The sequence below is a fragment of the Bdellovibrionales bacterium genome (genome assembly GCA_019750295.1).
Taxonomy (GTDB): domain Bacteria; phylum Bdellovibrionota; class Bdellovibrionia; order Bdellovibrionales; family JAGQZY01; genus JAIEOS01.
Genome location: JAIEOS010000066.1, coordinates 1 through 57,671 on the forward strand (window position 1 = coordinate 1; position 57,671 = coordinate 57,671).

General features: G+C 46.4%; 55 protein-coding genes (1 of these 55 running past the window's edge). 42 read left to right on the top strand and 13 right to left on the bottom strand.

Going from position 1 to position 57,671, the window contains the following annotated elements; genetic code table 11:
* Together mtnA and K2Q26_11525 are read left to right on the top strand one after the other, a co-directional pair.
* Positions 1–672, top strand: a 672-nt coding sequence (mtnA, locus tag K2Q26_11520; GenBank protein ID MBY0316143.1) for an S-methyl-5-thioribose-1-phosphate isomerase, incomplete at its 5' end; no start/stop codon positions are given.
* Complete coding sequence (locus K2Q26_11525) at positions 673–1,521, top strand: MTAP family purine nucleoside phosphorylase (GenBank protein MBY0316144.1); 849 nt, start codon at positions 673–675, stop codon at positions 1,519–1,521.
* A gap of 7 nt (positions 1,522–1,528) precedes the next feature.
* Here the strand turns inward: K2Q26_11525 and K2Q26_11530 are convergent, their stop codons facing one another.
* The 4 genes from K2Q26_11530 to K2Q26_11545 are packed head-to-tail and all read right to left on the bottom strand — an operon-like array spanning position 1,529 to position 6,327.
* Positions 1,529–1,861, bottom strand: coding sequence for a hypothetical protein (locus K2Q26_11530; protein ID MBY0316145.1), 333 nt, complete (start codon positions 1,859–1,861; stop codon positions 1,529–1,531).
* Between the two features lie 9 nt (positions 1,862–1,870).
* Positions 1,871–2,986 carry a D-alanine--D-alanine ligase gene (locus K2Q26_11535; protein ID MBY0316146.1) on the bottom strand — a complete coding sequence of 372 codons (1,116 nt, stop codon included), beginning with the start codon at positions 2,984–2,986 and terminating at the stop codon, positions 1,871–1,873.
* Positions 2,983–5,832 carry an aminomethyl-transferring glycine dehydrogenase gene (gene gcvP, locus K2Q26_11540; GenBank protein ID MBY0316147.1) on the bottom strand — a complete coding sequence of 950 codons (2,850 nt, stop codon included), beginning with the start codon at positions 5,830–5,832 and terminating at the stop codon, positions 2,983–2,985. The genes K2Q26_11535 and gcvP overlap by 4 nt, the downstream gene beginning before the upstream one ends.
* A gap of 21 nt (positions 5,833–5,853) precedes the next feature.
* On the bottom strand, positions 5,854–6,327 hold the full coding sequence (locus K2Q26_11545) for a hypothetical protein (GenBank protein MBY0316148.1): 474 nt from the start codon (positions 6,325–6,327) through the stop codon (positions 5,854–5,856).
* A 109-nt stretch (positions 6,328–6,436) separates the two neighbouring features.
* On the opposite strand from K2Q26_11545, the gene K2Q26_11550 reads away from it, so the two are divergent.
* Positions 6,437–7,666 carry an EF-P lysine aminoacylase GenX gene (locus K2Q26_11550; protein MBY0316149.1) on the top strand — a complete coding sequence of 410 codons (1,230 nt, stop codon included), beginning with the start codon at positions 6,437–6,439 and terminating at the stop codon, positions 7,664–7,666.
* Here K2Q26_11550 and K2Q26_11555 read toward each other — a convergent pair.
* The gene (locus tag K2Q26_11555; GenBank protein MBY0316150.1) at positions 7,656–7,931 is read right to left on the bottom strand and encodes an integration host factor subunit beta; all 276 of its coding nucleotides are present in this window, start codon (positions 7,929–7,931) and stop codon (positions 7,656–7,658) included. The genes K2Q26_11550 and K2Q26_11555 overlap by 11 nt on opposite strands.
* A 389-nt stretch (positions 7,932–8,320) precedes the next feature.
* Between K2Q26_11555 and K2Q26_11560 the strand changes: the two genes are divergently transcribed.
* Positions 8,321–8,671, top strand: coding sequence for a DUF4087 domain-containing protein (locus tag K2Q26_11560; GenBank protein MBY0316151.1), 351 nt, complete (start codon positions 8,321–8,323; stop codon positions 8,669–8,671).
* 32 nt (positions 8,672–8,703) lie between these two features.
* Here K2Q26_11560 and K2Q26_11565 read toward each other — a convergent pair whose 3' ends face one another.
* From K2Q26_11565 to K2Q26_11580, 4 genes are all read right to left on the bottom strand, one after another.
* Entirely contained in the window at positions 8,704–9,969 is a 1,266-nt protein-coding gene (locus K2Q26_11565) for a glycosyltransferase family 4 protein (GenBank protein ID MBY0316152.1), read from the bottom strand.
* A gap of 91 nt (positions 9,970–10,060) precedes the next feature.
* A complete protein-coding gene (gene mutT, locus K2Q26_11570) occupies positions 10,061–10,507 on the bottom strand; it encodes an 8-oxo-dGTP diphosphatase MutT (protein ID MBY0316153.1) in 447 nt (148 codons plus the stop codon).
* A gap of 17 nt (positions 10,508–10,524) precedes the next feature.
* Positions 10,525–11,511, bottom strand: a complete 987-nt coding sequence (locus tag K2Q26_11575) for a quinone-dependent dihydroorotate dehydrogenase (protein ID MBY0316154.1) — start codon at positions 11,509–11,511, stop codon at positions 10,525–10,527.
* Entirely contained in the window at positions 11,511–12,770 is a 1,260-nt protein-coding gene (locus tag K2Q26_11580; GenBank protein ID MBY0316155.1) for a Glu/Leu/Phe/Val dehydrogenase, read from the bottom strand. Before K2Q26_11580 ends, K2Q26_11575 begins: the two co-directional genes overlap by 1 nt.
* A gap of 175 nt (positions 12,771–12,945) precedes the next feature.
* On the opposite strand from K2Q26_11580, the gene rfaE1 reads away from it, so the two are divergent.
* The 10 genes from rfaE1 (at position 12,946) to K2Q26_11630 (ending at position 23,166) form a co-directional block, all read left to right on the top strand.
* The gene (gene rfaE1 / locus K2Q26_11585) at positions 12,946–13,947 is read left to right on the top strand and encodes a D-glycero-beta-D-manno-heptose-7-phosphate kinase (protein MBY0316156.1); all 1,002 of its coding nucleotides are present in this window, start codon (positions 12,946–12,948) and stop codon (positions 13,945–13,947) included.
* A 40-nt stretch (positions 13,948–13,987) separates the two neighbouring features.
* Positions 13,988–15,052: a 23S rRNA (adenine(2503)-C(2))-methyltransferase RlmN gene (gene rlmN, locus K2Q26_11590; GenBank protein ID MBY0316157.1), complete on the top strand. Its 1,065-nt coding sequence runs from the start codon at positions 13,988–13,990 to the stop codon at positions 15,050–15,052.
* A 9-nt stretch (positions 15,053–15,061) separates the two neighbouring features.
* Positions 15,062–15,973, top strand: a complete 912-nt coding sequence (locus K2Q26_11595; GenBank protein ID MBY0316158.1) for a sugar kinase — start codon at positions 15,062–15,064, stop codon at positions 15,971–15,973.
* Positions 15,974–16,079: 106 nt separating this feature from the next.
* Entirely contained in the window at positions 16,080–17,084 is a 1,005-nt protein-coding gene (locus K2Q26_11600) for a hypothetical protein (GenBank protein ID MBY0316159.1), read from the top strand.
* A gap of 24 nt (positions 17,085–17,108) precedes the next feature.
* Positions 17,109–18,182: a metallophosphoesterase gene (locus K2Q26_11605; GenBank protein MBY0316160.1), complete on the top strand. Its 1,074-nt coding sequence runs from the start codon at positions 17,109–17,111 to the stop codon at positions 18,180–18,182.
* A gap of 23 nt (positions 18,183–18,205) precedes the next feature.
* Positions 18,206–19,441 (top strand): glucose-6-phosphate isomerase, encoded by a 1,236-nt coding sequence (locus K2Q26_11610; protein ID MBY0316161.1) that lies wholly within the window; start codon positions 18,206–18,208, stop codon positions 19,439–19,441.
* A 73-nt stretch (positions 19,442–19,514) separates the two neighbouring features.
* Positions 19,515–20,459: a GGDEF domain-containing protein gene (locus K2Q26_11615; protein ID MBY0316162.1), complete on the top strand. Its 945-nt coding sequence runs from the start codon at positions 19,515–19,517 to the stop codon at positions 20,457–20,459.
* A 440-nt stretch (positions 20,460–20,899) separates the two neighbouring features.
* Positions 20,900–21,457 (top strand): sigma-70 family RNA polymerase sigma factor, encoded by a 558-nt coding sequence (locus K2Q26_11620; protein MBY0316163.1) that lies wholly within the window; start codon positions 20,900–20,902, stop codon positions 21,455–21,457.
* Between the two features lie 78 nt (positions 21,458–21,535).
* Positions 21,536–22,126: a hypothetical protein gene (locus K2Q26_11625; GenBank protein ID MBY0316164.1), complete on the top strand. Its 591-nt coding sequence runs from the start codon at positions 21,536–21,538 to the stop codon at positions 22,124–22,126.
* Between the two features lie 53 nt (positions 22,127–22,179).
* A complete protein-coding gene (locus K2Q26_11630) occupies positions 22,180–23,166 on the top strand; it encodes an aminopeptidase (protein ID MBY0316165.1) in 987 nt (328 codons plus the stop codon).
* 66 nt (positions 23,167–23,232) lie between these two features.
* Here K2Q26_11630 and K2Q26_11635 read toward each other — a convergent pair whose 3' ends face one another.
* Both K2Q26_11635 and K2Q26_11640 read right to left on the bottom strand, forming a co-directional pair.
* Positions 23,233–25,002, bottom strand: coding sequence for a DEAD/DEAH box helicase (locus tag K2Q26_11635; protein MBY0316166.1), 1,770 nt, complete (start codon positions 25,000–25,002; stop codon positions 23,233–23,235).
* 96 nt (positions 25,003–25,098) lie between these two features.
* A complete protein-coding gene (locus K2Q26_11640; GenBank protein ID MBY0316167.1) occupies positions 25,099–25,965 on the bottom strand; it encodes a TonB C-terminal domain-containing protein in 867 nt (288 codons plus the stop codon).
* 133 nt (positions 25,966–26,098) lie between these two features.
* On the opposite strand from K2Q26_11640, the gene K2Q26_11645 reads away from it, so the two are divergent.
* The 12 genes from K2Q26_11645 (at position 26,099) to K2Q26_11700 (ending at position 37,573) form a co-directional block, all read left to right on the top strand.
* Complete coding sequence (locus K2Q26_11645) at positions 26,099–26,644, top strand: PilZ domain-containing protein (protein ID MBY0316168.1); 546 nt, start codon at positions 26,099–26,101, stop codon at positions 26,642–26,644.
* Positions 26,645–26,746: 102 nt separating this feature from the next.
* Positions 26,747–28,063, top strand: coding sequence for a PhoH family protein (locus tag K2Q26_11650; GenBank protein MBY0316169.1), 1,317 nt, complete (start codon positions 26,747–26,749; stop codon positions 28,061–28,063).
* A 4-nt stretch (positions 28,064–28,067) separates the two neighbouring features.
* Positions 28,068–28,709, top strand: coding sequence for a hypothetical protein (locus K2Q26_11655; protein MBY0316170.1), 642 nt, complete (start codon positions 28,068–28,070; stop codon positions 28,707–28,709).
* Between the two features lie 101 nt (positions 28,710–28,810).
* Positions 28,811–29,140 (top strand): hypothetical protein, encoded by a 330-nt coding sequence (locus tag K2Q26_11660; GenBank protein MBY0316171.1) that lies wholly within the window; start codon positions 28,811–28,813, stop codon positions 29,138–29,140.
* A gap of 234 nt (positions 29,141–29,374) precedes the next feature.
* A complete protein-coding gene (locus K2Q26_11665) occupies positions 29,375–29,653 on the top strand; it encodes a cytochrome (protein ID MBY0316172.1) in 279 nt (92 codons plus the stop codon).
* 11 nt (positions 29,654–29,664) lie between these two features.
* The gene (locus K2Q26_11670) at positions 29,665–30,195 is read left to right on the top strand and encodes a hypothetical protein (GenBank protein MBY0316173.1); all 531 of its coding nucleotides are present in this window, start codon (positions 29,665–29,667) and stop codon (positions 30,193–30,195) included.
* Positions 30,188–31,333 (top strand): CpaF family protein, encoded by a 1,146-nt coding sequence (locus tag K2Q26_11675; GenBank protein MBY0316174.1) that lies wholly within the window; start codon positions 30,188–30,190, stop codon positions 31,331–31,333. The genes K2Q26_11670 and K2Q26_11675 overlap by 8 nt, the downstream gene beginning before the upstream one ends.
* A gap of 273 nt (positions 31,334–31,606) precedes the next feature.
* Positions 31,607–32,581, top strand: coding sequence for a hypothetical protein (locus tag K2Q26_11680; GenBank protein ID MBY0316175.1), 975 nt, complete (start codon positions 31,607–31,609; stop codon positions 32,579–32,581).
* 11 nt (positions 32,582–32,592) lie between these two features.
* Positions 32,593–33,846: a phosphopyruvate hydratase gene (gene eno / locus K2Q26_11685; GenBank protein MBY0316176.1), complete on the top strand. Its 1,254-nt coding sequence runs from the start codon at positions 32,593–32,595 to the stop codon at positions 33,844–33,846.
* A gap of 93 nt (positions 33,847–33,939) precedes the next feature.
* On the top strand, positions 33,940–34,233 hold the full coding sequence (locus K2Q26_11690) for a septum formation initiator family protein (GenBank protein ID MBY0316177.1): 294 nt from the start codon (positions 33,940–33,942) through the stop codon (positions 34,231–34,233).
* Positions 34,234–34,265: 32 nt separating this feature from the next.
* Positions 34,266–36,821 (top strand): DNA polymerase I, encoded by a 2,556-nt coding sequence (gene polA / locus K2Q26_11695; protein ID MBY0316178.1) that lies wholly within the window; start codon positions 34,266–34,268, stop codon positions 36,819–36,821.
* A 56-nt stretch (positions 36,822–36,877) separates the two neighbouring features.
* A complete protein-coding gene (locus K2Q26_11700; protein ID MBY0316179.1) occupies positions 36,878–37,573 on the top strand; it encodes a flagellar basal body-associated FliL family protein in 696 nt (231 codons plus the stop codon).
* A 35-nt stretch (positions 37,574–37,608) separates the two neighbouring features.
* Here the strand turns inward: K2Q26_11700 and K2Q26_11705 are convergent, their stop codons facing one another.
* On the bottom strand, positions 37,609–38,880 hold the full coding sequence (locus K2Q26_11705; GenBank protein MBY0316180.1) for a sigma 54-interacting transcriptional regulator: 1,272 nt from the start codon (positions 38,878–38,880) through the stop codon (positions 37,609–37,611).
* Positions 38,881–39,100: 220 nt separating this feature from the next.
* Between K2Q26_11705 and yihA the strand changes: the two genes are divergently transcribed.
* From yihA to K2Q26_11785, 16 genes are all read left to right on the top strand, one after another.
* Positions 39,101–39,667, top strand: coding sequence for a ribosome biogenesis GTP-binding protein YihA/YsxC (yihA, locus tag K2Q26_11710; GenBank protein ID MBY0316181.1), 567 nt, complete (start codon positions 39,101–39,103; stop codon positions 39,665–39,667).
* Positions 39,668–39,763: 96 nt separating this feature from the next.
* Positions 39,764–40,507, top strand: coding sequence for a 3-deoxy-manno-octulosonate cytidylyltransferase (gene kdsB, locus K2Q26_11715; GenBank protein ID MBY0316182.1), 744 nt, complete (start codon positions 39,764–39,766; stop codon positions 40,505–40,507).
* Positions 40,508–40,524: 17 nt separating this feature from the next.
* Positions 40,525–42,231, top strand: coding sequence for a CTP synthase (locus tag K2Q26_11720; GenBank protein ID MBY0316183.1), 1,707 nt, complete (start codon positions 40,525–40,527; stop codon positions 42,229–42,231).
* A complete protein-coding gene (locus K2Q26_11725) occupies positions 42,209–43,180 on the top strand; it encodes a KpsF/GutQ family sugar-phosphate isomerase (GenBank protein MBY0316184.1) in 972 nt (323 codons plus the stop codon). Before K2Q26_11720 ends, K2Q26_11725 begins: the two co-directional genes overlap by 23 nt.
* A gap of 10 nt (positions 43,181–43,190) precedes the next feature.
* Positions 43,191–43,928, top strand: coding sequence for a YdcF family protein (locus K2Q26_11730; GenBank protein ID MBY0316185.1), 738 nt, complete (start codon positions 43,191–43,193; stop codon positions 43,926–43,928).
* Between the two features lie 91 nt (positions 43,929–44,019).
* Positions 44,020–44,529: an HAD hydrolase family protein gene (locus tag K2Q26_11735; GenBank protein ID MBY0316186.1), complete on the top strand. Its 510-nt coding sequence runs from the start codon at positions 44,020–44,022 to the stop codon at positions 44,527–44,529.
* Between the two features lie 10 nt (positions 44,530–44,539).
* Positions 44,540–45,286 (top strand): outer membrane beta-barrel domain-containing protein, encoded by a 747-nt coding sequence (locus K2Q26_11740; GenBank protein ID MBY0316187.1) that lies wholly within the window; start codon positions 44,540–44,542, stop codon positions 45,284–45,286.
* A gap of 130 nt (positions 45,287–45,416) precedes the next feature.
* A complete protein-coding gene (locus K2Q26_11745) occupies positions 45,417–46,265 on the top strand; it encodes an outer membrane beta-barrel domain-containing protein (protein MBY0316188.1) in 849 nt (282 codons plus the stop codon).
* Complete coding sequence (locus K2Q26_11750) at positions 46,262–48,010, top strand: tetratricopeptide repeat protein (protein ID MBY0316189.1); 1,749 nt, start codon at positions 46,262–46,264, stop codon at positions 48,008–48,010. The genes K2Q26_11745 and K2Q26_11750 overlap by 4 nt, the downstream gene beginning before the upstream one ends.
* A 43-nt stretch (positions 48,011–48,053) precedes the next feature.
* Positions 48,054–51,182, top strand: a complete 3,129-nt coding sequence (locus K2Q26_11755) for a tetratricopeptide repeat protein (GenBank protein MBY0316190.1) — start codon at positions 48,054–48,056, stop codon at positions 51,180–51,182.
* Positions 51,179–52,018 (top strand): tetratricopeptide repeat protein, encoded by an 840-nt coding sequence (locus K2Q26_11760; GenBank protein MBY0316191.1) that lies wholly within the window; start codon positions 51,179–51,181, stop codon positions 52,016–52,018. The genes K2Q26_11755 and K2Q26_11760 overlap by 4 nt, the downstream gene beginning before the upstream one ends.
* Positions 52,015–52,296, top strand: coding sequence for a hypothetical protein (locus K2Q26_11765; GenBank protein ID MBY0316192.1), 282 nt, complete (start codon positions 52,015–52,017; stop codon positions 52,294–52,296). Before K2Q26_11760 ends, K2Q26_11765 begins: the two co-directional genes overlap by 4 nt.
* Entirely contained in the window at positions 52,293–54,377 is a 2,085-nt protein-coding gene (locus K2Q26_11770; GenBank protein MBY0316193.1) for an AgmX/PglI C-terminal domain-containing protein, read from the top strand. The genes K2Q26_11765 and K2Q26_11770 overlap by 4 nt, the downstream gene beginning before the upstream one ends.
* Before the next feature lie 63 nt (positions 54,378–54,440).
* Positions 54,441–55,112 carry a MotA/TolQ/ExbB proton channel family protein gene (locus K2Q26_11775; protein MBY0316194.1) on the top strand — a complete coding sequence of 224 codons (672 nt, stop codon included), beginning with the start codon at positions 54,441–54,443 and terminating at the stop codon, positions 55,110–55,112.
* A 15-nt stretch (positions 55,113–55,127) separates the two neighbouring features.
* Entirely contained in the window at positions 55,128–55,607 is a 480-nt protein-coding gene (locus K2Q26_11780) for a biopolymer transporter ExbD (GenBank protein ID MBY0316195.1), read from the top strand.
* Positions 55,607–56,215: a biopolymer transporter ExbD gene (locus K2Q26_11785; protein ID MBY0316196.1), complete on the top strand. Its 609-nt coding sequence runs from the start codon at positions 55,607–55,609 to the stop codon at positions 56,213–56,215. The genes K2Q26_11780 and K2Q26_11785 overlap by 1 nt, the downstream gene beginning before the upstream one ends.
* A gap of 52 nt (positions 56,216–56,267) precedes the next feature.
* Here K2Q26_11785 and K2Q26_11790 read toward each other — a convergent pair whose 3' ends face one another.
* Positions 56,268–57,671 carry the 3' portion of a response regulator gene (locus K2Q26_11790; GenBank protein ID MBY0316197.1) on the bottom strand. The gene runs 240 nt beyond the window's last position, so the window shows 1,404 of its 1,644 coding nt (coding positions 241–1,644); its start codon lies off the right edge, out of view; its stop codon occupies positions 56,268–56,270.

Genomic DNA, 57,671 nt, shown 5'->3' on the forward strand with positions numbered 1-57,671 from the left:
GCCATCTTCGCCGAGGATGTTCAGCTTTGCCAAGAAATGGCGAAAGTGGCCGCGGAAAAGATTCAACCGGGAGACCGCATTCTCACTCACTGCAATACGGGCGCGCTAGCGACCGCGGGACGGGGCACGGCTCTCGGTGCAATCACCCTAGCCCATCAACAGGATAAAAAGATTCACGTCTATGTCGACGAAACACGTCCACTGCTTCAAGGGGGACGATTGACATCGTGGGAGCTGGCAAAGGCAAAGGTGCCGTACACTCTCATTTGCGACAACATGGCGGGAGCTTTGATGTCCATGGGGAAGGTCGATAAGATCTTTGTCGGTACCGATCGCATCGCCGCCAACGGAGATTTTGCAAATAAAGTGGGAACGTACTCTCTGGCGGTCCTCGCAAAGTATCATAATATTTCCATGTACGTGGTCGCTCCCTCAACGACGGTGGATGTTCGTTGTCCTTCCGGAAAAGAAATACCGATCGAAGAGCGCAAGGCCAGTGAGGTGCGAGGAGTTGAAGGGCACTTTGGAGCCGTCCAATGGGCTCAAGAATCCACACCTGTCTTTAATCCCGCCTTTGACGTCACTCCCGTCGATCTCATCACCGGGATGATTATTGATGACAAATACTATTCGCAAAAAGATCTTAAAGACGGCGCACTAAGGAGTCTATAAATGTGGGGAATTATCGGTGGTTCGGGCTTTGAAAAATTTGATGGCTTTGAGGTGATCGAAGAGCTCAAGCGCTCCACGCCCTTTGGCGACTGCTCCGAAGGACTAAAAATCGGAAAAGTGGGCGGCGAAAAAGTGGTCTTCCTCCCTCGTCATGGACTCCATCACACGCAAACGCCGTCGGAAGTGAATTATCGTGCGAACATTTACGCTTTAAAAAAATGTGGGGTTCGCCAGATTCTCGCCTTTTCTGCCGTGGGAAGTTTACGAAACGAATTAGTTCCAGGTGATATGGTCGTTCCGCATCAATACATCGATCGTACAAAGTCCCTCCGGAAAGCGAGCTTTTGCGGAGAAGGGATGGTGGCACACGTCTCTTTAGCCAATCCGACGTCGCAAATTCTAACAGATCAAGTAAAGATTATTGCGAAAGAGATGTCTTTTAAGTGTCATTTTGATCGAGTTTCGATTGTGGTGGAAGGGCCGTATTTTTCAACGAAGGCGGAATCCCATATGTATCGCGCTTTGGGTGCGGATATTATCGGAATGACCGCATTTCCCGAATACGCTCTCGCGCGCGAAGCGGGGATGGCCTTCCTGCCGTGCAGTTTTGTGACGGATTACGATTGCTGGAAGGATGACATTCCTCACGTGACCGTTCAAGAGGTGATGAACACCATGAAGCTCAATAATGGTAAAGCCTTTACCATCGCCGAACGTATCGTCAAAATCGATTCGGCGATCCTCAAAAAAGCCTCGGAATTGGAAAACGGCTTAAAAAATGGCTTAATGACACCAATGGCAGCGCTCAGTCCGGCTCAACAAGAATGGATGAGCGTCCTTACCACTTAATATTTAATTAGCCGTTTTTTGATTCGCCTTCGACAAGGGTGCACTTTTTGTGAATGCACTTCGGAGTGGATTTGACTTTAGGGCTAGGCGTGGCCTTTCCACCCTTCTGGTGAAGAGGATGTGGATCATCTTCTGCCGGTGGGCAATTTGCGACTTCGAGGGCTTTCTCGAGATAACTTTCGTAAGCTCGACGGTGCTTCTTATGGACCGTTTCGTGCGTGCTGCACAAGCCGGGGACGGCGACACAGTCAGTGTTCCGTGCGCATGATTGCCACTTGTGAAGCTCCGTTCCTTTAGCGTAGGAAAAGGACTGACATAAAACCAAAAGTAAGGAAATCATTTTAAGCCTTTAATCGAAGGTTCGTTTTAATTTATTTTTTTCCGCATGCAGTTCGCGAGCGAGGCGAATGAGTTCGTCGAGCAATTCGCTGTAGGGGAGATTTGTCGCTTCCCACATTTTGGGATACATGCTGATGCTGGTAAATCCAGGAATCGTATTCACTTCGTTTAAGTAAATCTTTCCGGTGTTTTTATCGAGGAAAAAATCCACTCGTGCAAGTCCCTTGAGCTCGAGAACCTGAAAGGCTTGGAGCGCGTAAGCGGTGATTTGCTTTTTTTGCTCGGGGGTGACGTCAGCAGGGATTTTAAGCTGAGCTCCGTTCTCGTCGATGTATTTCGCTTCGTAGCTGTAAAACTCGTGAGTGGGAATGATTTCGCCGACGATACTGGCGCGAGGTTTATCATTCCCTAGAATAGAAATTTCTAATTCGCGAGCCGCCACGGATTTTTCGGCAAGCACTTTTGTGTCGTAGAGCAACGCTTCGTTGATTTTATCTTGAGCTTCTTCTTTCGTCTTAATTTTAAAGACGCCCACGGAGGAGCCTGAGTTCGCGGGCTTAATAAAAAACGGCAAACCGAGTTGATCAATACATTTGCTGATCCACTGAGAGGGATTCGCTACAAATTCCGACTTTCTAAAAACAACGGTTTCCACGACCGGAATCCCGGCGTGGGACAATAGACGGCGAGACATGTCTTTATCCATACCTACCGAAGACCCCACCACTCCCGAGCCCACGTAAGCGATGTTCGCTAATTCCAAAAGTCCCTGCATCGTTCCGTCTTCGCCAAAAGTTCCGTGAAGGATAGGAATAATCACATCAAAGTTTTTGGTATTAAGATTTTTTGAGCTATTGATGGGCACCAGTTGCTGCTCGGCCGAGTAGGGAAGGAGAGCGACGGTGTCTTTCGATTTATTGAGGGCGATCAAGCGAGGATTATGGGCCTCGAGTAAAAGCTGAGCTTGGTCGGGCATCACCCAGCGGCCCTCCTTATCGATCCCGATGAGGAAGACATCGTATTTAGTTTTATCGAGGGCTTTGTAAACAGAGAGTGCGGAGGTGATGCTGACTTCGTGTTCTCCCGAACGTCCACCAAACAGTATTCCCACTCTCAATTTACTCATAGCTGCAATTCCCTTGTTGTTTCAGGTGTCTCGTAATCGCTGATCGGAGGACAAGAGCACATGATGTTTTTATCGCCGTACACGTTATCGACCCGGTTGGCAGACACCCAGAACTTCTTCTCCTTGACCCAAGGTAATGGGAAGAAGGCCTGAGCTCGAGTGTAAGGACGATCCCAATCCGAAATCATATCTTCCGCCGTATGAGGAGCGTTTCGAAGAGGATTGTTATCCTTATCTAGCTTTCCGGACTCCACCGCCGAAATTTCTCTGCGGATTTGAATCATGGCTTCGCAAAAGCGATCCATCTCCATACGGCTTTCGCTTTCGGTCGGTTCGATCATCAAAGTTCCCGCGACCGGAAATGACATGGTTGGCGCGTGGAAACCAAAATCCATCAAACGCTTGGCAATATCATCCACACTGACGCCCGCCGATTTAAACTGGCGAACATCGATAATGCACTCATGAGCCACTCGACCGTTCTTACCAGTGTAAAGAACCGGGAAGTGTCCTTCAAGTTTTTTAGCAATGTAGTTGGCATTGAGGATCGCCACTTGAGTCGCTTTCTTAAGTCCCTCGGCGCCCATCATTTTAATGTAGCTCCAAGAAATAGGCAGAATCAAAGCGCTTCCCCAAGGAGCGGCCGAGACCGCGGTTACGCCGGTTTTAGGGCCCGCTTCGGGTTGCAAAGAGTGTTGAGGTAAAAATGGCGCTAAGTGAGCTCCTACACCGATAGGACCCACACCTGGGCCTCCTCCCCCGTGAGGAATACAGAAGGTCTTATGCAAATTAAGATGGGAAACATCAGCTCCCACATCACCCGGTCGGCATACTCCGACCAATGCATTCATGTTGGCTCCATCCATGTAGACCTGGCCGCCGTGAGCATGAACAATCTCGCAAATCTTTTTAAAATCTTCTTCGAATACTCCGTGAGTGGAAGGGTAAGTGATCATAAGACACGCTAAGTTTTGCGCGTGTTGAGAGGCCTTCGCTTTAAGATCTTCGATGTCGACGTTTCCGTTGTCATCGCAACGAACCACAACCACCGACATGCCCACCATCGCCGCACTGGCGGGATTGGTTCCATGCGCAGAGCTCGGAATCAAACAAATATTTCTTTGATGATCTCCGCGGGATTTATGGTACTCGCGGATCACTAATAGTCCTGCGTATTCACCTTGAGAGCCCGCGTTCGGTTGAAGAGACACGGCTTTAAAGCCTGTGATCTGTTGGATTTGATGGTCGAGTTCGCGAATCATCTCCAAAGTTCCCTGAACTTGCTCGATTGGGGCAAAAGGATGCAAGTTTGCAAACCCTTTCCAGGTCACCGGGATCATTTCCGTCGTGGCATTGAGCTTCATCGTGCAGGAGCCCAATGGGATCATTGCATCGGCTAAAGTCAGATCTTTCTTTTGCAAACGAAAAATGTAGCGAAGCATTTCGGTTTCGGAATGGTAGCGGTTAAACACCGGATGCTCGAGATAAGCCGAAGTTCTATCGAGCTTCGTGGAAGGACTCTTCCCGAGATTTGGAGTTAACTTCATTCCACGATTGAGCACGCTCAGAATCGTCGCTAAATCGTCATCGGTCACGGTTTCGTCTAAGGAAATTTGAACCGTTTTGGAATTGGGATAGAAAAAGTTAAGGTGTTTCTCTTGAGAGAACTTTTTGATGTCCGCCATTTGTGCATCGGTGACAGAAAAGCTCACGGTATCAAAAATATCTTTGGCTTGAACCGTATAACCCAGTTTAGACACATGCTCTCGAAGAGAGAACGCCATTTGGCGCACACGTTGAGCTATGGATTTAAGTCCATGAGGTCCGTAGTAGGTCGCATACATTCCGGCAATCACCGCCAGAAGAACTTGCGCTGTACAAATGTTGCTCGTGGCTTTCTCGCGCCGAATGTGTTGCTCGCGAGTTTGCAAGGTCAGGCGATAGCATTGGTTGCCGCGGCTGTCTTTACTCACGCCCACAATACGTCCTGGCATGGAGCGCGCGTACTCTCCGCGCGTGGCGATAAATGCCGCGTGCGGTCCACCAAAGCCCATGGGTACACCAAAGCGCTGGGTGGATCCGACGACAATGTCAGCGCCCATCTCGCCTGGAGACTTGTAAAGAGTCAGCGCGAGGAGGTCCGAGCCCACGATCACAAAGGCCTTCTCTTGTTTGGCCTTGGAAGCCCAAGGGCCTAAATCTTCGAGAGTCCCATCGGCCGCAGGATATTGGCAATAGACGCCAAAAACTTCCGTCCAAGGGCATTGATCCCAATCGCCAATGACCAACTCAATACCGATCGGTGTGGCGCGGGTTTTTAAAACTTCGAGTGTTTGAGGAAAAGTATTTTTTTGAACAAAAAATTTATTTTTCTTCTGACGACCTAAAGAGAACGCCATGGCCATAGCCTCAGCGGCAGCGGTTCCTTCATCGAGGAGAGAGGCGTTGGAAATTTCTAAACCGGTGAGATCTGTCACCATGGTCTGAAAGTTAATCAGTGCTTCGAGTCGTCCCTGGGAGATTTCTGGCTGATAAGGTGTATACGCCGTGTACCATCCGGGATTCTCAAGAATATTTCTTAAGATGACTGGGGGAGTGAATGTTCCGTAGTATCCTTGACCGATATAAGATCTAAAAATTTGATTTCGATCGGCCAGTTTTTGCGCCACCGCGAGGACTTCGGATTCGCTCAGTCCCTGAGGAAGGTCTAAGGCCTTCGTGTAGGCGATATTGCTTGGAATTGTTTGTTGAGTTAAATCATCGAGACTTTGAGCTCCAACGGTCGCGAGCATTTGTGAAATATCACGATCATTGGGGCCGATATGCCGTTGAGCAAAAGTAAACATGTTACCACCCACGCTTAGTGTTTAAGTTGTCTTCTTCTTTTTTGTCGACTTTGTCTTTAGTGTCTTTTTCGCTTTGGCAACAGTGCGTTTGATGGTTTTCTTGATTTGCTTTTCTTCTTTTTCAATCGACTGCTGCGCTTTCTTAGAAAAATAATTAAAGTTCTTCATCACCATCTTTTCTAAATCGCCACGTTGTTTAAGGACACTGGATTTGTACTCGTTGATCATCTTTACCGCTTCGTTCTTTTTCAAGTTGATGTTCTTAAGAGCTTTATCAATATCTTTTTCAACTTGAAGTTGTACGGTTTGAATTCGGGTCATCAAAGTTTTATATTTCTTTTCGATGAACTTCACTTTGTCTTCGGGAATCGCTTTTTTAAGATCAAATTTTTCGATCTCTGCCAGGAGCTTTTTGACCTCGACCTTAAGGCTTTCGAAATCTTTAATTTTGAGAAGTTCATCACGGATTTGCGATAGTTTAAAAGATGAGTTCATTGCGACCCCTTTTTGCTAATTTGGTTAAGTGTTAGCTGGCCCTCGTTTTACTTGTGAAAGACGCAATTCTCAAGTGATTTTATGCCGTAAGTGTGGCATTTCTAGACTCATGGAGACCCTCACAAAACGCCAGGAATACCTTGAGCAGCATTGGACGAAATATCCTTTGCCCAGCCCAGAGCAGTTACACTCGAGCTTATGGCTGAGAGGTCGAATCTCCGCGCTGAATGCGGAGACTCTCGAGTTAGAAAGTGGCCAAAAAAAGAGCCTATCTTTTGTTTCTGAGGATTTTGTTGGCTCCCAGGAACTAGGCCAGCCGTGTCCCATTTCGGTTTTAAAGGTGGGCGATATTGTCTTGCTTCAGCTCAACCCAAAAAATCAGCAGATCGATCATGCATTCCTATTAAGCCCTTGCCTGTCGCACCCTCCGCCCTCGGCCGATATATCCTGGCAAGAGTTTCTCATTTCCGTCGAGAGTTTCTTTGTCGATCGCGGATTTCAAGGGTGGAGTACGCCTTACCTGGTCCGTTCGCCCGGAGTCGACGCGCATATCGATTTTATGCAGGTCTCAGGTGTACGCACCGGTCGTGAATTTTGTTTACCGACGAGCCCTGAGATCGAATTAAAAAAAATGATCGCTGCGGGTGTTTCTCAAATTTTCGAAATTAAATCCTGCTTTCGTGATGACGATAAGACGTCGATCCATAAACCTGAATTTAAGATGTTGGAATGGTATCGCGCCTACGCCAATAAGACAGAGTTGATGGACGACATCGAAGCCTTGATCTCGTTTCTCTTTCAAAAAATGAACCTTCGCCGGCAGGTCAAAATGGATCGAATTTCGATCGCCGAGCTTTTTAAAATGCATGCCGAGATGGCTCTCACTCCGCAGACCTCCAGGGAAGATCTGTTGGAGGCCATCCGTAGACATCGGCTCGATTGGAATGACTCTGATGACTGGGATGATCTCTTTTTTCGTATTTACATCGAAAAGATTGAACCCCATTTAGGTTTAGATAACCCAGTCGTCATCTATAATTTTCCACCCTCGCAAAGTTCAGTGGCTCGGTTGACGCCAGAGGGGTGGTCCGATCGTTTTGAGGTGTACTGGAAGGGAATCGAACTCGCCAATGCTTATCAAGAGCAGAATAATCCGCAGGTGATTCGCGAAAAAATTCAGAGTGAAGTGAGTAAAAGAACATCTCTGGGGCGAGTTCCCAATCCCGTGGATCCCGAATTTTTATCTTTGATGGACAGAGGATTTCCCCCATGCACGGGATGTGCGCTCGGGCTCGATCGTCTGTTTATGGTGATGAGAGATTTAAAAACTATTTATTAAGATCGTCTTTGAGTTCTTTTCCCACTTTAAAAAACGGCAGCTTCTTTTCGGGCACATTAATCACTTCGCCGGTGCGTGGATTACGTCCTTGATAAGAGTCGTAAGCTTTATTCGTGAAAGAACCAAAGCCACGAATTTCAATACGATCATTTTTAAGAAGAGCTTCGGTCATAGTGTCGAAAATCGTGTTGACCACGGTCTCCGCTTTTACACGAGTGATTCCGCGTTTCTCAGCGATCATGTCAATCAGATCAGCTTTAGTCATACAGCTCCTTCAAAAAAGGTTACAAACTATAGATTGTAAAGTGTTGTAACTATTCATAATTATAGTGTTTTTGGATCAACTCTCAAGCCAAAAGATGGAAGTTTTAAATAAACACTATCCTAAAGGCCCGGAAAACCTCAGGCTCCGCTCCCTAAGCGATCTGAGTCTCATTCTTTCGCTTTAAAAGGTCGGGACTGCGTCGAATGATATTAAGAAATCCTGACTTTTTGCGTCTCACTTGAGGCTATTTGCAACTAGTTTTAGCAGCCGATCTTTTGCAAATAATGCCCCACGGATTCCACCTATCTAATGCAGAATTTACGGCATGAGAGTCTTTGCTAGAGACTTAGGGAAAACTGGCTTAATTCTTCAAGCACAAAGGGGAATCTATGAAACTTATTATTTTTTTAACCGTTCTTTTCGGCTCCGTCTTCGCATCGGCGGCGCAAACTCGATGTGGATGGATCCAGAATCCAACACCAGCCAACAATTGGATCACAGATAAAAATGCAACTTGGTACATCGGTATTCAAGGGGGTCATCAGGCCGAGGGCGATCTCGCTTATCCTCCGCATGATCAATATGTCTATACCAACGGAAATTATGGATACTGGTGTGGTTGCATCACGGCCGACTTTAACAAATCAAATAACTACGTCACGAAAATCTACTCGAGTCTAACTAAGCCTCTCGATGCATGCCGATTGGATCCCAGCTTAGACGAGCCGTTCGCAAACTAGTAAGGAAGGGATCGAGCCCAGGCTTGGTCCTTTTAAGGATTTGGGCCTGGAGTTGGATCGGTAGATCTGTGGGAAGAATACCTGCGGGTCGATTCGATGGTCTTCTGATAGGCCTTTTCCGTGTGTTCGATCAATTGAGTCACGTCGAACAGCGATAAAACTTTTTCGCGGGCGCGGATCCCTACGGCATCCTCGCTTGAGGTTCCAGAGAAGATATTTAACACAAGTTCACTTAATGCCTCTGTGTCCGCTGGACGAATCAAATAGCCGTCCACGCCATTTTCAATAACATTGGCTAAAGCACTCACGTCTGAACCGACCACAATCTTTTGTTGAGCCATCGCTTCAAAGGTATTCGACTCGAATCCCGCCGAGCGACTGCTGAGATTGATATAAACATCGGCCAGATCAATATAGTCGGGAATTTCGTATTGAGGGAGCGCTCCAGTGAAGATCACTTTACTCGGAAGAGCTAAATTGAGCATCTCGTATTCAATCGCTTTAAAATGAGGACCGTGGCCGACCACAATGAGTCGCACGTTGGATTTTTTAATGGCCACTTTTTGAAACGCCGTAAGGATATGAATCATTTCGGTTTTTTCAAGCATGTCGGTCACGGTGATCGCGATTTTTGCGTTCATCGGAACATTCAGTTTCTTCCGAAGCTCCTCCGATTTTTGGCGAAGAGAGAGATCTTGCAAGTCGACACTATAGGGCACTGTATGAACTTTTAATTCTGGATAAAGATAAAAGCGCTCAAGGAGGATTCGCTGTTGCGGGCTCGTGACAAACATCCCGTCGGCAAAGTTTAAAAGTTCACGATCTTTTTTAAAATAGCTTTTGAGAAAGGTGTAAGAAATCTGCAAGCCATTTTTGATTTTACTGAGAGCCGTTTCCTCCGACATTCCGATGAACGAAAACAAGCGCCGCATATCTGTGGCTTGCACATCAAAAGAAACTGCGAGTTTAAGCTTTTTTTTCTTCCGGGCAATCACCAGGCCATCTCTGGTTAATGAGTGAAGGACGTGAAAAGGCTCCTTGGCGTGCTCTTTGAGGAACTCATCATGAGCTAGCGAAGAAAAGTTGAGAATATTTTTATTCTTTGTGAGGTCGCTGAGGAAATACGTGGTGATTCCGTCTTGATTGATGACACCTTCCCCTAAAGCGGAACTCCACGAGAAAACTTTGATGGAGTGACCCTTTTGCACGAGCCCTTTAAGAATAGGCCAAATGAAACCATACTGATTTTGCCCTCGTCCAAACACGGGAAACTGCGGGGCAATGATAGCGATGTTCATTTTTCTTGGAAACTCTTGGCGACCCATAGGAAAAGCCTAACATAGTCTTTTCTCATCGCCAAATGATGCAACAAAAATAAAAAGTCTAAAACTAAGAAGTAAAGATTTTGCGAATGGCGGGGAGGAGTTTACGATTGGCCTCGGGGATATCTAAAACTTCGAGCTCTTCGAGGGTGACCCATTTGAGTTCTGTGTGATGGACGGGCTTGGGTTCGCCTTTCCAAAACTGCACTTCGAAGAAGATCAGGAGAATGCCCACTTCAGGGTAAGAATGAGTCCATGTGAGTTTTAAATCACCGATGGTGGCCTCAATTCCTAGCTCTTCCCGGAGTTCGCGCACCAAGGCGTCTTTGGGTTGTTCGCCCAATTCCACTTTACCGCCGGGGAACTCCCACTGGCCGGCCAGAGTATGACCTGTGGGCCTTTGGCCGACTAAAACAAGATTCCCTTTTTTGATGATGCCGGTAACGACTGGAATCCATGTGGGTTTTTTCTGGGTCATAAACTCCAGATTAGGACATTCCCTCGGTGAAGTCATGCCGTCCCACGGCTGGGTTATGGATTTTGGTGCAGCTGATTTAAGCAATTTTTAAAAAACAGAGGACCCTCAAAAACCAGCGCGCTGTAGGCTTGAACTAAGTTCGCCCCCATATTCAGGCGTTCTTCCACATCTCTGGCCGAGGAAACTCCGCCGACAGAGATAATCAATTGGTCTGTTTTTTTATTCTTTAGGTGATCTGCACACATTTGAAGGAGGGCTTTGGATCGCTGGGCCAGGGGAGCTCCGGAGACGCCACCCTCCTTTGGAAAAAAGGGAGTGTGTTCGCGCTCCACAGTCGTATTCGTAAGGATCCATCCGTCGATTTGGAGTTCCAGTGAAATATCGAGAACGTCCTTGAGCTCGCTTTCGAGCATATCGGGACTTAGTTTGAGCAGAAACGGTTGCGAAATGCTTTTCGTATTTTTGTAGTTGAGAATCGGCGACAGGAAACTGCGAAAATGTTCAGGCTTAAGAAGTTGTCTTAGGCCTTGCGTATTGGGGCTACTGATATTGATCACGAAGGCATCGGCCACCGGTTTTAAAGTTTCCATGCAGGCAATATAGTCTTGAGCGGCATTCTCGTTAGACGTGTTTCTATTTTTCCCAACGTTCACGAAAAGTGGGACGCGCAGTTTTGATTTTTGTTTTTGAATGCGTTCGAGGACGGCTCGTGATCCGGCATTGGGGAAGCCCATCTTGTTCCAGAGGGAACGGGTTTTCACGTCGCGATCTAAGATTTGGCCGGGATTAGGTCCTTGGGGAAGGGGAGTGATGGTTCCCACTTCTAAAAAACCAACCCCTAACCTTTGCCAGTGCAATAAATTTTTTGCCGTCTTATCAACGCCACCAGCGATACTTAATGGGTTTAAGAAGGTGAGCTCACGCCAGATCAATTTTTTATATTCGGGTGTTTTGTCTGAGCAGAACGGGGCGAAAAAAGAAAGGGCCCATGGCATGATGTCGTGGGCCCACTTTGAAGGTAATAATAACCAAAGTTTCATTAGCGAGGATATAATCCGCGAAGTAACATCGCACGTTCGATCTTCTTCACCGCGACGGCCATGGCCGCTTGGCGCATGCTCGTTTTATGCTCGAGAGTGAATTTCCAGACAGCATCAAAAGCATGAGTGATAATCTTCTTCATGTTTTTGTTCACCTGATCTTCATCCCAGAAGTACTGAGAAATATCCTGAACCCACTCGAAGTAACTGACGATCACGCCACCACCGTTGGCGAGAATGTCGGGAGCAACAACGATCCCTTTGCTATTCAGAATCTCGTCGGCCTCCATCGTCGTTGGTCCGTTGGCGCCTTCGATCACAAACTTGGCTTTAACTTGAGATGCATTGCCTTTGTGAATCACGCGATCCAAAGCGCAAGGAGCCAAGACATCGACTTCGAGAGTGAGGAGCTCTTCGTTCGTGATCGGAGTGGCCTTCGTATAACCTTTAAGAGATTTGTTTTTCTTCACATATTCGACCGCATCGGCCACGTCGATCCCATCACCGTTAAAAATACCGCCAGAAACATCACTCACGGCGACGATGCGAGCGCCCATTTGAGATCCGAGTAGAGCCGCATGTTGACCGACGTTACCAAATCCTTGGATGGCAATACGGCTTCCGCTGATGGATTTTCCTTGAGTCGCCAAACATTTGTCAGCGATGTAAATCACTCCGTAACCTGTCGCGGTCACGCGACCTAAAGACCCACCGATCTCAACCGGTTTACCCGTGACAACGCCAGGCTGAGCAAAGCCTTTTTGATGGGAGTAGGTATCCATGATCCAGGCCATGGTTTGCGCGTCGGTTCCCATATCAGGAGCGGGAATATCCTCTTGAGGTCCGATAAAAGGGGCGATTTCAGAGGCAAAACGACGAGTTAAACTTTGAAGCTCTGAGCGAGTTAATTTCGTCGGATCGACTTGAACTCCGCCTTTAGCTCCGCCGAGAGGAAGATTTAAGAGAGAGCATTTGAAAGTCATAAGTGCCGCGAGGCCGGCCACTTCGCTCAAATCCACATCTTGGTGATAGCGAATTCCACCTTTGTAAGGTCCTAGTGTCGAGTTGTACTGAACGCGATAGCCTGTAAACACTTTTACAGACTGATCGTCCATACGAACCGGAACGCTCACGATCACCGAACGGCGCGGTTGGCGTAATCGAGATAAAACGTTTTTGTCACAGTTGATGAGTTTCGCGGCGCCATCGAGAGAAGAGAGGGCGTTCTTGAATAATTCACCATTTATAATTTGATCCATGCAGGTACCATCCTTCGATTGAACCTCACATCTTAGCCGAATCTCCATATGGCCTTAACCACTTTTTTAAATTGTCTTCTGCGTCAGTATTTTTGGTGGTCGAGTTGAGATAGATTTCTAGACCTGCCGGATTTTGTAGACTTTTTTACAGGACAGAACTAGCAATAGAGCACTTATGACCACACAAAGCACATGGATTTTAGATCATCTGACTCAACTGCAATCGAAACGCATTTTGGTGATCGGAGATGTTGGTTTAGACGTTTATTTAATGGGCGATGTAAAACGAATTAGCCCCGAAGCTCCGGTACCGGTGCTCGATGTGCGCAGCGAAGATGCGCGTTTGGGCCTGTCGGCCAACGTGGCCAACAACGTGCAAACCCTCGGCGGTGAGTGCGTCTTAGTCTCCGTCGTAGGAGAGGATCAGGGGGCAGAAGATCTCAAGGCCCTTCTTAAGGAAAATAAAATTGATACCCGTGGCATCATTACTGATCGCCAACGCCCGACCACTCGCAAAATGCGGTTATTGGCGGGTCAGCATCACATTGCTCGCGTAGACTTCGAAAAGAAGACGCCTTTGTCAGATGCGGTTAAAAAACAAGTTCTCAAAAACGTCTCTGACTCTATGGCCTCGGTCGATTGTGTGATCCTCCAGGATTATGCGAAGGGCCTATTGGATCGCGACCTGTGCCAAGCGGTGATCCAGCTGGCTCAACAGAGCCATAAAAAAGTTTTAGTGGATCCCTATCGCTCAAGCCCCCTTGAAAATTACAAGGGCGCTTACTTAATGACACCGAACCGCGACGAATCCTTGGATCTCGCTCGGCAAAAAGATGTAACCATCAGCGACCAATCGAGCGAGGACATTGATCTCATTGGACGCACTCTAATGAAGTCGATTGCCAGCGAGCAAATGGTGGTCACTTTAGGGTCAGCAGGGATGCGTTTATTCTCGAAAGACAAAACCCAGACACTTCCCACCTATGCTCAGAACGTCTTTGATGTGACCGGAGCGGGCGATACGGTAATATCTGCGATTTCTTTAGCATTATCAGCAGGTTGGAGCTTAGAGCATGCAGGGATATTGGCCAACTTTGCGGCCGGCGTGGTGGTCGGCAAAGTGGGCTGTGTGCCCTGTGAACTTGAGGATTTAAAAGCTTTTCTTAGAAAGACGTAAATCTTCCTTTTGTTGATGGCCTGTGTTACAAGATCGGCTCATGTCGAAAACCAATTTTTTCAATCTCAGTCTCGAAGATTTGCAGGCGTTTTTACTCGGTAAGGGTAAGGAGAAATTTCGCGCGCAGCAGATCTATAAATGGGTTTACGACAAGCGCGTTTTTGATGTCGACCAGATGACCAATCTCGCCAAGGGCTTCCGTGACGAAGTTCGCGACCTTCTCACCTTTGATCTCCCGCCCGTCGTTGAGCACCGTAAAAGTGTGGATGGAACCCAAAAGTTTTTATTTAGCATTGATAAATTCACCGTAGAAGCCGTTCTTATTCCCGCCGATGATCGCAATACCCTTTGTGTATCCTCGGAAGTGGGATGCAATATGGCCTGCCAGTTTTGCTACACCGGCAAACAAAAATTAAAACGCCGTCTTACGTCTGGCGAAATTGTCGGTCAGTTTTTGCAGGTGGCAAAGCGTCTTGATGAAGGCACTCGCATCACCAATATCGTATTTATGGGCATGGGTGAGCCCCTCGACAACACCGAAGAAGTTTTTAAAGCGATTAAAATTTTAAATGACGATCGCGGTATCAACTTCTCCCGCAAAAAAATAACTGTCTCGACATCGGGTCTTGTTCCACAGATTCCTCTGGTGACGGAGTCGGGTGTGCGCCTCGCTGTCAGTCTCAATGCGCCGAACGATGAGATTCGCAATGTGATCATGCCCATCAATAAAAAATATCCTTTGGAGCAACTCCTCGAGGCCTGCCGTGTGCACGCCGAAGAGTCCCGCGATCGTGTCACGTTCGAGTATGTTCTGCTCAAAGACGTGAATGATGATCTCGATCACGCCAAACAAGTGGCGCGCATGCTCAAAGGCATTCCGTGCAAGGTCAATTTGATTCCATTCAACGAACATCCTGATTCGGGATTTTATCGTCCTGAGTCCAAAAAAGCGTTTCACTTTCAGAAGGAATTGTTGAATAAAGGGTTTCACACGACGATTCGAAAAACTATGGGTCGCGATATTTTTGCAGCTTGTGGTCAATTGACGTCACTACACGATAAGAAGCCCGTGTTCCAAGATGTGGTCACCGGCGTCCTCGGCTAAGGAGAAAACATGTCAGAAATTCTAGTGGTTGGTAGCTTGGCGTATGATTCGATCGCAAGTCCCGAAGGAAAAGTCGCAAAAAGCTTGGGCGGTGCTGCCAACTTCTTCTCTGTAGCGGCTCATCACTTTTCTCCTGTTCGCGTCGTTGGTGTGGTCGGAGATGATTATTCTCAAGGCGACCTCGACGTATTACAAAAGCGAAAAGGCATTGATACCACCGGGATTCAGAAAATTCCCAATGGAAAAACGTTTCATTGGGAAGGGAAGTACGAAGGCGACTTGAGCGAGGCGATCACTCTCAATACCGAACTCAATGTGTTCGCGAACTTTAATCCGACACTTCCAGAAAACTACAAAAACTCCTCTCATGTATTTCTCGCCAACATTGATCCGACTCTACAACTCAAGGTCCTCGAGCAGGTGAAGGCGCCAAAGCTCATCGGTGCCGACACGATGAATTTTTGGATCACATCTAAACTCGACGTCCTTCAGCAGATGATTAAAAAAATCGACGTCATTTTTATTAACGAAGCCGAGGCTAAGGTGCTCACAAAGACGGCCAATGCCATTGCGGCTTCGGAAGTTCTCCTTCAGCAAGGACTCAAAGCGGTTGTCATCAAACGCGGGGAGTATGGTGTGGTTCTTCGAATGGCCGAAGGCATTGCAATTCTCCCAGCCTATCCGATCTCTAAAGTTTTTGATCCGACCGGTGCCGGCGACTCTTTTGCGGGAGCTTGTTTTGGATACCTAGCGCGCGCCGAAAAATTTGATTTCGCAACGTTAAAACAAGCCGCCGTCTACGGAACCTGTATGGCAAGCTTTACGGTTGAAAAATTCGGACTCGGTCGTCTCCTAGAGGTTCGTCCAGAAGATCTCGAAGAGCGGCGCCAGCAGCTTTTAACTATATCCTCTTTTAACTAAATCTTCTCGCGTTTCGTCGAGTTCGGCGAATGCAGCCCCTACTTTTTGGGCGGGTTTATTAAAAATTTCTCAATAAAGTTCGGGTGGTAGCCGATATTGAGAGTGGATGAAAAATAAGAAAAAGATTCAAGACAAGCTCACTTCGATCAAATCGAAGGTTTCGATTCCTCTCCCGGATGATAAAAAAATCCTGGCGGAGGAAATTCCTTTTGGGGAAGGGCAAAGAACTTCTGTGGCGATTCGTTCGCCCAAGCCTGACGATATGAATCTGGCCACGGCCGTCATCCAAGGGTCTGATGATAATGATCGCACAGCAGTGAATGAAGGGATAACGCTGGAAAGGCTTCCCTCTGCAGAAGCCTCTCGCACGGGCGCCACCGACACCGCTTCGAACGAGGCCGTCGAGGAGAGCACTCAGCGCGATGGACATACGCTGCGTCAGCAGGACGAGCGTGTGAGCTATGGTGATGTTTATCAAGTCGAAGAGAATCAGTCTCCTAAGTTAGAGTCTATAGAGTCGATTCTCAAACAGACCGAAGGCCTCCGCAAAGCTCAGCTTCAGATCGATGATCTCAATAAAGAGATCGAAGGTCTTCGTCGGGAGAATGACGCATTACTGTCTTCAGCGGATACCTTCCAGCGTCTGAGCGACGATCGTCACGAGGAGCTCGAGAAGATCAAAGCCGAAATGTTAGGCCTTAGAAAGCATTTCGAAGAGGAAATTGCGATTCGGACTCAGTCCTTAATCGGGAAGGATAAGCTGATTAACGAGTTAAAGCAGGTGAACTCCGACCTTAAAGCCAAGGTGGAGTCAAACTTTAAGCAAATTCGTAAGCGAGAGCGCGATCTCGAATACCGCTTAGAGCTGGCGAAAGTGGAAAAAGAGGCCTTACTCAAAGCGAAAGACAAATCAATTTTAGAATTAAATCATGCTAATGAAAAATCGGCACAGGATGTGGAGATATATAAAGCAAAAGCCAAGGAACATTATGATAATTTGCGCAAACAGCAGCAAACGGTCAGATCCGCGGTCAGAGCGTTGCGTATTGCACTTGCTGGCCTTGAAGGGGATTTTGGGGTGGATTTAGAGGTTCTCAAAAAAGCCGAATAACAACACCCTCCGAATCAACGGCGTATGAAGAAAATAAAACTTGTGATCAGTGATTTACATCTTGGAAAAGGGCGAAGACTGCCAAACGGTATGGTCAATCCCTACGAGGAGTTTTACTTCGAAGATAAGCTCGTCGAATTTATTGATTTTTTCTCCAGCGGTAAATATCGAGAGTATGAAGTCGAACTGATCATTAATGGCGACTTCCTCAATTTTTTACAAGTTGATTACAACGGACACTTCCTCGCCGTCGAGACCGAGGGCATGTCGCTCGATAAACTCAAAAATATCATCAAGGGGCAAAGTAAGGTCTTTAAAGCCCTTCGTGAATTCGCCGCTTCTCCCGGAAAGTCGATCGCTTACATCGTCGGGAATCATGATCAAGCGATGCTATGGCCTCAATTACGCGCTTACTTTAACGAAGTGATCGGCGTTCCTGTTAAATTTAAGAATATCGCGTATAACTTCGATGGAATTCATATCGAACATGGTCATATGCACGAAGCGGCCAATCGTTTGGATCCGAAAAAATTCTTTCTTAAGAAAGATCTGCCAGAGCCCATCATGAACCTTCCGTTTGGCTCGTACTTTTTTATCGATTTTGTCATGCGCGTGAAGCAACAGCACGCACATATTGATAAAATTCGTCCATTTAAAAAACTCATTCGTTGGGCATTGGTTAACGAGACCTGGTTTACGATCGTGACACTGGGAAAACTCCTCTGGTTTTTCGCGAAAGCTTTATTTGTTCAACAAGCGACCACGCAGTTTTCTCCGAAACGAATTATTCAAACCTTTTTGGAGAGCGCCATTTTTCCGGATCTCAGTGATTCCGCTCATCGCATTCTTAAGCACGATGCCGTGAACACGGTGATTTTTGGTCATACCCATGTTTATGAGTACAGACAGTGGGAGGGTGGCAAAGAATATATCAATACGGGAACTTGGACCGAGGTCACTTCTCTTGATGTTAAGAATCTCGGAAAAATTACAAAACTGACTTACGTCTTTATCGATTACGAAACTGGTCGACCACTTTGTCGCTTGAAAGAGTGGAAGGGTTACCATAAGGTTGAAGAAGACGTTGTCGTGGCCTAGCCCGCGCAGTCGTAGAGGGCTTCATGTGGAAAATTAAAAATACAGCGGTAGATTTAACGGGTTCAACGTATTTGCGTTCAGCCAAGGACGCCCTCACGCGTGTTATCGCCGATCCCTCCGTTGGATTTTGCAAACCCGAAATTCTCGAGCGTGGTTTAACGTCCACTTTGTCGGTAGTTAAACCGCTCCTCTCCACTTGCGATCAGGTGGCCGTTTTGGGAATTGGGGGAAGCACTCTGGGGGCTCAAGCCCTTATGCAAGCTCTCCAAGCCGAATCGATCACTTCATCTCGAATTTTATTCTTTGATAATATCGACAGTAAAAGTTTTTACCGAAAACTGAAAGCCATTAAGAATCCTGACAGATGTATTTTTTTGTTGGTCTCTAAAAGTGGTGGAACGATCGAGACACTTTCGCAGGCCGAATTTATTCATCAGTATCTAATGAAAAATTTTAGCGTGCCATTGCAGTCTCGTGCGGTGGTGATCACAGAGTCGAAGTCGAATCCTTTGATGGATTGGATGAAAACAGAAGGTCGGCAACTCGAAGTTCCATTGAATGTCGGTGGTCGGTATTCGGTTTTAACTCCTGTAGGAATGGGACCGGCAGCACTCATGGGATTAAAATCCGAAAAGCTGTTGGCCGGTGGTCAAATGGCTTTGTCAGACACGGGGCTTGCCTGCGAAATGATAGCGCAGTTTCTGCGAAGCTTCGAAAACGGTGAAGCAACGACTTACTTTTTTAATTACTGTGACGACCTCGAATATTTTGGAATGTGGATTGAGCAACTCTGGGCCGAATCCCTTGGCAAGAAAACCGATAACAAGGGGAAGGTGGCTCCCGCGGCGAGTATTCCAATCTCTTTGCGGGGGGCTGCAGATCAGCACTCGGTTCTCCAGCAAATTGCAGAAGGCGTTCAGAAGAAGTTTGTGTGTTTCCTTCGAGTGGGGGAAAGCGAGGCGGGTGGGGAGCGGCTGTCTTCCACGCAGTTTAAGAATATGGAGCTGATGCACGGTAGATCTCTCGGCGAGCTGATGGCGGCCGAGGCGTCAGCCACTGAACAATCCTTAAACAATTTGGGCGTAAATTCTCTGAGTCTCTACACTGAGCGGTTAACCGAGGAGAGCATAGGTTACCTGTTCATGACCTTTGAGCTCGTGGTCGCGAGTCTGGGTCTAGCTTTAGGTATCAATCCTTTTGATCAACCTGGCGTCGAGCATGGAAAAGTGATCACACGTTCCATTTTGACACAAAAATAAGTTTTTCCTAATTTAAGTTTTTTTCATAATATTCCGTTACTTAACATGTACAACGCGTTGTTAAGGAGACTTCATGTCAGCAAAAAAGATCAATGCCTTTGATGATGCTTTTACAGCAACTGATGAGAAGACGAGTGTTGTTCAGGGTTTAACCTTCGACAAAAAACTTCAACAGATTTCCAAAATGCCTCCTTCGTTGGTGCTTTTGATGGGCCCAGCAGGATATCAAGGTCGACAGTGGAGTTTGGATAACGCAGACGTTATTATCGGTCGTTCCATGAGTTCCGATGTTTTCATCGATGATCGAAGTGTGAGTAAATCTCACGCTAAGCTCACTTATGGTTTTGGTGAAGTTTCGATTATTGATTTAGATTCCACCAACAAAACTATTGTTAACGGTGCTGCAATTCCCCCCTTCGTTCCTAAAAAACTTGAGAATAACGATCAGATCAAAATTGGTAACGTTCTTTTTAAATTTTTAGAGCAGGGAAGTATCGAAGCGATCACTCACCAAAATCTTCAGCAAAAGAGTGAGAAGGACCCACTCACAGGCGCCTGGAACAAAGGTGCTCTTCTTGTTAAAGGCCCCGAGTTCTTTAAACGGGCTCGTCTGTTAAACACTCCCATGAGTCTTTTGGTTTTAGATTTAGATCACTTCCGCAGAATTAACGAGACCTACTCCCACTTAGGTGGCGATGTTGTTCTTAGAGAAGTTTCGCAAGTGGTGAATAAACTCATTCGTAACGATGATTACTTTGCACGCTTCGGTGGTGAAGAATTTGTCGTGATGTTATTTGGATCCAATATCCAAAAAGCAGAAGAGATCGGCGAGCGTATTCGTTCGACCATCGAGAAGCACGAGTTTTCGCATCAAGGTCAAAACATCCCTGTGACCACCTCAATAGGGATTTCTGCCCAAGAGCCAGAGATGTCGACCTTCGATGAACTCTTCGCGAAAGCCGACACCGCTCTTTACGCCTCGAAAAACTCCGGCCGTAACCGCGTCACCTGTTTGTAATTTAGTAAAAGTGCTGTCCGTCCATTCGACAGCACCTTGATCAATGTTTGTGAATTCTCTCACATATTTGTAAGTCCAAAAGTCATCCTGATCCAAGTTCTGTCATCGAGAGCCTTAGCGGAGGACTCCGAAACCTAAGCCCACTGTGGATTTGCTGGGGATCTCACTTATGGATCCGATAAAAAAATGTGTCTCGACATTATGCTGCGTTGGTCCTAAATTGGGTCCTGTTCCGGGCGTTCTAGCCCATAACCCGAGTGAGGACGTATGTTGAAGATGTGGAATAAACGACCGACTAAACCGTGGTGATCTAAGACCTCTATTGTTCTTCAACTCGATTTCCAGCCCAACTAACAAATACAAAAGAAAGATAAGTGAATTCGTTCGGGGGGAATGATTTCGCTTTATTGAGAATTTTAAGACTATCCGGGGGGAAGGTCATGAAATCTGTCAATGATGTAGAATTAGTGAAAAGCATCCAGGGGGGGAGAATGGATGATTTTTCGAAGTTGGTCCGAAAGTATGAGACGCCGTTAGTGCGTCTCATCAGTCGCCACGTGCGAGACATGGAGTTGGCACGTGATGTGGTTCAAGAAACATTTTTAAAAGTGCATCAGAATATCCATAATTTTGAAGGGCGCTGTTCCTTTAAAAATTGGATTTATAAAATCGCGATCAATACGGCGAGAAATAAAATTCGCTCATTTAGAGAGATGGAAAACATCGACGATGCGGTGATTATCGAAAACAGTATGGTGGAATCACGGATGATCCACCAGGAGCTGATCGATCAACTTTATGGTTTTATGGAAACATTGCCGAACAAGCAGAGGCAGACCGTAGAGTTGAGAGTTCTTAAAGATCTGAGCTTCAAGGATGTGGCAGAGATCATGAGGTGCCCGTACGATACGGCGAAGGCGAACTACCGCCACGCTATGCTTAAACTCAAGGATATGATTTTAAGCCAGGCCGAGGAGGATCGACGCCACTCGGCTTAGGCCAATAGCACTCGGCCTTGGACAAGTTCCCGCATCTCTGGACCCCCTTTTTTAGAGGGGCACCTGTAGAATCGATGGATGCGCATTTTGATGTTCTTGCTGTTATTAGTGATCTCAGGGATGAGTCACGCCGACTACTTCGAGTTGAGTGCTTCGGGCAATTACCGTAAATCTTTTTTGATGGATTCGAACACCGAGCAGCGGGCCTATGATGAGGCACGCGCCTTCACCGGGGCCGTATCTTATTATTTCCGTGAAATGACGGCGCTAGAAATCAGCTATACCACCGGCACTTCAGAGCGAGTGATTCCGTCTACATCTATTAGCTCTAAGACCACCCACTACTATGACCTTGTGGGAGCCGATTTAGTTTTTACCTTCGGAACCCGCACGGATACCTATATCCCCTACATCAAAGCGGGGATTGGTTACTTTAGCAAAAAACGCATCGATTACGAATACCGAGATCAGAACACAAACACGACCACCACGGCCAGTGTGAATTTAGAGAGCTCCGTGGTTCCCAGTGCCGGCGCCGGAATTCAAATTCGTTTGACCGAGCGCTTAGCTTTTAAAACGGGATTAGAGGTATGGACGAGCGGTCCCATCCGAAAAAAAATTGAAGACTTCGATTGGGCCGCCCGCGTGGGAATTTCTTGGTTTCTATGATTGTTAAAATCTCTCTATGGATGACAGGTGTGTTCGTGCTTGCCGGTTGCCAGATGGGCTACATCCTCAATAATGGCTATCAACAGATGAAGCTTTTAAATTCGAGAGTGGCGGTTGAAAAAATTATTGCGGATCCTAAGATCGAAGCGGACGTAAAGAGAAAACTTAAGCTCGCTATTGAGGCCAAAGAGTTTGCCGAAAACGAACTGCATCTTAAAAAAACAAAAAACTATCTGACGTATGTCGATCTTCATCGTCCCTATGTCACCTACATTGTGAGCGCCGCGCCCAAAAACGAACTTAAATATTACACCTGGTATTTTCCGATCATCGGCAGTGTTCCCTACAAGGGATACTTTACAGAAAAAGGAGCTAGGGACGAGGCTAAGGATCTTGCCGATGAGGGTTACGACACCTATGTCCGCGGAGTTTCGGCCTATAGCACCCTCGGATGGTTTAATGATCCCATCTTGTCGAGCATGATGCGATATTCAGATTATGATCTGGTCAACACCATTATTCACGAAACGGTCCATGCCACGTTGTACATTGCTGACAACGCCAACTTTAACGAGCGTCTCGCCACTTATCTCGGCGATTTGGGCGCTAGTCTTTTTTATAAAAAAATAGGTAACGGCAGTGCGGTCCTCACGGAGGCCGAAGAAGACAGCCACGATCAAAAGTTATTCTCGGAGTTCATTTCAAAAGAGATTAAAGATTTAGAGGACTGGTACGGACAACATAAAGAGGATGCTGTCCAGGGTCGCGAGGCACGCTTTACGGCCATTAAAGAAAAGTACAAAAAAGATCTCAAGCCTAAACTCAAAAGCAACCGCTATGACTCCTTTGCGGACGCCGAACTTAATAACGCCAAACTCCTCGGCTACAAACTCTACATGAATGATCTTAATGATTTTGAAAAACTCTCCGCTAAGCTCGATCACGACTTCCAAAAGATCTTAGACTTCTGCAAAGGCCTAGAAAAAGAAAAGGCCCCCGAAGACGCCCTCAAAAAATTCATCGATGAGGTTCCTCGTTAGCAAAAACAAAAGGCAAACTCCATCGGAGTTTGCCTTTTGTTTTGCTAACAAGGAGCCTGGAATCTTTTAGTAGCGCTTGCGTCCAGAGCTGGCGCCGCCGCCGTAGAAGCTCTTGCCGCCGCCTTTTTTGCGACGGGGGCTATCGAAGCCGCCGCTTTCGTCACGAGATCGTGGGGGAGCGTCGGCTCCCTCGCCGCGAGGTTTTCTGGCAAAAGTTCGGCGTTCGCTGCTTGCGCCACCTGCGGGTGCGCGCTCCGGGCGCGCACTGCGCTCGGGGCGATCATCGCGGGAGAAAGGGCGTTTCGCACCGAAACTGCGGCGCTCGCTTCCTTTTTCTTCGCGTTCGTCAAAGTGATTCTCCCGACCACCCTCACGACCTCCATCGCGCCGCCGTCCACCGCCACCGCGGAAGTTGTCGCGGCCGCGGGGTCGACGATCTTCTCGATCATCGCCACCGGTGCTGGAGAAAGAGATTTCGTCTTCGTTGAGACCAAATCCGTTTTCGCCCATGGTGAGAACATTCTTAAGAGAGTTGTAAATCACTTGGGTGAGCAATTGCTCTTTAGTGATCGGTGCGAAAACGTCCTGTTTGTCCTCGAGAAGTTCGCGAACTAAGGCCTCGGCTTTTTTAAAAGACATGGATTTGGTGTCGCCAGCAAAGCTATCGATAATTTTTGTAAGAGCGTGGGACACTTTCGTCTTAGCAATCTGCTCGACCGATTGCATCTTCTTAAGAACGAAAGTCGTCTTTGTGCGACGAGCGATGTTTTCTAAACCGCGCTGTTCATTGCGAGTGATCAAACTGATCGCAATCCCTTTTTGACCATTTCGACCGGTCCGACCTACACGGTGAATATAACTCTCGAAGTCCCAAGGCAGAGAGTAGTTAATCACGTGCGAGAGATCTTTAATATCGAGTCCACGAGCGGCCACGTCGGTACAAACCAGGATGGCCACTTCGCGCTTTCTAAAACGAGTGAGAATTTTTTCTCGTTCTTTTTGAGTGCGATCTCCGTGGAAGGATTCGGCCGAGAACCCGGCTTTCACTAAAGCATTTTGGATCGCTTCGGTTTCAACTTTGGTTTGGCAAAAAATAATTCCGTAAAAATCATCCACTTCGCTCATGATCTGCAAAAGAGCCTGACGTTTGCGAGCTTGAGCGATGGCGTAGTACCAATGCTCAATGGACTCAGGAAGTTTCCCAGAGCTGTTGACGGTAATTCGTTTAGGATCGGTTAAATACTTATGGGAGATCTGTTCGATGTTGCGACTCATCGTCGCAGAGAAGAGCCAATTTTGACAGTTTTCATGAGCTTCGCTCAAAATGGTTTCGAGATCTTCCTTAAAGCCCATGGAGATCATTTCGTCCGCTTCATCAAGAACAAGAACGTTGAGGCGAGCGAGAGAAATTTTCTTTTGTTCGATAAAGTCGATCAGGCGGCCGGGTGTGGCGATTAAGATTTGAGCGCCTCTTTTAAGATCGCGCTCTTGAATCGTGTACGAAGCCCCACCGTAAATTGTGGCGACGTTAATCTTTTGGGCGCGACCTAACTTTTGCACTTGCTCTGACACTTGAATCGCAAGTTCGCGCGTCGGGCATAAGATTAATCCTTGAGTGGATTTGTCATCCGCTTTGATTTGTTCAAGAAGAGGAATGGCGTAAGCCGCCGTCTTGCCAGAGCCTGTTTCGGCCAGTGCGAGAAGATCACCGTTATGACCGATAAGGGCCTCGAGAGTTTTCTTTTGAATTTCTGTGGGCTCGACGAAGTTCATATCTTGGAGAGATTGAAGAATAGAGGAAGAAAGAGCGAAGTCCTGAAACGTAGTTTGCGACATGAATATCCTTTTGGGTCTGTACTAATTTAGAGTGAAACTTATACCATGATTTTTATCGCCAAGCGTCTAATTCCAGGTAATTGTAAAAACTACAGACTAGTTGGGCCCGCCCATGCCTTGGGGCGAATAATAAACAACGAACTTATAGCGAATACGAATATAGCCGTCCTCGCCCACCATTTCGGAGGGGGGGTTGGGAAAATTTCGCGCCTGTTTAAAGGCTTTATTGGGAGCGCCGTCGATTTCCCACTGACCGGAGAGTTGGAGGGGGGTGACGGAAAGAACTTTTCCTTGCTGATCTAGAATCACTTCTACGATGGTCGTCCAAACTTTATCGCTGTAGGGGAGTTGTCCTTCGCGTTTGAGTTTTTCGAAACCCGTGGTCACGTTTTGAATCCAAGGCCAAATCACTTTCTCCGCCATTCTTCGGTAGAAGGTGAAATATAAATTTTGGTCGGTGTTGAGAGCCGCCACATCCCCAATCTGTAATTCCTTGGGCATGTAGTTTTGCAATTGCTGCCGACTCGCGGGGGACATCGTGTTTAAAAAATTATTGTTGGAGTTGCTACTCGATTGCGCGGCCGCCTCTCGCTTTCCGGAGGACACATACAAAGAGTCAGGCGATATTTCCGAACGCAAATCCGCGATATTTTTTGCGACACCAGAACTTTGAGTTTGTTGTTGCCGCTGCGGTTGTCGGGGTTGACCCCCCGGAGACGGGGCGGACTCCACTTGGGGTTCACCGAGAGTGCTCATCGGTGCGTTGGTGGTCACCCTCGTTCGAGTTTCTCGCTCTACACGACGAGTTTTGTCGGACATCGCGGGTCGGTTTTCTTCCTTCATGTCGAGCCACTGAATCGGCTCAGATTCGGGCTTTGGCTTTACAATGTAATCCACGCCTCCCAAGAGGAACATGATCACGTGAATCATCACACTGAAGGTAATTGCTTGATATGACGACACTTTTTAAAGCACCTATTACCCTTTCGAGATGAGATCCACCCTATTTGAGCCCGGCGGACGTCCTGACTCGAGGCCATCATTTGCCTAAAGTTGAGACACTAAACCACCGATAAATATAGCATGGGGAGGGGTCATGAGCTCAAGCGACAATACGAATAATTTAAATAATGTGATCGATCTACAGAAGCATCGTGGCAAAAAGGCCAAAAAAGCGAGTGGGACTGAGAAGAGTACATTTTCAGCAGGCGTCACGGACATCTCAAACATTCGTCAGGAAATGATTAATTCTGAACGTCGAAGCGTTCGTCGAACGATCCTCACCGAGTTTATTGGCATGAACATCATCGTTCCTCAAAAGGGTCTGGTGAAGTCGGCGCTCTATGATATCTCCGAAAACGGCTTAGCTTTTGAGCTTCCCATCGATTTGGGAAAATTCAATGTCGGCGAAGAAGTGGCTATGAGAATCTACATGAACCACGCCACGTATTTTCCCTTTGTCATCAAGATCACTCACATTCGTAAAGATGCGGATGAGGGACTTTATCTTTATGGTGGAAGCTTTATTAAAAATTCGATCAACCAAGTGGCGCTTTTCCATTTTGCAAAATTTGTCGAAAACATCAGCGCGTATCTCAAGACAGATCACGGCGATGTGATGGTTTCAAATATCGGAGATTAATCTCTGCGCCATGCAACATATTCCGTCATTTACAAGGCCACTCCCTTCTAGTCCAATAGAACTATGAGCCACAACGGCTCATGTTCATAAGGGGGACGTGGAGTGAGCGAGAAAAGAAAGATCGTTGTCGATACGAATGTGATTCTGTTTGATGCTCTAGCAATTTGCAAATTTCAAAACGCTGATGTGCATATTCCAATTTCAGTACTCGAAGAACTCGATCGTTTTAAACGTGATCTCGGCGAGAACGGAAGAAACGCTCGTCATTTTAGCCGTTTCATCGATGTCCTCCGTGGCAAAGGCGCCTTAAATAAAGGCGTGCCCTTAGAGGATGGAACCGCAACCATTTTCGTCGAAGCCGATCGCTCGGTGACCGGAACTCCGGCGGAGCTGTTGGAAACAAAAGCCGACAATCGAATTTTAATCACAGCCTTTGCTCTGCAAAAAGAATTTCCAAACAATAAAGTGGAGTTGGTGACCAAAGACATCAACTTACGTATTAAAGCCGATGTTTTCGGTATTAATGCGAAAGACTACGAGCCCGAAAAAGTCTCCGTCGACGAAATGTACACGGGTCATATTGAAATCGAAGTGGACGCCGAACAGATCAATCTCTTTTATCAAGAGAAGATGTTGCCACTTCCGGACAGCATGAGAATCGTACCTAATCAGTATATCGTGGCCAAAGACACTTCGAATCCCAATCACAGTGCCATCGGTCGCTACGACGGGAAGAAGAAAGGCATGGTGCCTCTTTTGACCGTGAGTGAAGGCATCTGGGGAATTCACCCTCGAAATGTGGAGCAATCTTTCGCTATTGATGCGCTATTGAACGATGACATTCTGTTTGTCTCCCTTGTCGGTAAAGCGGGAACAGGAAAAACGCTTCTAGCTCTGGCCGTCGGCCTTTACAAGTCTCTCGACGAAGGACGTTTCCAGCGTTTACTGGTGAGTCGTCCTATTTTCCCGATGGGGAAAGACATTGGATATCTTCCTGGAGACATCGAGCAAAAACTGAATCCTTGGATGCAACCGATCTTTGATAACGTCGAATTTTTAATGGGGGCGGATAAGAAGGCGGCGGGTCGCGCTCAGGAGCTTATCAACCAAGGTATGTTGAACATTGAACCGCTCACTTACATTCGTGGTCGAAGTATTCCGAACCAGTACTTTATCGTCGATGAGGCACAGAACTTAACTCCTCACGAGATTAAGACCATCGTCACTCGCGCCGGTCAGGGAACTAAAGTGGTTCTCACTGGAGATGCTTTCCAAATTGATAACCCTTATGTGGACAGTGCGACGAGCGGTTTGACCTACTCCGTCGAGAGATTTAAAGGCTACGACATTTCGGCTCACTGTTCTCTGACTAAAGGGGAAAGATCCGAACTCGCTGAACTCGCTGCAAACGTTCTTTAGAACAATGTGGACCTGGGTTCTCTTTGTTTTATTGATCGGGGCTGAGGAGGTGGCTTCTCAGCTCGAAGTCACAAATTCTCATCCTGCAGAGATTAAACTCCCGCGCTGTATTGACGACACGGTGGTTCTTCAAAAGATTGCGAATCACATCGAAACTCATAGGAAAAACAGCTCAAAATATGCCGAGTATGCAGCTGTATTCCGCGGCGAGACTCCTGCGGAACTTGTGGCCCGCTTGGCCTATGCCGAAACAATAGGTGCGAACTGCTCTTCGCTCAATTCCAGCGTGGGCCCAAGGATTGTCGAAGTGATTGCCAACCGAGTGCGGAGACGGGGCGGGGACGCCCGTTCGGTGGTTTTTCAAAGAGATCAGTTTTCATCTTCGCTCAATATTTATTCGAACTCGCGCTACAAAGATTTTCTGTGTCCCAAAGATTTAAATCTATGGAAAGAAATGGTATTGGCCGCAAGATCTTCGCTCGAGAACCCTCCTTCGCGAGTCAAGCCCGACACGATGAACTACTTTCTGTACAGACACGATCCTCGTTGGGCTCAGGAGCCTTGGGCTCTCAAGGAAGATCTTGCCGGGCAGTCTGAGGACGCGCGCGCTTGTGTTCGTTTCTTTCGTGTTCCTGATTGGAAATAAGTTTTTATTGCAAAGAAACTTGTAAAAAACTCCAAGCCCTCGCTAATCCTTTCAAAAACTCCAAAATCTTTTATAACTGAGGCAAATAAAAGGAGTTTTCCATGAAAGCATTGTTTGTATTCGTTTTATCTCTCGTTAGCATCACGGCCAACGCAGAGTCTTTAAAGTATTGTGGTAAAGTCGAAGTGTTTGGTGTGGAGTATTATAACTACGCTCGCGTTGTGGATAACAAATATAACCCGCGCATCAACGGTAAAACCAAAGACCCAAATCAAGTTGTGAAATACTTGAATGCGAAGACGGACGGCACTTGCCTTTGCGTTAAAGGAACCATCGCAAAACAGACTCTCGAAGGTTACGAAATCTTTAACTTCACTCAAGTGGATTCAATTTGGGGATGCAGCAACGGACCCAAACTCGCTGGAAAGTAATTCATCTGTCCAATTTTTCTTAAAAGGAAGCTCTGTGAGCTTCCTTTTTTATTTTGGGGCAGGGGCGGCGTTATTTTCATTTCTGAAGAGGGTCGAATCAAAACTCGATGAGTCTTTGGTCGAGTCGAGCTCTGACCTTTTTCTGGTTTTTGATATGTCTGTAATTTCATACCTTCAACGGTTAAGAATTTCTCAAAATGAGCCGAATAGATTTGTGCAAGTCAGGAGGACAGCATGTTTCTACAAGGCGATTTACAAAAAGTTTTCGATGCTCTTTATCACATGGGTGTTATAGATCCGGTTTTAAAAATGGATTGGAGCGAAAGCTTTGAAAAAATCGAGTCGGAATCATGGCGTTTAACTCCGGTTGTGCAAGTGGTGAATCGTTGCGGTGGAGATTACGAGGAGCTCATGAGCGAACTTAAAAGTTTTGATCATGAAGCGCTTTCTTATCTGGCGATGTTAGTGGCCAAAGAGCTGATGTACTTTCACACCAATACGATCGTTCACTAAGGAGAATTTGTATGAAGATGATGATTTTATCATTCGCATTAACAATGGCTTCGGTCGCAAGTGCAGACTGGAATATCGATCTTTCTCGCCGTCAACACGACATGAAAAAACTGGAGATGGATCAATTGGTGGCCGAGGGTAAAGAGCAAAACGTGGTCCAGCAGATCTTCGAAAGAGAAGCTCCCATCGAAGAGCTTGTTATCGCCAACACAGACAAAGGTTTTGTTCCTGGCATGCTTCGACTAAAAAAGGACCAAAATTATCAAATCACAGTCGTTAACGTGAACAAAAAGAAGAAAAACGTAAGCTTTATGCTCGACGCCTTCGCGGAACACCATGGAACTTATTTTGGTGATGTTGTGAGTTTTAAAGTAAAACCACAAAAAGACGGATTGTTCCAATACGTTTGCCCAGAGACGGAGACAATTGGTAAAATCTTAGTGTACACTCAAGAGGAAATGCAGCCGGTCCCGGCCATTAAACTTCGTCAGCCTGCTGCTGAAGATGAAACGTCCATCCCAGTGAGTTTTGATAATGAGTAGAAGCCTCGACACACGTACGCAAGCCTTTGAAGAGATGATCAAGAGCAATCTTGCTCCGGTCGTCACTTATTTGCAGGACGATACGGTGACCGAGGTTTTGATCAACGGCCCGAACGATGTGTTCATCGAGCGCGGCGGTAAACTTCTTAAAACAGACGCGAAATTTAAAACGGATAAAGATCTCGAAGTTGCCGTCCAAGCGATTGCGAATTTCGTCCGTCGTCGGATTAATCAAGATGAACCACGTCTTGATGCTCGACTTCCCAATGGATCGAGAATTCACGCGGTCTTGGCGCCCGTGGCTCGCAACGGTACGACGGTCAGTATTCGTAAGTTTAGCCAAGTGAAAGTCGACTTTAAAAAATATATTGATTGGGGCGCTCTTAATTTGGACGCCGCTAAGTTTTTGCAAATCTGTATGATGCTCGGGAAAAACATTCTTGTGAGCGGAGGTACGGGCTCTGGAAAAACCACATTGCTCGGATTGCTTTGCAGTTGTATTCCTAAAGGACAACGCGTTCTTGTGATCGAGGATGCTTCCGAATTAAATGTCGAGTACGAGCACGTTGTGAGTTTCGAAACCAAAATGCCAGATGAGCTTGGTAAGGGTGGAGTCACCATGTACGACCTCCTTAAGAGCAGCTTACGTCTTCGTCCCGATCGCATTATCGTGGGAGAGGTGCGTGGTGCAGAAGGCATGGAGTTGATTCAAGCGATGAACACGGGTCACAAAGGGTGTTTGGGAACCATTCACGCCAACACGCCGGGAGACTCATTGCTTCGTCTCGAAGCTTTGGCCATGGGTGGAGACAATAAATTGAGCGAAAAAGCGCTTCGCTATTCGATCGCTTCGGCCATCGAAATCGTTGTCCAGATTTCTCGTTTACAAGATGGTTCACGTCGCATCACTAACATCACGGAAGTTTTAGGCTTAGATGAGCAGGGGCATTACAAAGTCGCTGATATCTATGCGCTCAATAACCCAACGCGTCAGACTGATGGAAAGATTAAAGGATTTGCTGAGCCAACGGGCATATTGCCCACTTTTGTTCACGAGATCGAGAACAACGGCATCAAATTTCCTCGCTCTAAATTCTTTCCGACTCAGAGCACTCCGAATAGCCGAGAGTCGGCTTAATCCTCAAATTTTTGGTCTAAATTCCCGTCATCCTGAGCGAAAGCGAAGGATCTCGGTGACTTATCGGTCGCGCGCGAGATCCTTCGCATTCGCTGGGGATGACGCGCCGGTGTTTTCCCTCGGGATGGCGGCGAAAACTGTCATAAGGCGTCGTTATTCCTTTGCAAATTTAATTGTCGACACGCTTTCTTTTTCATAGCAAAAGTAACCGTGCTCATCAGTTGTAAAGTCACAAATTCCATTCTGGTTTTCTTGGAAAAACAAGGCCGAGATTTGTCCACGATTTTACAATCCTTTGATGTTCCTGAAGAGTTTTTGCGAGATCCTGCGTGCTGGTTAGAAGCGCCCCGTATGGAAGCCATTATCAAAGAGATCGATCGCTCGATGACCGACCTTCCCGAAAATTTTGTGCGCGATATTGGCCGTCACTGCGAACAGCTTCGATCTTGGGGCGTTTTAGACAGCGTGCTCAAGATGATGGAATCGCCTCTCGATATTTACAATCAACCGAATCGGTTTATCTCTTACTTTATTTCTCCAGAGCCTCCGGTCATGGGATGGAAGCAAGTGGATAATGTCATCACCTTTCATGTTCCGGTGGAGCCTTCGGAATACCCGCACATCACGCAGTATTTGATGGGGGCTTTTGAAGGACTCCCTCACTTTATGCGCCAGTCGGCCTCTCATGTCGAATGGATCGGTAGTTGTATCAGTATCTCTTGGAGTCAACACCAGGAGAATCTTTTACCTTCAGAGGATCTTGAAGTTCGCCAGTTTAATCCTGAGTGGGTTCGCACGGTGATGGACAGTTTAGAGCAGCATCAAAAAATGTTGGAAAATCGTCAACAGATGCCTGCCGAAACGACATCGCACAAGGCTCTCCAAGAGTTTGCAAGCAAACACGCCCAACAGGTCGAATCCACCTTGAGTGACATCGTGGCGATTAAAGATGATTTTCTAAAACTGCACGATTACTTTGCGCGTTCGCAGCAGCTCATTACTTTTTTAATCCACTCCGGTCGTAAAACAAAACAGGTCGACGAGGCGATGCGCCGAATGGATTGGCAGCACGTTCAGTCCTCGTACACCAAAATGGTGGAAGAGGCGTGCGATCGAATTCTCGCGGCGAAAGATCGCGCTCAAGATTTATCCAAAGCTTTTAAAGTTTCCGCGAAAGAAGCTCATCATTTAGAATTTTTAGAGCCCCATGTGGAGCTCGACAATTTAGAATTACCGATTCAACCCTAAGGAGAAAGCAGATGTCAGAAATCGTTTCCATTCATGCCAGAGAAATTTTGGATAGCCGTGGGTTCCCCACTGTCGAAGTGGAAGTGTTGACGACAACCGGAGCGATCGGTCGAGCGGCCGTTCCCTCGGGAGCATCTACGGGGGCTCACGAAGCCCACGAACTGCGCGACGGCGACAAGAGCCGTTATCATGGTAAAGGCGTGTTGAAAGCGGTCGAGCACGTCATTCACGATATTAGCAATTCGCTCGAAGGCCACGATATTTTTGATCAGGCAGGCATCGATCAAACTATGCTCGAGCTCGACGGAACGGCGAACAAGTCTCGTTTAGGGGCGAATGCCATTTTAGGAGTCTCCCTCGCTTGTGCGAAGGCCGCCGCGGCCGAAGCTCGATTGCCGCTTTATAAATACGTCGGCGGAGTTCACGCCTACCAATTGCCCATTCCACTGATGAATGTGATCAATGGGGGCGCTCATGCCGATAATGGTCTTGATGTGCAGGAATTTATGATCGTTCCACGCTTGGGAACGTTTAGAGAGTCTTTGCAAGCCGGAGCCGAAATTTTCCAAACTCTTAAGAAGATCCTAAAAGAGAAAAAGCTGTCGACAGCAGTGGGCGACGAAGGTGGTTTTGCGCCTCAGCTTAAAAATAACGAGCAGGCTCTCGAACTTTTAGATCAGGCGATCAAAGCTTCCAGTTTTGTCCCTGGTGTGAATGTATTTATCGCTCTAGATGTTGCGGCGACGGAATTTTACGCCGATGGAAAATACGAGTGGGAAGGCGAAAAGATCACCGCCGAACAAATGACCGAAATCTATGCCAAATGGGTCGACAAGTATCCAATTGTAAGTATCGAGGATGGGTTAGCTGAAGATGACTGGACAGGATGGCGCCATTTGACCTCCACTTTGGGTTCAAAAGTTCAATTGGTCGGAGACGATCTATTTGTGACGAACATTGAGAGGGTAAAAAAGGGTGTCGACGAGCGATGTGCCAATGCACTCCTTGTTAAAGTGAACCAGATCGGAACTTTGACGGAAACGATTCGGGCCGTTCAGTTCGCTCAATCCTCAGGCTACAATACGATCATGTCTCATCGAAGCGGTGAGACCGAAGATACCACCATTGCTGACTTAGCGGTCGCTTTAGGCTGCCGTCAGATTAAGACGGGAAGCTTGTGTCGGAGCGAGCGCGTGGCCAAATATAATCAGCTGCTTCGTATCGAAGAGCAGCTGACGAAATCCGCAACTTACGCCAATTTATAGAAGGTCTAGTCGTCCACGAAACTCCCGATCTTCACTTTGGTCGGGATGGACGCGGGATTGATAATCGCTAAGGGTTTGCTAGAATAATGAGATATGTATCTCATCGAAAAGTTGCGCTCGTTTCTCAATCAACCGTTTAAAATTTTTTGGCTGTGCCTTATTGTTGGCTTTGTCACACTTCTTTACGACGGTAGTTTTTGGAATCTGTGGAGTCTCCATCACAACTACAAAGAGATGGAAAAACGAATTCAAGCGGTCAACGAAGAGACATCCAATTTGAATTTTAAAGTTCAAGAGTCGAACGGTCGAGAGTTCATCGAGCGACAAGCGATGGATCAGTTAGGTTTAGTGCGCGAAGAAGATTTGATCTTTGTGTTTTCAGATTGAACCAATCACCTCCATAGATTAGTCTCTGCCGCATGTCTAATGCGAGAAAAAGTCTTTATCTAGTTGATGTCAGTTCCATGTTTTTTAGAGCGTACTACGCTGTTCGTCCTCTGAGCACATCGAAGGGTGTTCCGACCAATGCGATCTATGGTTACCTTTCGATGATCGTGAAATTGCTCAAAGAGATTAAGCCGGATTATCTGGCCTTCTGTTACGATCGACCTGAACCTTCCTTTCGCAAAGACATCTATCCTGAATACAAAGCCAATCGTTCAGAGATGCCGGAAGATCTGGCGCCGCAAATTCCCTACATCAAGCAGCTCACGGAAGCTTTGGGAATTCCTGCCTTCGAGATGCAAGGCTTTGAAGCCGATGATTTGATTGGAACTTTTGCCATGATGGGAGAGAAACACAATTTAGACGTGGTGATTGTGAGTGGGGATAAAGATTTTTCTCAGCTGATCAACGAACACACGATCATGTACGATACGATGAAAGACACTCGTTTTACTGTCGAGAAAGTTGTCGAAAAGTGGGGAGTTGAGCCGAAGTACTTTATTGATTATCTCGCTCTGACAGGAGATTCCTCGGATAATATTCCAGGAGTCCGCGGAGTGGGACCCAAGGGGGCTCAAAAACTGATCAATGAGTTTCATACGGTTGAAGAAATCTACAAAAGAATCGATGAAGTGAAAAATCCGACGCTCAAAAATAAGCTGCTGGAATCTCAAGAGATGGCGTTATTGTCTAAAAAGCTGGTGACCATCGAGACGGATGTTAAGGTCAATATCGGAATCCAAGATCTCAAGGTGCGCGAGCGAAAAACTGCGGAGCTCGAAAAACTTTTAGAGGAGCTTGAGTTTCAGTCTTTCAAAAAAAATCTGATCACTTTAGATCAGAGCCAGGGGGCGCCGACGATAGATCCCATTCACGAAGCGCCAAAAGAGAAAGTTGCGGCTCCGACCGATTTTAAAGTCATTCATCTTAAAAACGAGGATTTTGCAAAATGGTTGGAAAACCATAAAAATCTTTGGATCGTCGACTCCGAACGCAATTATATATTTGCCTCAAAGAATGATGTGGTTGTGTTTGAAGGGGATGAAGAGGGTTTGGCTCGACTTTTTGATGCGACGGAAGGTCTGCAATGGTCGGGATATGATTTGAAGACGCAATGGAGAAAGCTGGGAGTCCGTCGGTCGCAAACTGCAGTATGGGATGCGATGCTTGCGGCGTACGTGGTTCAGGCTGGGCCCATCGAATCCTTTGGAGATATTTTTATAAAGTACGTCGGGGAAACTCTTCCCGATTTACCAACTCCGGACAGTCTTTACAGTGCGCATCTCCAATTGCGGATCGCTCTCCTTGAAAAACTTGAGGAAACGCGAATGACAGAAATTCTTAAGACGATCGAACTTCCGATCATCGACGTGCTCACGGCCATGGAGAAAAACGGTGTTTTAATCGACGTTGAGTTTTTAAATAAAGAAAGTAAAACTCTGGCGCAGGATCTTAAGAAAATTGAAGAGGAAATTTATAAGGAAGCGGGCGAGACCTTTAATATTGCAAGCCCCAAGCAGCTGGGTCAGATTCTTTTTGAAAAGATGAATTTGCCGAAAGGGAAAAAAACTAAAACCGGTTATTCAACCAATAACGAAGTTCTAGAAAATCTCGAAGAGTTCCCGATCGCCAAAAAAATTATCGAGTATCGCGAGATTGCAAAACTCAAATCGACCTATGTCGACGCCTTGCCAACAATGGTGGATCCCAAAACAGGTCGCATTCACACTCAGTACAATCAAGCTCTCACGGCGACCGGTCGGCTTTCGAGTGTTCACCCCAACCTGCAGAACATTCCGATTCGTACAGAGCGGGGAATGCGGATTCGTCGCGCCTTTATTGCCAATGAAGGTCATATCTTGGTGGCTGCGGACTATAGCCAGATCGAGTTGCGAATTTTAGCTCATATTTCTAACGACAAAGGATTAACCGAAGCTTTTGCTCAGGATTTGGACATTCACACAAAAACAGCGAGCGAAGTCTTTAGCGTCCCGCTCGATCAAGTGACGTCTGACCTTCGACGGAAGGCCAAAGCGGTGAACTTTGGAATTGCCTACGGCCAAGGGGCCTATGGTTTAGCCGATGGATTAAAAATTCCACGGGGGGAAGCTAAAATCATCATTGATACCTACTTCGAACGTTTTAAAGGGGTTAAGAAGTACATGCACGACGCGGTCGAGTCCGTGAAGAAAACCGGCTATAGCGAAAGTCTTTTAGGTCGGCGTCGATATCTCCCCGAGATCAACTCAAAGAATTTTAATGTAAAAGCTTTTGCGGAGCGCGCGGCGATCAATGCGCCCATTCAGGGGATGTCGAGTGACATCGTCAAAATGGCCATGATTCAGGTGGCCGAGAAATTTCGCGACCAAATGATTCTACAGGTTCACGATGAACTTATCTTTGAATTGCCCGACGATGCAACTTTGGAAAAAAACATGAAGGAGATTCGATCCATCATGGAGAACTGCATTACCTTATGTATTCCGCTGAAAGTGAATATCGGGAGCGGGAAAAACTGGTCGGAAATTTAGAAGGCAGGGGAGCTCTAATCCTTTACTTTTAGTGATAATAACTGTGGAATAGAGGGATGGCTAAAGAAGTTTCCCAAGATGCCTTAAATATGGTCGACGAGGTTTTCAAAGAAGAAGACCCGGCATTTCTCGCGGATTTAGAAAAAATCAAACCTGAAGACCTCAATAACCAACCTCTCGACGCCATGGATCCTGAAGAAGTGAAGCGTCTTAAAGAATTGGGTCTTCGTGGAAAATGGATGATGCTGAGACCTCAGCAAAAGAAAATCATCTATGCATCTGTTTTTATAGTTTTCGTAGGGATTCCATTGGTCATTCTTTCGGCCCTGGGTCTTCTCACTCCTCAGTTCTCCTTCGACGAAATTCCGTCGATGGCCTATATGGCTGACGAATCGACCCCCTTCGAAACGAGCGACGAATTGGTCGGAATTTTGAGCTTAGAGAATGATGAAGAATTTAATCTCAAAACTCGCGAAATGCTCGTGCAGCTGAAAACTACGAATAAAACGAAGGGATTCGTGCGCGTGATCTTCGAAATAGGCATGGCCAGCGAAGAGGATCGTGTCTATATTTCGAAACGTGAAAAAGATGTTATCGATATCGTTACGGAAGTTTTAACAAATACGACCCACGCCGAATTTTCGGGCATTGAAGGTAAAGAGATGATCCGCCGAAAAATCATCGTGGCTCTCAATAAAAAATTGGAGGGAAAAGTCAAATCCCTCCATTACGACCAGTTTTTGTTCCAATAAAAAACACCGATACGAATCTGTCCTACGGATGGGGCTTAGACACGACTGCGCTTTTTAAAAGCGAAGGGGTTTATCCCGTAGGTTTTGACCTTATCGTGAAGCGTGCTCTTCGGCATTTTTAGATCTTCGGCGGCTCGACGTTGATTGCCATTGTGTTTCTCTAAATTTTTTATAATCAGTTCGCGTTCCAGCTCTTTGATGGGCGGTAAGCTTTCCAATAATGCCTCGTTGGCTTTGGGAGGGCGGTCGACCAGTTGGCTTAAATGATCAACTTCGATTTGCTCTCCGGGAAAGTAGGCCGCAGCGCGCGCCACGACGTTTTTGAGTTCGCGAATATTGCCAGGCCACGAATGATCTTTTAACTTTTCCATGGCCGCGAAGGAAAATCTCACTCGGCTCTCTCGCGCCATGGAGTACAGAATCGCTTCAAAGTCCTCGATCCGATCAATCAGAGACGGAGGAGAGATTCGACAGACATTTAAACGATGGTAGAGGTCTTCTCGAAATTCTTGTTTTAGAATTTTCTCGTAAAGATTTTTATGAGTGGCCGCCAGCACGCGAACGTGTGTGCGAATCGTTTTATCGGAACCGACGGGGCGGATTTCTTGATTTTCTAGCGCGCGCAAAAGCTTGGGTTGAAGATTGATCGGGAGATCTCCGATTTCGTCTAAAAACAACGTTCCGCCGCGGGCCTCTTCAAAAGCGCCTTTACGGTCATTCGCGGCACCGGTAAACGATCCTTTCACGTGTCCAAACAATTCACTTTCGATCAGTTGTTCGCTGAGAGCACTGCAGTTGATCGCAACAAAAGGACCATGTCGCCGGGGAGAGAGTTTATGAATGAGAGATGCAATCACTTCTTTTCCGCTTCCGGAAGGCCCAATGATCAGAACTGTATGCTCGGTGGAGGAGAAGGCGGGAATTTTATCAATCTGCCTTTGCCATTCGGTATTTTTGGAGGTCGGCAGTTCGGTCTCATCTTTTTTGTGAGAGGCAAAAATAAATTGCGTTTCGCCGATACGGATTCGATCATTGACCGAAAGTGTGGCTTCGATGACGGGAGTTTCGTTGAGTAATGTTCCATTGCTGCTGCGAAGATCTTTGAGAACAAACTGCGATCCTCGTTTTTCGATGCGCGCATGCCGCTGAGATACAAACGGATCTCCGAGAACCATGTGATTGCTCGGATTGCGTCCAAACGTAAAGAAATCTCCAATCTCGACCACCGTGTCCGAAGTATTAAGGGATATGAGGTACGCCTTCTCGAGGACGGAATCCTGAACCAAATCAATTTTACAAGTCTGCATCATTAAAAGCTCCTTCGTTATCCCAGACCTATTTCAATCCGCATACCAGCACCGTCTGCGTCTCAAATCCAAATTATCGAACAAACACCTAAAACGTCCGGCCCGTGTCCAAATTTGAAGTCCGTGATCCAATAAAATTGGGGTTTTCAGTTTTTGAAACAAAAATTTACGGTGCTGCAATAAGCTTGGGTTGGAGGAACTTTTTTGCTAAGACCAGGCTATGTCGAGCAAACTGACTTTTATTAAAAGCGCCGTGGATATTCACGATTTTCCCGAGGACAATCAGTCCGAGATCCTCTTTGCGGGCCGTTCCAATGCCGGGAAATCTTCTCTCATTAATACGATTGCGCAGGGAAAAGTGGCGAAAGTCAGTTCCACTCCGGGGAAAACTCGGCATTTGAACATCTTTGAGCATCGTGAGGGCTATCGTATTATTGATATGCCCGGTTATGGATACGCGATCCGCTCGAAGGACGAAGTCGACTCCTGGAAAAAAATGATTGAGCCCTATCTCCTGAAGAGAATGAATATAAAGGGGTTGGTGTTGGTTATGGATATCCGCCGCGAGTGGGCTGAGGAAGAGCAGCAAATGCTGGAGCTCGCTCAGTATTTACGCGTTGGGCTTGCGGTGATTCTCAACAAGGCCGACAAATTATCGCGTGGGGCCGCGCTGGCAAAAAAAGCCAAGTTATCTCAGTCACTTAGCATTAATGATTGTCTGCTCATGTCGGTCCTCAAAAAGCAGGGGATCGAGGATCTCGAAAATCTCTTGATCAAGTGGAAATAGCTCCCTCAAATCTAGTGAAAAAAACCACCCAAGCTCGCTCGTTCTCTCGACACCCTCTGGGGTTTTTGTTATAACATTCGCTACCTAGGAGATACTTTGTCAGTTGTTGGAGTGATCCCTGTTCGCTTTGGTGCGACCCGGTTTCCGGGAAAACCCTTAGCCCCGATCCTTGGCAAACCCATGTTGCAGTGGGTGCTGGAAGGGGTGTCTCAAAGTCGCAAAATCGATAAAATTATTGTCGCCACTGATCACGATGAGATCGCGGCGGTCGCTCGCAAGCTGGGCTATGCGGTCAAGATGACTCATCCGGATTTGCCGTCCGGTTCTGATCGGGTGTGGGCCGCCATTCAGGATGAGCCCTGCGATGTGGTGGTGAATATTCAAGGCGATGAGCCATTGATTCGCGGCGATGTTCTCGATGAGTTGGTTTCGCAAACTCAAGATCCGGCGCAGAAGGACGTGGTGATGTGGACTCTGGGGCACGCTCTAACGGAAGAGACATTAAACTCTCAGCAAGTCGCCAAGGTCGTCGTCAACCAGGAGCACGAAGCGATTTATTTTAGTCGCCTCCCCATTCCATTTTCTCGCAAGCCGATGAGTGAGTTTAAAACGATCCCGTGTCTTAAACACATTGGTATTTACGCCTTCCGCAAAGAGTTCCTTAAAAAGTTTTGCGATAAATCTTCCATTGGGATCGAAGAGGCGGAGGGTTTGGAACAATTGCGCGCATTGTACCTTCGAGCGCGTCTTAAAGTTTTAAAAGTGGATCACGATTGTTGGGGTGTAGATATTCCCTCCGACGTGCAAAAGATCGAACGTCTTCTTCAACAAAGAAAATAGACACAGAGAAACAACTTATGAAAAAGAAAAAAACACAGCATTTGCAGCAGAAATTTATATTTGTGACCGGCGGCGTAGTGTCGTCGATCGGTAAGGGTCTAAGTGCGGCCAGTCTTGCCGCCATGCTCGAAGCACGTGGAATCAAAGTGACGTTAATGAAATGTGATCCTTATATCAATGTGGATCCAGGGACGATGTCTCCGTTCCAGCATGGTGAAGTTTTCGTGACGGCCGATGGCGCCGAAACCGATCTCGATCTGGGTCATTATGAGCGCTTCACTTCGATCACTTTAAACCGTCATAACAGCATCACGGCCGGTCAAGTCTACGACAGCGTTATTCGTAAAGAGCGCCGCGGAGATTACCTCGGTGGGACTGTGCAAGTCATCCCACACATCACTGACGAAATTAAGTCTCGCATTTTCGAAGCGGCTCAAGGTTTTGAAGTCATCATCGTCGAGATTGGTGGAACGATTGGCGATATCGAAGGGCTTCCGTTTGTCGAAGCCATTCGTCAGATGCGTGTGGATTTAGGATTCGAGAATACGTTGTTCGTCCATGTGACTTACATTCCTTACATTAAAGCGGCGGGTGAATTAAAATCGAAGCCCACTCAACACTCGGTCAAAGAATTGCGCGCGATTGGAATTCAGCCGGACTTTTTGATCTGCCGTAGCGAAATGCCCATCGATCCCAACATGAAGTCCAAGATCGGATTGTTCTGTAGCGTACGCCCAGAGAACGTGATTGCGGCTTACGATGCATCGACTATTTACGAAGTTCCACTGATGCTCCACAACGAAGGTTTTGATGAAAAAGTGGTTCAGGCCCTTAAGCTCGAAAGCCCTAAGCCGGATCTTAAAGCGTGGGAAAAGATCGTTAAGGTGACCAAGAACCCGGCCAACGAAGTTACAATTGGTCTTATTGGTAAGTATGTGGATCTTAAAGAGAGTTATAAGTCTTTAGCGGAGGCCATTAGTCATGGTGGAGTCGCTGAGAACTGCCGGGTGAACGTTGTTTACGTGAACGCCGAGGAGCTCACACGAAAAAATATAGATCAGCAGCTCCAAAAGCTTCACGGAATTCTGGTGCCCGGAGGTTTTGGAGAGCGAGGCGTGGAAGGAAAGATTCGCGCGATCGAGTATGCTCGCGAAAACAATATACCTTTCTTTGGGATTTGTTTGGGCATGCAATTGGCTTCGATCGAGTTCGCTCGAAATGTTTGTGGAATCAAAAATGCGACCAGCCGCGAATTTGATGATTCGAATCAGAAGGGTCAGCGCAATTATGTGATCAATTTGATGGAAGAGCAAAAAGGCGTGAGTAACAAAGGCGCTACGATGCGGTTAGGTTCGTTTAACTGTAAGTTAAAAAAGAACAGCTTAGCTCGTCGTATCTATCAAAAAGATTCCATCAGTGAGCGGCATCGTCATCGCTATGAATTTAATAATAGCTTTAGAGGACTTTTTCAGAAGCACGGTATGGAACTTTCCGGAATCTGCGAAGAGCGTGATCTTGTCGAGATCGTGGAGCTGCCGAAGCATCCGTTCTTTATCGGTGTTCAGTTCCACCCCGAGTTTCAATCACGTCCTTTAGCGCCACATCCTATATTCCGTGATTTTATTTCGGCCGCGATCGCGCGGGCGCATCTCATCGAAAAAAGTAGCAGTCGCAAGGTGCCAGCGAAAGTCAGAGGTATTCATGAATTATCTCGAAGAAGCTAAAAAAGTTCTCGATCTCGAGTCGAAGGCCATTTTAGAAATTAAATCCAAGTTGGACGGAAATTTCGAAAAAGCCGTCAACGTGATTGTGGACTGTTCGGGGAAAGTCATTGTCACGGGCATCGGTAAATCCGGTTACATTGCACGAAAACTCGCGAGCACGCTGAGTTCGACCGGAACTCCGTCCTTGTATCTTCATCCGGCGGAGAGCTCTCACGGGGATCTCGGTGTGATTTCACCCAATGATTGTGTGGTCATTATTAGTAATGGTGGAGATTCGCCAGAGCTTAAAGATATTTTGGGATTTATCTCTCGAAAAAATATCCCGTTGATTTCCATGACGGGAAATCGGGGAAGTGAATTGGCTAAGGCCAGTCCCGTAGTTCTCGATATCGGTGTGAGTGAAGAGGCGTGTCCCTTAGGGTTAGCGCCCACTTCAAGCTCAACGGCATCCTTAGCTCTCAGTGACGCTTTAGCCATGGTCGTCCTCAGTAAAAAAGGCTTTAAAAAAGAGGATTTTGCGGAGTTTCATCCTGGTGGAAGTTTAGGGCGTCGACTGCTCACTCGAGTCAGAGATGTGATGCACGGGCAAGGTGCGTTGCCTCTGGTGAGCGAAAGCGCCGTCCTTAAAGAAATTCTCCCGATCATGACCGCGAAAGAAGTGCGTGGAGTCGCCGGGGTTGTGAATGATAAGCAGGAGCTCGTCGGGATTATCACCGATGGAGATATTCGTCGTCATCTCAATCAAAATGAGAGCCCTCTGCAGACGGCGGCCAAAGATATGATGTCTCGGTCTCCCAAGACGATTCTTTCCGACGAAATGGCCGAAAAGGCATTGTTCGTGATGGAGCAGTTTTCGATCCAAATGCTATTTGTCATGGATGAAAAGCAAGGGAAAAAGCCCGTCGGGCTACTTCACTTACAAGATTTATTAAAAGCAAAAATTAGATAAGCGAATCCACATGTCGGTATCCATCATTGTTCTATTAGTGCTGTTGACTTTAGCGGGTGCTTTATCTCGATACTATCGTCTGAGCCGAATTCTTATGGCGGTGGCCGTAGTTTTTATCTTAGTGATTGGCAATGGTGTCTTTGCACAGTTGGTGATCGAAAGCTTACAAACTCACTCTCGCGCAACCGTCACTGATTGGAAAGAAAGAAATGCGTTTATTATTTTAGGGGCAGGAACGTCCTTTTGGTCGGCGTCCCATCTTGTGGTGAGCGCCATGCCCACTTTTTCCCGAGCGCACGAAGCGATCCGACTTTATCTTCAATGTAAAAAGCAAAACAAACAATGCCACATTTATGTCACGGGTGGAGATCCTGCCAAGAATGGAACGAGCGAGGCCGAAGCTTTGGCCAACGCTCTCACTGAGATGGGTGTCATCGACGAGGATATATTTAGGGAAATGAAAAGTAAAAACACCTACCAAAATGCCAAATTTACCGCAGCGATGATGGCCGCGCGGGAGCCCTACGATGAGATCTTTCTCGTCACTTCGGGGTTACATATGAACCGATCTTTACTTTATTTTTCGCACTTTAAAATATTCCCGACGCCCGCTCCGGCGGATCAAGCCAGTGCGCTCTTTAAAGTCATCCCGCTTTCTCACAATCTCTCGTTGTTTGATTTGGGTGTCCATGAGTACTTGGGCATGGCGCGATTTCATCTTTATAATTTTTTGGGATGGAATAAGTAGGCTCCACTACTGAAGGCCAGTCCTAATTTAAATCTCGATTAAATCTCAAGTTTACTTGCCTATAAAGATCCGATTGTTCACTATATAAGTTATGGAATTATCCCAAGAACTTATCGCTAAGCTTAAAAAAGTGAAGATGCTCGTGACCGATGTGGACGGCGTTATGACCGACGGAACTATCTTTTTAGGGGATGATGGGGAATGGCGTCGCCACTATTCTGTTCGAGATGGGGCCGGTATCGTTTTTTTGCGGGAAGCCGGATACAAGGTGGGGATAATTACTGGAGCCTCTTCCCCGGACGTGCGGAAGAGAGCGGAGCATTTAAAGATAGATTATCTTTTTCAAGGCAAGATGGACAAAGGTCCGGCCTTTGATGAAATTAAAAAAATGAGTGGTTATACTAATGAGGAAATCAGTTACATCGGTGATGATGTCTTTGACTTGGTGATCCTCGAACAAGTGGGTTTTGCGGCAACGGTGCCCGGAGCGATTGAGGGTGTGCAGCCAAAGTGCCACTATGTAACGAAGCGACCCGAGGGCGACGGTGCCCTTCGTGAGTTGTGCGAAATGATTATCAAATACGGTTATTACTCTAAGTAAGGAGCATCTTGTGAGACATCTTTGGTTACAGCTTTGGTTACAGCTTTCTTCCCTTATCATCCCGATCTTACTTGCCCCTTCTTTATCGATGGCCGTAACGATTGAGTTTCCCGAAGAAGAATTAGCAAAAGAATCAGTGCTTCCGGTCTTCGAGGGCGGAACGACGGCGGTCAAATCTCGTCGCGTGAACACCAAGGGACGAATGGAAGCGGGCTTGGCTGCTGGTTTCATTTTTAACGAGCCGTTCTTTAACCCTCTGATTTATGGTCTGAGATTGGGTTATCACTTTAATGAATTCAGTAGTGTTCAGGTCAGCGGTTTTTTAAAGCAAGACGAAGTCTCTAGCGACGCTAAAGAAATCGATAGCGATCCGGCGACTCGCATCGGCTTTCAAGGTGTTCCTGTGCCGAAATACCTTTTGATGGTGGATTATCAGCTGACTCCTTATTATGGAAAGATCAGCTTAACGAAGGACACAGTTTTAAATATGAACCTTTTTGGAGTTCTTGGGGCGGGTGCGATCGACGTCGGTGGTGAAGTCACTTGGATTGCCAATCTTGGTTTTGGGCAGAACCTCTACTTTACACCACGCATGGCCTTCCGGGCCGATCTGCGCTTTCTATTTTACGAAGGACCTAACGTTATTAGTATTCCTACCCAGACGAAAGCCGCAACGACGAAGCTCGACCCCTCGGCCTTCGACAGTCAATTTAACGTGAGTCCAAGTATGACTCTCGGGCTTGTTTTCTTACTTTAGTCTCTACGAGACGCGACTTAGGTTGAGTCTCGCTAAAGTCTAGTTACTGACCAGGTCCGTCGTTAACCCTACAATTTTCTTAATTTATTTTTTATTCTGTATGTAGAAACAGCAGTTTAAGGATGCACCTATGATAATACGTTTTTTTGTATTTCTGCTCGCGGTCACATCTTTTTCGACCTCCTATGCCGACGACGTGGACCAGATCGAAAATCTTTTTGACGCCGACGATACTCGTGTAGAAAGAGAATCCCAGCAGGAAGTTCGCGATGCCGAAGCGGCCAGCGCTGCCAATCGCGCGGACAAAAGCCCTCCTCCGACACGGTTAGAAAATCTCAATACTCTTAAGTCTTTCGAAGATGTGGCGGTGATTCAAAAACGTTATCTTCCAAAAACTCAGCGTTTCGAAGGAAATTTTTCCGCCGCAGCCAATATCAACGACTCCTATTTTTCCGCCTATGGTGTAAACGGAACTCTGGGTTATCACTTTAATGAAAAGTTTGCTGCGGAACTCGCAGTGAAGTGGTTCTCGGTGAGCAATAGTAAAGCGGCGAATAATCTTCTCGAGCAGGGAATCGTGACTAACGGACTTGTGGCCACCGAAATGTTTTATGGTGTGAACATGCGTTGGACGCCGATCTACGGGAAATACTCCTACTTTGATAAAAAAATTATTCCTTTCGATCACTACTTTGCTGTCGGGATCGGTCAAACTCGCTTAGAGGCGGGATCTAGCTCTTCCAACACCACCGTTAACGTAGAAGCTCTAGATAATCCCATCACCTTAAGTTTATCGACGGGTCAAATCATCGCTTTTAATAAATGGATGGCGTTCAAATGGGATGTCAGCTGGCACATTCTTCAGCCCGAAGTTCGCACGACTCGAAATGGTGTAAGCAATGTCAGCGACGACTTACAAAATAATATTTTCCTTTCCCTAGGATTCAGTTTCTTCTTTCCGGAGGCAAAGTACCGATGATGAAGTTCATAACCACTTTAGCCACAATTTGTTTAGTCACTCAGAGTTCGTATGCTGATGTGAATGACGTGATGGGAACTCCCACTACAGATGAACCTATTTTGTTGGCGCAAAACAGTAGTAGTAAAAAGAAAAAAGTCACCACGACTAAAACGACGACCACGCGTCGGCGTTCCCAACCGTCGACGTCCACAAAGACAACAACGACAAGAACCAATCGCAGTAATCGCGGATCCTCAGATGCAAACGCAGCGAGCGGAGAAGGTTCGGGAGGCGGCGGTAACGTGATCTCAAAGATCAAAAGCTTAGCCTCCTCCAATCAGTACGAAGAGGCGTCAAAGCTTTTGTTTACTGTGAGTCGAAGTTCAAAGTACGCCGGTGAGGCGGCGCAGATTAAGTACATGCTTGGTCTTATGCTTATGGAACTGAAGCTGTACCAAACGTCCTCTTTTGTGTTTTATGATGTCATCGACGAGGAACTTCGTCGGAGTGGTGATCATAAATATCTGAGACAGAGCTTAGGAAAGCTTTCTTTTTTGAGCAATATGTTGGATTCCGATGTTCTTTTAAAGTACGCGGTATCTAGAATTCAGATCAAAGATTTCCCGGCGGACAGTAAAGATCTGTTCTTTTTTAGATATGGGGAGTTAAAGCTCAAAGAGGGTCAATTCGATGAGGCGGCGAAAGCCTTCGCGAAAGTGGACCCAGAAAGCACCGTTTATCCTCAGGCCTTGTTTAAGCAAGGGTTAGCTTATGCCGAGCAGAATAAGCTGGGTAATGCGGCAGCGGCCTACGAAGAGTTACTTAACATCTACAACAATAGACCTGTGACCGATCCGAATCGTGTGAATGCGACGATGGCTTTGGCCCGCATTTACTATCAAGGAAAAAAATGGGATCGTTCGATCAGTTATTACCGAGCTGTTCCTCGCGATACAATTCAGTGGCACGATGCTATGTTTGAAATGAGTTGGGCGATGCTCCGTTCGGGTCAATTCTTCCGATCGGCGTTAAGTAACTTCCACACGTTGCATTCTCCTTATTACGAAGAGATTTATTCTCCAGAGTCGTTATTACTTCGTGCGATCGTCTACTTATATATCTGTCGTTACGATGAAATGGAAAAAACTCTAGAGCTCTTCGATCGAATTTACCGACCGGTCGCTAGCAATATCGACAAGATGCTCAGTCGTTCAGACAACAGTAAGCTCTATTGGGACGAAGTCAAACGCGGTTATGAAAACGCAAAGAACGAAAAAGAAAGTAAAAACCGCATGCGTCTCAACGATATGGTGACAACGGCATTGCTTCGCCACAACCAGATTCGCGCTAATTTGAACTATTACAATATGTTGGAAGAAGAAGATCGCAAGATCAATGCTCTGGCTCGAGACTGGCAGGGCAGCGCTATGGGTAAATTCGGTCGCCGAATTATCGAACGTCGAAAAACAAGCACTGAAGATTTGATTGGAAAACTTGCTCGAAATCATTTGTTAAAGATGAAATCAGAACTTCGTGATTTCTTTGAGCAGAGTGATTTCCTTAAGTTCGAAATGGTCAGCGGTAAGAAAGAAGTTGTGGGTAAAGAGCTTGTCGGTAAGAAGATTCCGCGGAAACAGATCGTGGATGATTCTTCTCGAAACTTCTTTATTTCTAATGGTTATGAATATTGGCCATTCCAGGGCGAGTACTGGTTAGATGAACTCGGGAACTATCACTATGTGGGTGTACAGGCCTGCCAATAATAGGCGAGTCTAATAAGATAAGTCAGCGATGTTGGGTGAAACTATGATGAAAAAGTATATTTCGGGATTAGTGGTATTAGTGGTCGCATTGCAAGTGAATGCGAAAATTACTGATAAGAAAAAGATGGCCGACATGACGCTTAAGAAACTAAGCGAATCGGTGCCGACAGCACGGCCTATTCTTCAGGAGCAAACGCGACCGCGAGATATGAGCGTGGTCAAGCCGCCTCGATCCAGCCGCTTATTCCTTTATGATGATGATCCTCTTCGAGTGGAATATAACAAACTCGTTGATGAAGAAATTAAAAAACTTTACACCCTTTCATCGAAGTACAAGACCAGCCGTAACCGTGGAGAGATCTGGTTAAGGCTGGCTGAGCGGTATGTGGAAAAAGGTAATATCTTGGATATGAAGGTTCAAGATGATTACGATAAAAGAATGAAGAAATGGGAAGAGACAAAAAAAGGTGCCAAGCCTGTTCTTCCTAAAACAAATCCAGGAAAGCCTCTGTTTGCGAAAGCCATTCAGCTTTATGAATATTTTATTCGCGACTTCCCAAAAGATCCGAAAGTGGCTCAGGCTCTTTATTTCTTAGGGTATAGCAATTTCGAGATAGGAAATGAAAAAAAAGGGGAAGCTTATTATAAAGAGCTGACTCAACGTTTTCCTAGCAGTGCCTATGTGGATGAGTCTCACTTTGCTCTCGGGGAGTATTACTTCGAAAAGGAAAATTGGAACGAAGCTTTAGAGAACTACGGACGTTTGGTGCAAAAGAAAACGGCACGCCTCCATTTATTCTCTCTCTACAAGACAGCTTGGTGTTTCTACAGAATGGGCAGATATCCTGCGGCGGTGGACACTCTTGAGCGGGTCATTCGATCTGACGGTGGTGGTGGAGAGGCCGCCGAAGGAACTCGTGAGGTGAATAAACTTCGTCTTCGTGAAGAGGCCATCAAAGACTACGTTGCCTTTTACTCGCAAACTGGAAAGTTTAAAGAGGCCGAGGATGACTTTAATAAGGCCACTCGTAGCGAAAAGAAAACGGTGGAATTGTTAGATGCTCTTGCTTATCGCTATAGCTACTCGGGGAATATTCCAGCGTCGACCTATTTGTTTAAAAAGTTAATCACGATGGCGCCGGAAGCGGAAAAAGCGGCTAAGTATCAATATCAGATCGTTCAAGACAACCTAAACGTGAACAATCTTAAAGCCTTCAAGATTGAATTGGCTGAGTGGATTCAAAATTATGGGCCGGCAAGCTCCTGGGCTTCGGCAAATTCCGACAAGAAAGAGATGCTCAAGGAAACGTTTGCCCTTCAAGAAACGACTTTGAGAAACCATACTTTAAGATTGCACGCCACAGCGGTGAGCGTGAAGTCTGAGTTCTCTCAGCAGACGGCGTCTGATTCTTATAAGATGTATTTGCACTTCTTTAAAGATTCTCCAAAGCATTCGGAAATGCGATTCTTTTATGGGGAACTTTTATTTGATATGCGTGCTTACGAAAAAGCAGCTCAGCAATACCAGTGGCTGGCAGAAAATGATAAAAAGAGCCCTTACTACGAAAAGTCTGTAATCAACAACGTCCTTTCTCTTGAGAAACTTCTTCCTAAAGATGCAGAGATGGAAAATCGTCGAAATAAGGCCAAGGATAAGTTGACGAAAATTCCATATGCTCCGGAGGTGAAGAAGTTCGAGCAGGCTTCGTTACTCTATCTTCAAGCTTTTCCTAAGGGCGACAAAGCCGACGAGATTAAAAAACGTTTAGGCGCACTTTATTATGTTCATAATGATTTTGAGCCAGCCTTGGGCGTTTTCCGTGGAATTATTAAGGAGAACCCGAATTCGAAAGATGTTCCGGTGGCCGCCGAGTATATCTTGGATATACATAATATTCGTAACGATATCGACACCTTCCAAAAAGAAGGTAATGAGTTACTTAAGAATCCTACGATTGCAAAATCTCCCGTTGGGAAAGAGATTCGCGACAATTTAAATAAAGCCAAATTCCTAGTTGCCGACAGTCTTTCAAAGAACGGTAAAAATTACGAGGCGGCGAAAGCTTTCGAAAGTTTTGCCAAGACTCAACCGAACTCACCTCAAGTCGTTTCGGCGATGTTCAATGCAGCCGTGAATTACGAAAAGGCGGGAAGCGGAGCTGAATCTGTTCGCATGTACGAAAACGTTTTGGCGGTGCCAGGAAAAGAAAACGAAGGACTCCGTCAGGATGTTAAGAATAGCTTAGCCGAAATTTATAAGAAAACCGGTCAGCTTGAAAAAGCGGCGTTGATGTATGAACAGTTCGGTCGTGGCATTACGGGAACTAAAGCTAAGAATGCTCTGAATAATGCTTCGATCCTGTGGGTGGCTCTCGGTCGCACCGAAAAGGCGATGTCTACCTTTTCCGCGCTCGATAAGATGTCTACGGATAAAGAAAAGAACGAGTACATCTACGAAAGAGCGGAGATGTTCCATCGCCAAAAGGATTACGGCAAGGCAATGACCTATTATGATCAATTCTTGCGCCTAGGTTGGAGAGATACCCTAAGAAGTCTTAAGGCGACTCACACCATCGCTGAGACCTATGCGAAACGCGGGCAAACTGCCCTCGCCAAACAGTGGTATGAAAAAACTGTGGGCTTATTTAAAGAGCGTGGCAGTAAAACTGGTGCCAAATTTGCGGGTCAAGCGAAGTTCTGGCTCGCTCGTCGCTCGTTGGATGAGATGAGAGCGATTCGCCTTGGAACTGCGGAAAAAACAATTGTGAATGCTTTTGCCAACATGAAGGCATTGCAAAAAACTTTGATCAAGGACCTCGCCGAAGTGATCAAAATTGATTATGGTCCTTCCATCGTTGCAGCTCTTGCTGCGGAGGCGGAATCCTACGAGGTTATTGCAAACGCGTTTAAAAATAGCCCGGTCCCCAGAGAGTACAGTAATGCCGAGCAAGCGAAGCAGTTTAAGCAATTGGCTCAGCAAGAGGGTGATGGATTTTTACAAAAAGCAAAAGGGGCCTACAAGGCGGCTTTTGAAAAAGGATTGGCCATCGAAGCGTTTGGCGATCCACTTTTAAGTTCTGCACGAAATTATCACAGATTGGCTCCTGGTGAGTCGAAGATGGCGGGCGAGATGGCCAGTATTGGTTCGCTCGTGGATAAGGCTGGATTATGAAAAAACTAATTTTATTGGCACCTCTACTGTTAATGTTTCCCGCACTCCTCACGGGTTGCGCTTCCGATGACTCTGGGTCCACCGATTCATCCATCGAGGCTCCATCGGCCGAGAAGAAAGCGGCGGCCGCTCCGGCGACGCCGACGGGGTCTTTGGATGGACCCAAGCGTGCCCCATCGGAGCTGAGTAAAGCCCTCAGTGATAAAAACTATAATGAGATGTTTAAAATCGCGAGCGACATGCTTTTGGTAAACCCTAATGATCCGCAAGCATTGAATGCGCTAGCGATTTACCATATTCAAAAAAGTGAATGGGGAGCTGCCCGTTTGCTATTAGAGCGTGCCATTGAGAAAAATAAAGACATGGCTGGGTTACATAATAATTTAGGTGTGATCGCACTTAAAGAAGACAATTTGGAAAGTGCCCTTGCTCATTTTAAAACGGCTTACGAAAAAGATTCTCGCAACGGAAACGTAAATAATAATCTGGGTAGTATTTACGTAAAATACCTAGACTATGGTAAGGCTCAAGGAATGATTGAGAGTGCTTACAGCTCATCCCCAGAGAGTGTGAGTGTAACAAATAATTACGCCATCATTCAGCGCTACACAGGAAACTACGAAAAGGCGGCGGAGCTCTACAAAAAGAATCTTGCTAAAGAATCCAGAAACGTCTCGACCATGATAAATTATGCTATTCTCCTTATCGATTATATGAAAAAATATGACGAAGGTGAGAGAATACTCAATAAATTAGAGTTTTTAGAAAGTAATGATCCGGCCGTTAAAAATAAAATGGCGGAACTTAACGAAAAGTTACGGGCAGCAAGAAAATGACGACAGCACAGCATATATTCACAATCTTAGGCTTATTGCTCTTCACCTTCGTCGCTAGCGCGCAGAACGCACCGGCCAAAGAAAAGAGAACGACAATTAACTTCGAAGATCAGTTGGTTGAAGGGCAGGCGCAAAAGCCCGATCTTCTTTATCTTTTGCAGAAGAAGAAATTCAATTATAAAAAATTGATTCGTTTAAGAGAGAATTTTCTTCCTGAACTTCGTCAGACAGCCAATGAAATTGCGCCCGCAAAAAGAGCCAAGGAGAAGAATCCGTGAGTAAACCAGTCGTCCTCAAAGTTTTTAGAAATGGTGGCGTGGTTGATGTTAAGCAATTTACGCAAGAACACCAGATTATTTTAGGATCTGCCGACGCGGACACGCACGTTAAACTTCCGGGTGCAGTTTCTCCTTTTCACGCTTCGATCGAAAAGCGCGGAGATAAATATTATTTAAGCGACTTGGGTTCATCTCAGGGAACGTATCTTAAAGGGAGCAAGATTTTAGAGGCGGCTCTTGAACATGGTGATAAGATTGCCATCGGTGAATATATTATCGAGTTCTATGTTGGAGCGCCTACGGTTTCGGCTTCGACAACGGCGGCGCCACCAGCTGCGGCACCGACTCCTGTGAACAAACCCATCGAGATGAAGCCGGTTCAAGCGGCACCGACGATCAGTACGTCAGTGGCTCAAGCTCCTGTGCACATGGGAACACAAGCTCTGCCAGATATGGGTGTTCAGGCTTCTCCTACTGGGGATATCCATGTTTTCAAAAAGAAAAAGAAAAAAGGCGAAAAAACCTTTGCTCCACCGAGTGTTCATAAAAATCTTTCGGAATTTATTAAGCCCACCAAAGGTGGAACTATTGAAATTCTGGTCGCGTGGAAAGAAAGAATTATCAATTCTTACCACTTCAATAAAAAGGGAACTGTTCATTTCGGTACGCATCCGTCTTGTGAAGTATTACTTCCGTCATTAAACAGTAAAGTCAGTAAAGCACCGTTGGTTCAGATCGACGGGCAAGCGACGGTTTTTGTTCCTCCGGGAATGATGGGTTCTCTCGTTGCAGATAATACGACAACACCATTATCACAGTTATTCAATACAGGTCGTTTGCAGTCCTCAGGTAGTGGTTCCCGCTTGAACTTAATGCAAGGGGAAATGCTCCGCATGCAAATGGGCGGCGATCTTGAAGTGGTTGTTCGCTACGCCTCGGATGCACCAAAGCCTTTATTTATTCCGATGATCGATTTTACAAGTAATGGCTTCTTAGCGGTGTTGCTTGCAGCGATCTTGGCGATCGTGACATCTCTCTATGTATCTTTAAATCACGTTGAAAATAAAGAAGTGGACGAAGAAGAATTTAGAACGGCGCTGATCATCGACAATCCTCCAAAACCACCGCCAGTCGTGCCTCAACCTAAAGAAGAGCCACCGAAAGTGGAAGAGAAAAAGATCGAACCACCTCCTAAAAAAGAAGTGGTCAAGATCGAGCCTAAAAAAGAACCGGCTAAAGTTGTCGAGATTAAAAAGCAGGAGCCTAAACGCGAAGCTGTGAAGCAAGCTCCTCCACGAGTGGCACAAAAAGCGGGTGGCGGAGATCAGTCCGCAGCAAAATCCATGAGAGCGAATCCGAATAAACCCAAGAGCAATCAAATGGGTTCAGTGAAGCAGGGTGGAGCCGTTAAGGTCTCTAACAAAGAGGGCGCTCAGGCCGAAAGTATCACTAAAGATCCTAAGAAGTCAGGAATCTTTGGAGTCTTCGGTTCGGGTGGGGCGAACAACCGACTCGACAATACTTACTCGGGTGGAGGGGAGCTCTCCGGTCTTGCTGATAAAGCCTCGGGTAGCGCCGGTAGCGCGGAAGATCGCGCCGGAGAAGGTCTTGGTTCGAAATTCAAAGAAACTGGCGGCGGTCAGGGTAAATCGAACGTGGGTGTCGGCGGAATTTCCACTGGAAAAGGTCTCGGACCTGGAACCGGCGGATTCGGTGGAGTGGGTCTCGGCGGTAAAGGTACCGTGACGATTCTTCCGGGCGGCGATGCTGAAACCAGTGGTGGGGATATCGATAGAAACGGTATTCGCCAAGTCTTTATCCAAAACCAACGCGCACTTCAAGCTTGTTACGAAAGAGCTTTAAGTACGGACAAAGGCCTGGGCGGAAAACTAGTTCTCGATTTCGATATCGGTGAACAAGGGCGAGTTCTCCGAGCCGAAATGAGCCGAGGGAAGTCGACTTTAGTGAACGACGAACTCGCTGGATGTGTGATTAGCAGAATGAAGAACTGGAGATTTCCAGAACCACCAAAGAATCAAACGGTTCAGGTTTTCTACCCGCTCGCATTCTCGAATAACTAGGAATTGAACTTTAAATAAAAGAATTAATAAACACCTTGGAGGGGTAAAGTGGAAGAGAATATGATGGCAGCGGCAGGAGCTGCACAACAAGAAGTACCGCAGAATTTCATACTGCATGCATTTGAAGCCGGTGGCCCGATGATGTATGTGATCTTAGCATTTTTGATTATGACGTTGATCGTTGTTTTCAAACAGATGATGATCCTTAAAGATTCTGGGATTGATAAAGAAGATTTCAACGAGCATTTGTTCGGTGTTGTTTTACGTGGAGATGTTCAACAGGCAATCTCTTACTGCGACAGCCGCCAAGCTCCTTTAACAAACACATTAAAAGCAGGATTAGTTCAGGTCTTGAACAAGCGTCCTGATGAAGAAGTTCAAGTGGCGATGGATGCATCGGTGCTTCGTGAAACTCCAAAAGTCGAAGGCTGGGTCAGCTTCCTTGCGGTTTTCGGTAACCTTGCAACTCTTCTAGGATTAGCGGGTACGATCGTAGGTATGATCACGTCATTCCAAGGGGTGACAAAAGCCGATGACTCTAAAAAAGCAGAAATGCTCTCGAAGGGTATTGCGGAAGCACTTAACTGTACAGCATTTGGGCTGATCGTAGCGATCATTGCGATTTTAGCTTACGGTTTCTTCCAGTTCCGCATCGGTCATATTCTTAACGAAATGACTGAAAGTAGCATGAGCTTGATGAATTTAGTGTCTTCTAATCGCGATAAAATGAAGTAATAAGAGGAAGTTTTTATGGCTGGTGTTGATCTAGGCGGCTCAGGCGGCAAAAGAGATTCGAATTTTGAGGTCAATCTCGTTCCGTTCATCGATTTGATGAGCGTGTTGATTACCTTTCTTTTGATTACTGCCGTCTGGACACAAGTTTCGATGATTAAACTGGGCAGCTCTTTGAACGCCAAAAAGAATACGGATGACGTCGATAAGCCTCCTCCAAAGGCCGACGTTCCATTGCGTATAGATATCAAAGATGGTGGCCATCATGTGGTTATCGGACCCAAACAGTTTGATGTTCCAAAAAAGACAGATGGGGCGTACGACGTGGTAACACTACTTGCGCGTCTCATGGAAATCAAACAGGTTTATCCTGATAAGATGGATGCAGTTGTGACCATGGATGAGCATTTAAAATATGATTTCCTCATTCAAGGTATGGATGCTGTTCTCCAAGCAGGATTCCCAGCGATCTCTGTCGCAACAGGGGGAGCTAAGTAATGGCGATTTACGTACCAGGTAAAAGAGGCAGAGGAAACCGTCGTAAAGCGGCAGGGAAGAGAAACACGGTCGTGGCTCTCTCGTTAACGGCGATGGTAGATATGTTCACCGTGTTGACGATTTTCCTTCTGCAAAACTTTAAAGTTGATGCAATTAAGTTAAAACAAAACGTACCACTTCCCGAGGCGACGGCGATTAAGAAGCTTCGTCCCGCTCACGTTGTGGTTGTCACTCAGGATAAAATCTTTTTAGATGAAACTCCTGTGGCTAACTTTATTTCTGTCAAAGAACAACAAGAGTGGGTGATTGAAGCTCTTCGAGTGGGTCTTGCAGAAAAAATTAAAGAGCGCAAAGTGGCCTTCGATTCCACCCTCAAAGAGAAACTGAAAACCGCTCTGGCCAATGCTCAGACCAAAAAGATGAGTGAGGCCGAAATTGAAGAAGAACGAAAAGAGCTTGAAAGAGATTGGGGTCGCGTTACGGTGCAAGCCGATAAAGAGATCGACTTCCTGACCATCAAAAAAGTTCTCTATACGGCGACCGAGGCCGGTGCAACTATGATCAACTTTGCGGTTTCGCAAAAATCTAAAGAAGATCTGGTTCGTTAATCTGACTTCGAGACATTGTCATTCTCAAGAAGCCTGTGGAAACAGGCTTTTTTTATTCTGTGAGAGAACGCAGGAGATCGTTTCGGGAGAAGGGTTTTGGCAGAAAGTGGGTAAACCCGGCCTTCATGCATCGGGCTTTCTCCTCGGCGGTGGAGGAGGCTGTAAAAGCGACAAGACGGGCGCCCTGGACGGACTCTAACTCTTTGAGCTGAGCGAAAAGTTCCATTCCGTGAATGTCGGGGAGTCGCATATCTACAAAAACTGCATCATACTGGTTTTTAGCAGCCTTTTCGAGACCTTGAGCGCCGGTCTCAGCCTCATCGATATCTAGCTCGAAAGCCTTAAGGAAGTAGGTAAATATAAAACGATTGTCCTCACTGTCCTCAATTAACAATATATTTTTAATATTGGAGAGATTTGTGAAGAACTCGCTATCGAGCTGAACTTTTAATGAGGCCTTGTCCACTTCATGAGATTCGGCTCGGGGAGCGGGGATTTGTAGTCGAAACAAAGTGCCCTCGCCCACTACGCTAGAAACTAATTTCACCTCGCCTTCGAGCAAATCAGCGAGACCTTTACAAATGGATAAACCTAAACCGGTGCCTTCGATTTTTTTGGACTGGCTTAACGCGGTTCTCTGGAAAGGCTTAAAGGCATTTTCAATATCACTGGCCGTCATTCCCATGCCGGTATCTTTTATTGAAAATTGGAGTTGAGAGCTGAGTAAAAGATAATCTGTGGTGACGGTGACCGAACCGCGCTCGGTGAATTTAATCGCATTAGAGATCAAATTGACCAAAATTTGTTTGAGCAACGTCTCGTCCGTTTTAACGTGAGAGGGGACTTTGTCGTTAATTTCAATATCAAATTGAATATTTTTTTGTGCAGCCTTAAGGCGAAAGACGGAGGTGATTTGTCGAAGAAGATCTCTGATGGAGACGATGCTATCGGTTTTCTGAAACGACTTTGATTTAATTTTGGTGAGATCTAATATGTCTCCCACAAGATTGAGCAAGTGGTGACTGGAATTCTCTAAGGAAGCAAAATAGTCTTTGGCTTTGGTTGTATTGAGAAGTTCTCCAAACTCTTTTTTGATCACTTCTGTGTATCCCGTAATACTGGTGAGCGGTGTGCGAATTTCATGAGCCATTGCTGCTAGAAATTGAGTTTGGGAGATTTTTTCGTTTTCCTCGTGCTTCGCTTTATGACGGGCTTCGATCAATCGAATGGCTTGCTTGGAGAGAATCTCCATCTGCTTTTTTTGACTCATCGTTAAAGTGCGAGATTGACGGTCAATGACACATAAAGTTCCTAGTTTATAACCATTTGAAGTCACTAGAGGCTGACCGGCGTAGAATCGTATATTGGGATTTCCCGTGACCAGTGGATTGTCGGCAAAGCGCTCATCTGCTGTGGTGTCCTGCACTTCGAAGAGGCCGTCTCCTGGAGCTGTAAT

Coding starts and splice junctions, on each gene's coding strand:
- K2Q26_11750 (MBY0316189.1), top strand. CDS start 46,262: ATGATGAAGTTCATAACCACTTTAGCCACAATTTGTTTAGTCACTCAG.
- K2Q26_11565 (MBY0316152.1), bottom strand. CDS start 9,969: ATGAACATCGCTATCATTGCCCCGCAGTTTCCCGTGTTTGGACGAGGG.
- K2Q26_11690 (MBY0316177.1), top strand. CDS start 33,940: ATGTATCTCATCGAAAAGTTGCGCTCGTTTCTCAATCAACCGTTTAAA.
- K2Q26_11785 (MBY0316196.1), top strand. CDS start 55,607: ATGGCGATTTACGTACCAGGTAAAAGAGGCAGAGGAAACCGTCGTAAA.
- yihA (MBY0316181.1), top strand. CDS start 39,101: ATGTCGAGCAAACTGACTTTTATTAAAAGCGCCGTGGATATTCACGAT.
- K2Q26_11635 (MBY0316166.1), bottom strand. CDS start 25,002: ATGTCGCAAACTACGTTTCAGGACTTCGCTCTTTCTTCCTCTATTCTT.
- K2Q26_11775 (MBY0316194.1), top strand. CDS start 54,441: ATGGCAGCGGCAGGAGCTGCACAACAAGAAGTACCGCAGAATTTCATA.
- K2Q26_11745 (MBY0316188.1), top strand. CDS start 45,417: ATGATAATACGTTTTTTTGTATTTCTGCTCGCGGTCACATCTTTTTCG.
- K2Q26_11720 (MBY0316183.1), top strand. CDS start 40,525: ATGAAAAAGAAAAAAACACAGCATTTGCAGCAGAAATTTATATTTGTG.
- K2Q26_11780 (MBY0316195.1), top strand. CDS start 55,128: ATGGCTGGTGTTGATCTAGGCGGCTCAGGCGGCAAAAGAGATTCGAAT.
- K2Q26_11605 (MBY0316160.1), top strand. CDS start 17,109: ATGAAGAAAATAAAACTTGTGATCAGTGATTTACATCTTGGAAAAGGG.
- K2Q26_11545 (MBY0316148.1), bottom strand. CDS start 6,327: ATGAACTCATCTTTTAAACTATCGCAAATCCGTGATGAACTTCTCAAA.
- K2Q26_11675 (MBY0316174.1), top strand. CDS start 30,188: ATGAGTAGAAGCCTCGACACACGTACGCAAGCCTTTGAAGAGATGATC.
- rlmN (MBY0316157.1), top strand. CDS start 13,988: ATGTCGAAAACCAATTTTTTCAATCTCAGTCTCGAAGATTTGCAGGCG.
- K2Q26_11550 (MBY0316149.1), top strand. CDS start 6,437: ATGGAGACCCTCACAAAACGCCAGGAATACCTTGAGCAGCATTGGACG.
- K2Q26_11670 (MBY0316173.1), top strand. CDS start 29,665: ATGAAGATGATGATTTTATCATTCGCATTAACAATGGCTTCGGTCGCA.
- K2Q26_11700 (MBY0316179.1), top strand. CDS start 36,878: ATGGCTAAAGAAGTTTCCCAAGATGCCTTAAATATGGTCGACGAGGTT.
- K2Q26_11705 (MBY0316180.1), bottom strand. CDS start 38,880: ATGCAGACTTGTAAAATTGATTTGGTTCAGGATTCCGTCCTCGAGAAG.
- K2Q26_11575 (MBY0316154.1), bottom strand. CDS start 11,511: ATGAAACTTTGGTTATTATTACCTTCAAAGTGGGCCCACGACATCATG.
- polA (MBY0316178.1), top strand. CDS start 34,266: ATGTCTAATGCGAGAAAAAGTCTTTATCTAGTTGATGTCAGTTCCATG.
- K2Q26_11525 (MBY0316144.1), top strand. CDS start 673: ATGTGGGGAATTATCGGTGGTTCGGGCTTTGAAAAATTTGATGGCTTT.
- rfaE1 (MBY0316156.1), top strand. CDS start 12,946: ATGACCACACAAAGCACATGGATTTTAGATCATCTGACTCAACTGCAA.
- K2Q26_11665 (MBY0316172.1), top strand. CDS start 29,375: ATGTTTCTACAAGGCGATTTACAAAAAGTTTTCGATGCTCTTTATCAC.
- K2Q26_11620 (MBY0316163.1), top strand. CDS start 20,900: ATGAAATCTGTCAATGATGTAGAATTAGTGAAAAGCATCCAGGGGGGG.
- mutT (MBY0316153.1), bottom strand. CDS start 10,507: ATGACTTCACCGAGGGAATGTCCTAATCTGGAGTTTATGACCCAGAAA.
- K2Q26_11600 (MBY0316159.1), top strand. CDS start 16,080: ATGAAAAATAAGAAAAAGATTCAAGACAAGCTCACTTCGATCAAATCG.
- K2Q26_11655 (MBY0316170.1), top strand. CDS start 28,068: ATGTGGACCTGGGTTCTCTTTGTTTTATTGATCGGGGCTGAGGAGGTG.
- K2Q26_11560 (MBY0316151.1), top strand. CDS start 8,321: ATGAAACTTATTATTTTTTTAACCGTTCTTTTCGGCTCCGTCTTCGCA.
- K2Q26_11725 (MBY0316184.1), top strand. CDS start 42,209: ATGAATTATCTCGAAGAAGCTAAAAAAGTTCTCGATCTCGAGTCGAAG.
- K2Q26_11610 (MBY0316161.1), top strand. CDS start 18,206: ATGTGGAAAATTAAAAATACAGCGGTAGATTTAACGGGTTCAACGTAT.
- K2Q26_11535 (MBY0316146.1), bottom strand. CDS start 2,986: ATGAGTAAATTGAGAGTGGGAATACTGTTTGGTGGACGTTCGGGAGAA.
- K2Q26_11615 (MBY0316162.1), top strand. CDS start 19,515: ATGTCAGCAAAAAAGATCAATGCCTTTGATGATGCTTTTACAGCAACT.
- K2Q26_11625 (MBY0316164.1), top strand. CDS start 21,536: ATGCGCATTTTGATGTTCTTGCTGTTATTAGTGATCTCAGGGATGAGT.
- eno (MBY0316176.1), top strand. CDS start 32,593: ATGTCAGAAATCGTTTCCATTCATGCCAGAGAAATTTTGGATAGCCGT.
- K2Q26_11730 (MBY0316185.1), top strand. CDS start 43,191: ATGTCGGTATCCATCATTGTTCTATTAGTGCTGTTGACTTTAGCGGGT.
- K2Q26_11735 (MBY0316186.1), top strand. CDS start 44,020: ATGGAATTATCCCAAGAACTTATCGCTAAGCTTAAAAAAGTGAAGATG.
- K2Q26_11645 (MBY0316168.1), top strand. CDS start 26,099: ATGAGCTCAAGCGACAATACGAATAATTTAAATAATGTGATCGATCTA.
- K2Q26_11660 (MBY0316171.1), top strand. CDS start 28,811: ATGAAAGCATTGTTTGTATTCGTTTTATCTCTCGTTAGCATCACGGCC.
- K2Q26_11580 (MBY0316155.1), bottom strand. CDS start 12,770: ATGGATCAAATTATAAATGGTGAATTATTCAAGAACGCCCTCTCTTCT.
- K2Q26_11555 (MBY0316150.1), bottom strand. CDS start 7,931: ATGACTAAAGCTGATCTGATTGACATGATCGCTGAGAAACGCGGAATC.
- K2Q26_11630 (MBY0316165.1), top strand. CDS start 22,180: ATGGGCTACATCCTCAATAATGGCTATCAACAGATGAAGCTTTTAAAT.
- gcvP (MBY0316147.1), bottom strand. CDS start 5,832: ATGTTTACTTTTGCTCAACGGCATATCGGCCCCAATGATCGTGATATT.
- K2Q26_11530 (MBY0316145.1), bottom strand. CDS start 1,861: ATGATTTCCTTACTTTTGGTTTTATGTCAGTCCTTTTCCTACGCTAAA.
- K2Q26_11765 (MBY0316192.1), top strand. CDS start 52,015: ATGACGACAGCACAGCATATATTCACAATCTTAGGCTTATTGCTCTTC.
- K2Q26_11760 (MBY0316191.1), top strand. CDS start 51,179: ATGAAAAAACTAATTTTATTGGCACCTCTACTGTTAATGTTTCCCGCA.
- K2Q26_11595 (MBY0316158.1), top strand. CDS start 15,062: ATGTCAGAAATTCTAGTGGTTGGTAGCTTGGCGTATGATTCGATCGCA.
- K2Q26_11755 (MBY0316190.1), top strand. CDS start 48,054: ATGATGAAAAAGTATATTTCGGGATTAGTGGTATTAGTGGTCGCATTG.